Annotated in this window: 41 protein-coding genes (1 of these 41 cut by a window edge); 30 read left to right on the top strand and 11 right to left on the bottom strand. The window is 59.1% G+C overall.

Annotation, left to right across the window (positions count from 1 at the left end; translation table 11 throughout):
• Positions 1-210 precede the first annotated feature (210 nt).
• On the bottom strand, positions 211-600 hold the full coding sequence (locus tag AACY44_RS20130; RefSeq protein WP_339416723.1) for a transcriptional regulator: 390 nt from the start codon (positions 598-600) through the stop codon (positions 211-213).
• A 156-nt stretch (positions 601-756) separates the two neighbouring features.
• Here AACY44_RS20130 and AACY44_RS20125 point away from each other — a divergent pair, with 156 nt between their 5' ends.
• A complete protein-coding gene (locus AACY44_RS20125) occupies positions 757-1,032 on the top strand; it encodes a hypothetical protein (RefSeq protein ID WP_339416725.1) in 276 nt (91 codons plus the stop codon).
• A gap of 50 nt (positions 1,033-1,082) precedes the next feature.
• On the opposite strand, the gene AACY44_RS20120 is transcribed toward AACY44_RS20125, so the two are convergent.
• A complete protein-coding gene (locus tag AACY44_RS20120) occupies positions 1,083-2,429 on the bottom strand; it encodes a DEAD/DEAH box helicase (protein ID WP_065873815.1) in 1,347 nt (448 codons plus the stop codon).
• A gap of 193 nt (positions 2,430-2,622) precedes the next feature.
• Here AACY44_RS20120 and AACY44_RS20115 point away from each other — a divergent pair, with 193 nt between their 5' ends.
• Positions 2,623-3,921, top strand: coding sequence for a mechanosensitive ion channel family protein (locus tag AACY44_RS20115; RefSeq protein ID WP_339416728.1), 1,299 nt, complete (start codon positions 2,623-2,625; stop codon positions 3,919-3,921).
• 113 nt (positions 3,922-4,034) lie between these two features.
• Here AACY44_RS20115 and AACY44_RS20110 read toward each other — a convergent pair whose 3' ends face one another.
• The 3 genes from AACY44_RS20110 to AACY44_RS20100 all read right to left on the bottom strand — a co-directional run bounded on the left by AACY44_RS20110 (position 4,035) and on the right by AACY44_RS20100 (position 6,169).
• A complete protein-coding gene (locus AACY44_RS20110) occupies positions 4,035-4,901 on the bottom strand; it encodes a carboxylate/amino acid/amine transporter (RefSeq protein WP_339427391.1) in 867 nt (288 codons plus the stop codon).
• 202 nt (positions 4,902-5,103) lie between these two features.
• Positions 5,104-5,703 (bottom strand): FMN-dependent NADH-azoreductase, encoded by a 600-nt coding sequence (locus AACY44_RS20105; protein ID WP_339427390.1) that lies wholly within the window; start codon positions 5,701-5,703, stop codon positions 5,104-5,106.
• 151 nt (positions 5,704-5,854) lie between these two features.
• Positions 5,855-6,169 (bottom strand): 3-phosphoglycerate kinase, encoded by a 315-nt coding sequence (locus tag AACY44_RS20100; RefSeq protein ID WP_339416734.1) that lies wholly within the window; start codon positions 6,167-6,169, stop codon positions 5,855-5,857.
• 49 nt (positions 6,170-6,218) lie between these two features.
• Between AACY44_RS20100 and AACY44_RS20095 the strand changes: the two genes are divergently transcribed.
• The 26 genes from AACY44_RS20095 to AACY44_RS19970 all read left to right on the top strand — a co-directional run bounded on the left by AACY44_RS20095 (position 6,219) and on the right by AACY44_RS19970 (position 39,101).
• Complete coding sequence (locus AACY44_RS20095; RefSeq protein ID WP_339416736.1) at positions 6,219-7,142, top strand: LysR family transcriptional regulator; 924 nt, start codon at positions 6,219-6,221, stop codon at positions 7,140-7,142.
• Positions 7,143-7,156: 14 nt separating this feature from the next.
• Positions 7,157-7,960 (top strand): alpha/beta fold hydrolase, encoded by an 804-nt coding sequence (locus AACY44_RS20090; protein ID WP_339427389.1) that lies wholly within the window; start codon positions 7,157-7,159, stop codon positions 7,958-7,960.
• Between the two features lie 3 nt (positions 7,961-7,963).
• Positions 7,964-8,527, top strand: coding sequence for a peptidylprolyl isomerase (locus tag AACY44_RS20085; RefSeq protein ID WP_065873821.1), 564 nt, complete (start codon positions 7,964-7,966; stop codon positions 8,525-8,527).
• Positions 8,528-8,610: 83 nt separating this feature from the next.
• Positions 8,611-10,443: an ABC transporter ATP-binding protein gene (locus tag AACY44_RS20080; RefSeq protein WP_339416742.1), complete on the top strand. Its 1,833-nt coding sequence runs from the start codon at positions 8,611-8,613 to the stop codon at positions 10,441-10,443.
• 1,253 nt (positions 10,444-11,696) lie between these two features.
• Positions 11,697-12,200: a type VI secretion system contractile sheath small subunit gene (gene tssB, locus AACY44_RS20075; protein ID WP_339416743.1), complete on the top strand. Its 504-nt coding sequence runs from the start codon at positions 11,697-11,699 to the stop codon at positions 12,198-12,200.
• 34 nt (positions 12,201-12,234) lie between these two features.
• Positions 12,235-13,776 (top strand): type VI secretion system contractile sheath large subunit, encoded by a 1,542-nt coding sequence (tssC, locus tag AACY44_RS20070; protein WP_339427388.1) that lies wholly within the window; start codon positions 12,235-12,237, stop codon positions 13,774-13,776.
• 24 nt (positions 13,777-13,800) lie between these two features.
• Entirely contained in the window at positions 13,801-15,156 is a 1,356-nt protein-coding gene (gene tssK / locus AACY44_RS20065; RefSeq protein WP_339416745.1) for a type VI secretion system baseplate subunit TssK, read from the top strand.
• Entirely contained in the window at positions 15,153-15,833 is a 681-nt protein-coding gene (gene tssL / locus AACY44_RS20060; protein WP_339427386.1) for a type VI secretion system protein TssL, short form, read from the top strand. The genes tssK and tssL overlap by 4 nt, the downstream gene beginning before the upstream one ends.
• Positions 15,834-15,841: 8 nt before the next feature.
• Complete coding sequence (locus AACY44_RS20055; protein WP_339416747.1) at positions 15,842-17,569, top strand: OmpA family protein; 1,728 nt, start codon at positions 15,842-15,844, stop codon at positions 17,567-17,569.
• Between the two features lie 15 nt (positions 17,570-17,584).
• Positions 17,585-18,076, top strand: coding sequence for an Hcp family type VI secretion system effector (locus tag AACY44_RS20050; protein ID WP_124377347.1), 492 nt, complete (start codon positions 17,585-17,587; stop codon positions 18,074-18,076).
• Between the two features lie 143 nt (positions 18,077-18,219).
• Positions 18,220-20,877, top strand: a complete 2,658-nt coding sequence (gene tssH / locus AACY44_RS20045; protein WP_339416748.1) for a type VI secretion system ATPase TssH — start codon at positions 18,220-18,222, stop codon at positions 20,875-20,877.
• A gap of 2 nt (positions 20,878-20,879) precedes the next feature.
• Positions 20,880-23,279, top strand: a complete 2,400-nt coding sequence (locus tag AACY44_RS20040; RefSeq protein WP_339530927.1) for a type VI secretion system Vgr family protein — start codon at positions 20,880-20,882, stop codon at positions 23,277-23,279.
• Between the two features lie 10 nt (positions 23,280-23,289).
• Positions 23,290-24,060 carry a DUF4123 domain-containing protein gene (locus AACY44_RS20035; protein ID WP_339455432.1) on the top strand — a complete coding sequence of 257 codons (771 nt, stop codon included), beginning with the start codon at positions 23,290-23,292 and terminating at the stop codon, positions 24,058-24,060.
• Positions 24,061-24,136: 76 nt separating this feature from the next.
• Complete coding sequence (locus tag AACY44_RS20030; protein WP_339455431.1) at positions 24,137-24,667, top strand: DUF3304 domain-containing protein; 531 nt, start codon at positions 24,137-24,139, stop codon at positions 24,665-24,667.
• The gene (locus tag AACY44_RS20025; protein ID WP_339455430.1) at positions 24,655-24,960 is read left to right on the top strand and encodes a hypothetical protein; all 306 of its coding nucleotides are present in this window, start codon (positions 24,655-24,657) and stop codon (positions 24,958-24,960) included. The genes AACY44_RS20030 and AACY44_RS20025 overlap by 13 nt, the downstream gene beginning before the upstream one ends.
• A complete protein-coding gene (locus AACY44_RS20020) occupies positions 24,957-25,484 on the top strand; it encodes a DUF3304 domain-containing protein (RefSeq protein WP_339455429.1) in 528 nt (175 codons plus the stop codon). Before AACY44_RS20025 ends, AACY44_RS20020 begins: the two co-directional genes overlap by 4 nt.
• Positions 25,472-27,814: a T6SS phospholipase effector Tle1-like catalytic domain-containing protein gene (locus AACY44_RS20015; RefSeq protein ID WP_339530924.1), complete on the top strand. Its 2,343-nt coding sequence runs from the start codon at positions 25,472-25,474 to the stop codon at positions 27,812-27,814. The genes AACY44_RS20020 and AACY44_RS20015 overlap by 13 nt, the downstream gene beginning before the upstream one ends.
• Positions 27,811-28,074, top strand: coding sequence for a PAAR domain-containing protein (locus tag AACY44_RS20010; RefSeq protein WP_038995957.1), 264 nt, complete (start codon positions 27,811-27,813; stop codon positions 28,072-28,074). Before AACY44_RS20015 ends, AACY44_RS20010 begins: the two co-directional genes overlap by 4 nt.
• A gap of 140 nt (positions 28,075-28,214) precedes the next feature.
• Positions 28,215-29,192: a hypothetical protein gene (locus tag AACY44_RS20005; protein ID WP_339530932.1), complete on the top strand. Its 978-nt coding sequence runs from the start codon at positions 28,215-28,217 to the stop codon at positions 29,190-29,192.
• The gene (locus AACY44_RS20000; protein ID WP_339455427.1) at positions 29,179-32,565 is read left to right on the top strand and encodes an ImcF-related family protein; all 3,387 of its coding nucleotides are present in this window, start codon (positions 29,179-29,181) and stop codon (positions 32,563-32,565) included. Before AACY44_RS20005 ends, AACY44_RS20000 begins: the two co-directional genes overlap by 14 nt.
• Positions 32,562-34,148 (top strand): type VI secretion system protein TssA, encoded by a 1,587-nt coding sequence (gene tssA / locus AACY44_RS19995; RefSeq protein ID WP_339438408.1) that lies wholly within the window; start codon positions 32,562-32,564, stop codon positions 34,146-34,148. The genes AACY44_RS20000 and tssA overlap by 4 nt, the downstream gene beginning before the upstream one ends.
• 24 nt (positions 34,149-34,172) lie before the next feature.
• Positions 34,173-35,939, top strand: coding sequence for a type VI secretion system baseplate subunit TssF (tssF, locus tag AACY44_RS19990; RefSeq protein WP_339418701.1), 1,767 nt, complete (start codon positions 34,173-34,175; stop codon positions 35,937-35,939).
• The gene (tssG, locus tag AACY44_RS19985) at positions 35,903-37,000 is read left to right on the top strand and encodes a type VI secretion system baseplate subunit TssG (RefSeq protein WP_339493468.1); all 1,098 of its coding nucleotides are present in this window, start codon (positions 35,903-35,905) and stop codon (positions 36,998-37,000) included. The genes tssF and tssG overlap by 37 nt, the downstream gene beginning before the upstream one ends.
• Positions 36,981-37,517 (top strand): type VI secretion system lipoprotein TssJ, encoded by a 537-nt coding sequence (gene tssJ / locus AACY44_RS19980; RefSeq protein ID WP_339418704.1) that lies wholly within the window; start codon positions 36,981-36,983, stop codon positions 37,515-37,517. Before tssG ends, tssJ begins: the two co-directional genes overlap by 20 nt.
• A gap of 2 nt (positions 37,518-37,519) precedes the next feature.
• The gene (gene tssE, locus AACY44_RS19975) at positions 37,520-37,960 is read left to right on the top strand and encodes a type VI secretion system baseplate subunit TssE (RefSeq protein ID WP_339418705.1); all 441 of its coding nucleotides are present in this window, start codon (positions 37,520-37,522) and stop codon (positions 37,958-37,960) included.
• A 22-nt stretch (positions 37,961-37,982) separates the two neighbouring features.
• Positions 37,983-39,101 (top strand): OmpA family protein, encoded by a 1,119-nt coding sequence (locus AACY44_RS19970; RefSeq protein ID WP_339427947.1) that lies wholly within the window; start codon positions 37,983-37,985, stop codon positions 39,099-39,101.
• 435 nt (positions 39,102-39,536) lie between these two features.
• Here the strand turns inward: AACY44_RS19970 and AACY44_RS19965 are convergent, their stop codons facing one another.
• A complete protein-coding gene (locus tag AACY44_RS19965; protein WP_339427946.1) occupies positions 39,537-40,661 on the bottom strand; it encodes a GNAT family N-acetyltransferase in 1,125 nt (374 codons plus the stop codon).
• A gap of 283 nt (positions 40,662-40,944) precedes the next feature.
• Here AACY44_RS19965 and AACY44_RS19960 point away from each other — a divergent pair, with 283 nt between their 5' ends.
• A complete protein-coding gene (locus tag AACY44_RS19960; protein WP_339418711.1) occupies positions 40,945-42,291 on the top strand; it encodes a putative porin in 1,347 nt (448 codons plus the stop codon).
• A gap of 82 nt (positions 42,292-42,373) precedes the next feature.
• Here the strand turns inward: AACY44_RS19960 and AACY44_RS19955 are convergent, their stop codons facing one another.
• The 4 genes from AACY44_RS19955 to hrpA all read right to left on the bottom strand — a co-directional run bounded on the left by AACY44_RS19955 (position 42,374) and on the right by hrpA (position 48,637).
• Positions 42,374-42,607 (bottom strand): anti-sigma factor family protein, encoded by a 234-nt coding sequence (locus AACY44_RS19955; RefSeq protein WP_065881214.1) that lies wholly within the window; start codon positions 42,605-42,607, stop codon positions 42,374-42,376.
• Positions 42,601-43,215 (bottom strand): RNA polymerase sigma factor, encoded by a 615-nt coding sequence (locus tag AACY44_RS19950; RefSeq protein ID WP_339418713.1) that lies wholly within the window; start codon positions 43,213-43,215, stop codon positions 42,601-42,603. The genes AACY44_RS19955 and AACY44_RS19950 overlap by 7 nt, the downstream gene beginning before the upstream one ends.
• 145 nt (positions 43,216-43,360) lie before the next feature.
• Positions 43,361-44,482 (bottom strand): beta-ketoacyl-ACP synthase III, encoded by a 1,122-nt coding sequence (locus AACY44_RS19945; RefSeq protein ID WP_339418715.1) that lies wholly within the window; start codon positions 44,480-44,482, stop codon positions 43,361-43,363.
• Positions 44,483-44,725: 243 nt separating this feature from the next.
• Complete coding sequence (gene hrpA / locus AACY44_RS19940; protein ID WP_339418717.1) at positions 44,726-48,637, bottom strand: ATP-dependent RNA helicase HrpA; 3,912 nt, start codon at positions 48,635-48,637, stop codon at positions 44,726-44,728.
• Between the two features lie 600 nt (positions 48,638-49,237).
• Between hrpA and AACY44_RS19935 the strand changes: the two genes are divergently transcribed.
• Entirely contained in the window at positions 49,238-49,840 is a 603-nt protein-coding gene (locus AACY44_RS19935) for a hypothetical protein (RefSeq protein ID WP_339438412.1), read from the top strand.
• Positions 49,841-49,881: 41 nt separating this feature from the next.
• On the opposite strand, the gene aceK is transcribed toward AACY44_RS19935, so the two are convergent.
• Positions 49,882-50,145, bottom strand: the 3' end of a protein-coding gene (aceK, locus tag AACY44_RS19930; protein WP_339418721.1) for a bifunctional isocitrate dehydrogenase kinase/phosphatase. The gene runs 1,452 nt beyond the window's last position; 264 of the gene's 1,716 nt are visible here — the last part of the coding sequence; its start codon lies off the right edge, out of view; its stop codon occupies positions 49,882-49,884.

Genomic DNA, 50,145 nt, shown 5'->3' with positions numbered 1-50,145 from the left:
AGAAAGAAGCCGTGATCGGCAGATGCGCGCCTTGGAACGCAAGGCACGCAAACTTGGATTGCAGCTGGTTAAAGCGGCTTAAATTTTAAGAGCAAAAACAATGAGTTATTTTTTGTTTGATAAGAGCAGGCTTGCCCGCGATAGCGGTGGGTCAGTAACGATTATATCGACTGACACGCTGTCACCGCGGGCAAGCTCCCACAGGGGAGCTCAGGCAATCTGAGCTTTTGAAGCCACTTCGGCAAACGTCGCCGGATCCAGCGCATCCGCCTGCTCATCCAACACCTGACGCGGGTGATCGTTGCCCGGGATCGAACTGTCGATCAGTGCCAGCAGCTGCGCACCGAGTGCAGTCAGGATGAAATTCTCGCCATTACCGCCCTCTTCCTCAGGGCGCGATTCAATAAAGCCACGCTTGAACAGCAGCGCCTCATAATCGGCAGCAGTCCTTTTCAGCGCATCCAGGTTGCCGGTCGAGTCGCCCGCCGTTGCCTTCTCGGCTGCTTCCTGCTCGGCATACTTGCGCGGCGCGAAGCTGCCCTCGCCGTTCTGCACTTCATGCAACAGCCGTTCGATCAGATCCCAGTTGTAAGTCGTCATCCTGATTCCTCCTGCAGGCTTAAGGAAAAGTAGCCCGTCTTGAGGTGTGACCCGTCACGTCAGCCGCCGTTCAGCCAAATAGACGGCGGGCCATTTCTCTGAACTTTCCAGACGTTCGCGCCCTCAACAGCACATAACCGCCAAGGAGGTCTCTCCATGAAAACCCTGAAAAACCTGGCTATCGCCGCCACGCTGCTGACTGCTCTGCCAACCTGGGCTTGCACACCAGACGAGGCCACGGCCAAGCGAGAACAACTGGCCCAGGAAGTGGCCAAACTGACCGAACAGAACCCGACCAAGGCCAAGGAGATAAACGACGAGCTGCAGAAGATGGATCTGGATACCGAAAGCGCCGAGTTTCCTGACAAGTGCCAGTTGATCGACGCCCGGTTCAAGGAGCTCAAGGAAGCAGCCGCCAAAGCCAAAAGCTGAAGGCATAAAAAAACCGGACAAATGTCCGGTTTTTTTCCATCACTCAAGCCTTACTCAGCAGCCGGTGCTTCCGGCTTGCGGCGCTTAAGTGGCGCCATGCCATCCTTGCTCACGAGCGACAGGTTGTCGGTCTTCGGCCGGTTGGCGATCTTGCGCTTGGTCGGCGACTTGGCACCGGTTTTCTTCTTGTCGCCCTTGGCGTCAGTCTTTTTCTTCTTCACGCCAACCGCCTTGCCCGACGCCTTGACCTTCTTCGGCCCGGTGTAGGTGCCTTTGACTTCCTTGATGGTGCGACGCTCGAACGACTGCTTGAGGTAGCGCTCGATGCTCGACATCAGGTTCCAGTCGCCGTGGCAGATCAGCGAAATGGCCAAGCCATCGTTGCCGGCACGCCCGGTACGGCCGATACGGTGCACGTATTCGTCGCCGCTGCGCGGCATGTCGAAGTTGATCACCAAGTCCAGGCCGTCCACGTCCAGGCCGCGCGCGGCAACGTCAGTGGCAACCAGAATCTTCACGCCGCCAGCCTTGAGGCGGTCGATGGCGAGTTTGCGGTCCTTCTGGTCTTTGTCACCGTGCAGCACGAACGCCTTGTATTCCTGGGCCACCAGGCGACCATAGATGCGGTCGGCCGCAGCGCGGGTATTGGTGAACACGATGGCTTTCTGATAAGTCTCGTTGGCCAGCAGCCAGTTGAGAATCTGCTCTTTGTGCACATTGTGGTCGGCAGTGACGATCTGCTGACGCGTGGTCGCGTTCAGGTCGCTGACGTTGTTGACCTGCAGGTGCTCAGGGTTGTTGAGGATCTTGGCGACCATTTCACGCAGGGTCGAACCGCCGGTGGTGGCGGAGAACAGCATGGTCTGCTGGCGGTTGACGCACTCGGCTACCAGGCGCTGCACGTCGTCGGCAAAGCCCATGTCGAGCATGCGGTCGGCTTCGTCCAATACCAGCACTTCAACTTCCTTGAGGTCAAGGTTGCCGGCGTTGAGTTGCTCGATCATGCGGCCAGGGGTGCCGATCAGGATATCCGGCACCTTGCGCAGCATGGCGGCCTGGACCTTGAAGTCTTCGCCGCCGGTGATCAGCCCGGACTTGATGAACGTGAACTGCGAGAAGCGCTCCACTTCCTTCAAGGTCTGCTGGGCCAGCTCGCGGGTCGGCAGCAGGATCAGGGTCTTGATGCTGACGCGGACTTTGGCCGGGCCAATCAAACGATGCAGAATCGGCAGGACGAAAGCGGCGGTCTTGCCACTCCCGGTTTGAGCAGTCACCCGCAGGTCACGCCCTTCGAGCGCGAGCGGGATGGCCGCTGCTTGCACCGGCGTAGGCTCGACAAATTTAAGCTCGGCCACGGCTTTGAGCAGGCGTTCGTGCAGGGCGAATTGGGAAAACACGGGTGCTACCTCGAAGAAATACAAAAAAACAGCTGCATAGGTTACCGGTTTCGGGCGTCCAAACCGAGTTTCTTTACGCGAACGGTACTAATCATCTGCTTTTTTGTCAGGGCATTTGTCCATGACGTCAACTTTGTCGCACTTAAATGCTCTAATCGCTCCGTCTTGTCTTACAGAAGAATCGGTCTCATCCATGGATATCAAACAGCTTTGGATCAACGTCCAAGACCTTTGGGGCACCCTCGATCAACACCCATTGCTCCATGCCAGCCTCGGGCTGCTGGTGTTGCTGGTCGTGGCGCTGCTGCTTGGACGTGTAGCGCGTTATCTCATTCTCCACGCCGTCAAATTGCTCGGCCGGCAACCGGCCCTGCACTGGGTCAACGATCTGCGGCACAACAAAGTCTTTCATCGCCTGGCCCAAATGACGCCATCGCTGATGATCCAGTTCGGCCTGTACCTGGTGCCGGACCTGAGCAAGACCGCTATTCTGTTTATCGGCAACGTGGCCCTGTCGCTCACCATTCTGTTCCTGGTACTGGCCATGAGCGCACTGCTCAACGCCTTACTGGACATCTACGCACGCACCGAACACGCACGCACCCGTTCGATCAAGGGCTATGTGCAGTTAGCGAAGATGGTGTTGTTCGTGTTTGGCGCGATCATTATTGTCGCCACCCTGATCGACCGTTCGCCGCTGTTGCTGCTCTCAGGCCTGGGTGCGATGTCGGCGGTGATCCTGTTGGTTTACAAGGACACCTTGCTGTCGTTCGTCGCCAGCGTACAACTGACCAGCAACGACATGTTGCGGGTCGGTGACTGGATCGAAATGCCCCAGGTCGGCGCCGACGGCGATGTGGTGGACATCACCTTGCACACAGTCAAGGTGCAGAACTTCGACAAGACCATCGTCTCCATTCCCACCTGGCGCCTGATGTCCGAGTCGTTCAAGAACTGGCGCGGGATGCAGGCCTCCGGCGGGCGCCGCATCAAGCGCTGCCTGTATATCGACGCCAGCGGTGTGCGCTTCCTGCGTGACGATGAAGAACTGCGCATGACCCAGGTGCACCTGCTCACCGACTACATCGGGCGCAAGCAGGCTGAACTCAAGGCCTGGAACGAAGCTCAGGGGAACAGCGCGCAATTGTCGGCAAACCTGCGCCGAATGACCAACCTCGGCACCTTCCGCGCTTACGCCCTGGCGTACCTGAAAAGCCACCCGGACATCCAGCCGAACATGACCTGTATGGTGCGCCAGATGCAAACCACCGCCCAGGGCGTGCCGCTAGAAATCTACTGCTTTACCCGCACCACAGCGTGGGCGGATTACGAGCGGATCCAGGGGGATATCTTTGATTACCTGCTGGCGGTATTGCCGGAGTTTGGCTTGAGCTTGTATCAGCAGCCGAGTGGCAATGATCTGCGCGCAGGGATGTTGCCGGCGGTGCTCGGGGCCAGTCATTTGCCGGCCCCGGAAAAAATATCGATTTAACGACGCGGCCTATTGTGGGAGCGAGCTTGCTCGCGAAGGTGATGAGTCAGCAAAACAAAAGAGGTGCTGATTGACATACCGCATTCGCGAGCAGGCCCGCTCCCACAAGGGGTTCAGCGTAACAATGGCGCCTTTCGCACACCCAACCGACTGATCCACACCGCCCCCAGAATCACCAACCCACCCAAGGCCAAGCGGCCCAGCGGTTCGTGCTGGCTCCAGATCAGCAGGTTCAGCAGCAGCCCCACCGGCACATGCAGATTGTTCATCACCGCCAAGGTGCCGCCATGGACCAGGCAGGCGCCTTTGTTCCACCAATACATCCCCAGGGCGGTGCTGACCAGTCCAAGAAACACCAGCACGCCCCATTGCAGCGGTGCTTCCGGCAGAAAGTTCGACTTGCCGAACAGCAGGAACGCCGGCAACACCACCAGCAACGCGCCCACGTAAAAGTAACCAAAGCGTCGGTAGTGCGGCAAATCACTGGGATAACGAGCGACCAAGTGCTTGTACATCACCTGCCCGGCGGCGTAGGTGAAGTTGGCCAGTTGCAACAGCAGGAAGCCCCCAAGGAAGTGCGGGGTGATCTGGTCGAAACGGATCACCGCCGCGCCGGCTACCGCCACCAACGCGGCGATCAACGCCCAGGGGTTGAAACGGCGGTTGAGGGCATCTTCGATAAGGGTCACGTGCAGCGGCGTGAGAATGGTGAACAGCAGCACCTCCGGCACCGTGAGCACGCGAAAGCTCAGGTACAGGCACACGTAGGTCACGCCAAACTGCAGCGCGCCAATCACCAGCATGCCGCGCATGAAGGCTGGCTCCACCGAACGCCAGCGCGTCAGCGGGATAAATATCAGCCCGGCCAGCAACACGCGCACCAGCACGGCAAAGTAGCTGTCGACGTGACCGGCGAGGTATTCGCCGATCAAGCTGAAGGAAAATGCCTGAATCAGAGTGACAACCAGTAGATAGCCCATGCGCGCCTCATTTCGAATGGGCGGGACATTAAAGGTTTTCGACGATTGAAGAAACTCGGGGCAAAAAAAACCCGACCTCGCTAATGCGTCAGTCGGGCAGGAGCACTCAGGAGCAAAAAGTGCAAAGGGAGGTTCGATACGCGTACTTGAAGGGTTGCGTGGAGCTAGATAAACATCGAGGGATTATCTGGCGATTAAAAGATCAGGCGACCTGTGCCAGCAGCGCCTTGGCGTGGTTAATGCCTTTTTCCTGGAAGTCCCCACTCAGGTTCACCCCTTCGGCGTGAATGAAGGTGACGTCGTGAATCCCGATGAATGCCATAACCTGACGCAGGTAGGGTTCCTGGTGATCGGAGGTGGCACCCGTGTGGATGCCGCCGCGCGCGGTGAGCACGATGGCGCGCTTGCCGGCCAGCAAACCCTGAGGGCCGGTGGCGGTGTATTTGAAGGTCACACCCGCACGCAACACGTGATCCAGCCAGGCCTTGAGGGTGCTGGGGATGGCAAAGTTGTACATCGGTGCAGCCATCACCAATACGTCGGCCGCCAGCAGTTCGTTGGTCAATTCGTCGGAGCGCTCCAGGGACGCCTGCTCGTTGCCGTTGCGTTGATCCGCAGGTTTCATCCAGCCGCCGAGCAAGTTGGCGTCCAGGTGCGGGACCGGGTTGAGGGCCACGTCACGCACAGTGATCTGATCCGCCGAGTGGGCGGCCTGCCATTGGCTGATGAACTGCCGGGTGAGTTGGCGGGAAATCGAATCCTGCTGGCGGGCGCTGCTTTCGATGATCAGAACATTGGACATGGCTTTGTAGGCTCCATCTGTAATTGCTGTAATTCGATGGAGTGAAGATTAAACAGAGCCAATTCGATTAAAAAGCGCAAAAAACTGCTATAACCCATCTATAAATCTGCTTATAAACGGAGTATCGCTGTCGGCATGCTCCGCTCTCGGGTTACTTCGGCGCGCAAGCCAAGGCGATGCGCATCTTGATAATGGCGCGGTTGAACTTGGCCGTGGTGTTCGTGCTTTTTCCCGCCGGCACCGTGACCGTACGGCGACGCGGTGATTCCGGGCCGTTGGTGAAGGTTACCGAGCATACGGCGTCAATCGTGCCGTAGTTATTGAGCTGGATCGAACTGATATCGCCGTCCACATCGTAGGTGGTGTAATCGATACTGACGCCGTCGATCTTTTTTTTGACGTCGATGGGGTAGGCAAATGCGCTCATCGGCAGCAGCGCCAGCAACACACAACAGAATTTTCTCATTCGGCAGTCTCCAATAAGGGCTGTCAGCTTAGGACAAGAGGAACCCATCTTGAAAGCGCCCCGCGTTACCCTCGATCAGTGGCGCACGTTGCAAGCCGTGGTCGACCATGGCGGCTTCGCCCAGGCGGCCGAAGCGCTGCACCGTTCGCAGTCTTCGGTGAGCTACACCGTGGCCCGCATGCAAGACCAGCTCGGTGTACCGCTGCTGCGCATTGATGGGCGCAAGGCGGTGCTCACCGACGCCGGTGAAGTGCTGTTGCGCCGCTCCCGGCAACTGGTGAAAAACGCCAGCCAGCTGGAAGACCTCGCGCACCATATGGAGCAGGGCTGGGAAGCCGAGGTCCGTCTGGTGGTGGACGCGGCCTATCCGAACGCGCGCCTTGTACGCGCCCTCTCCGCCTTCATGCCGCAGAGCCGTGGTTGCCGCGTGCGCCTGCGTGAGGAGGTGCTGTCGGGCGTTGAAGAGCTGCTGATTGAAGGCGTGGCCGACCTGGCGATTTGCGGCTTTAGCATCCCCGGCTACCTGGGCACGGAAATGAGCGATGTGGAATTTGTCGCCGTGGCCCACCCCGAGCACACCCTGCACCGCATGAATCGCGAACTGAGTTTCCAGGACCTGGAAAGCCAGATGCAGGTGGTGATCCGCGACTCCGGTCGCCAGCAACCGCGCGATGTGGGCTGGCTCGGCGCCGAACAGCGCTGGACCGTCGGCAGCCTGGCCACCGCCGCCGCCTTTGTGGGCAGCGGCCTGGGCTTTGCCTGGTTGCCTCGGCATATGATCGAACGTGAACTCACCGAAGGCGTGCTCAAGCAGCTACCCTTGGAACAAGGTGGCAGCCGCCACCCCACGTTCTACCTGTATTCCAACAAAGACAAACCCTTGGGGCCGGCGACGCAGATCCTCGTGGAACTGCTGCGCGCCTTTGACACGGCACCCCTGGACGCGCCTTTCGCCGCCCCCCGGCAAGCCTGAAACGGAGTTCATGCATGGCCTGGTTCGACCACGAAGGATGCAGCCTGCACTACGAAGAATACGGCCACGGCACCCCGCTGATCCTGATCCACGGCCTGGGCTCAAGTTGCCAGGATTGGGAGCTGCAGATTCCGGTGCTGGCCAAACATTACCGCCTGCTCGTGGTGGATGTGCGCGGTCACGGGCGCTCGGATAAACCGCACGAACGCTACAGCATCCAGGGCTTCACCTTTGATCTGCTCGCGCTGATCGAACACCTGGACCTGCCGCCCGCCCATGTGGTGGGTTTATCCATGGGCGGCATGATTGCCTTCCAACTGGCGGTGGATGAACCGGCGCGGGTCAAGAGCCTGTGCATCGTCAACAGCGCGCCGGAGGTGAAGGTACGCAGCGCCGATGATTACTGGCAGTGGGCCAAGCGCTGGAGCCTGGCGCGCGTGTTCAGCCTCGCCACTATCGGCAAGGCGCTGGGCGACCGCTTGTTTCCCAACCCGCACCAGGCCGACCTGCGCCGCAAGATGGCCGAACGCTGGGCAAAAAACGACAAACGTGCTTATCTCGCCAGCTTCGATGCGATTGTAGGCTGGGGTGTGCAGGAACGCCTTTCGAGGATTGCCTGTCCAACCCTGGTCATCAGCGCCGACCACGACTACACCCCCGTGGCGCAAAAAGAAAACTATGTAAAACTGCTGCCCGATGCGCGACTGGTGGTGATCAGAGATTCCCGCCATGCCACGCCCTTAGATCAACCTGAAGTCTTTAACGCCACGCTGCTCGATTTTCTAAAGACAGTCGAAACCACTACCCAGGATCATTGACCCATGCTGAAAAAAATCGCCTTTCTTGCCGGTTCTGTTTTGTTCGCTGCCAACCTGATGGCGGCCGAACCCGCCAAGGCGCCTCACGTACTGATCACCACCACCAACGGCGACATTGAAATCGAACTGGACCCGGTCAAGGCCCCGATCAGCACCAAGAATTTCCTGGCCTATGTCGACAAGGGCTTCTACAACAACACGATTTTCCACCGTGTGATCCCGGGCTTCATGGTCCAGGGCGGTGGGTTCACCCAATCGATGTCGCAAAAGCCAACCGAAGCGCCGATCAAGAACGAAGCCAGCAATGGCCTGCATAACGTACGTGGCACCTTGTCCATGGCGCGCACCAGTGATCCGGATTCGGCCACCAGCCAGTTCTTCATCAATGTGGCCGACAACGCTTTCCTCGACCCAGGCCGTGATCGCGGTTATGCCGTATTCGCCAAAGTGGTCAAGGGCATGGACGTGGTCGACGTGATCGTCAATTCGCAGACCACCACCAAGCAAGGCATGCAGAACGTGCCTATCGATCCTGTCTACATCAAGTCGGCCAAGCGCATCGACTGAGGTCTGCAGGAAGCTCCGTGCGCAGCCCACAAGGCTGCGCGCGCATTTGAACAGGAGAGCCCGCCAGGCGGGCGTCAACCCTAATGCTCTATCGTCGTTTTGAACAACTGATCGATATTTTCCGCGACGCGCCAAGCGCCGCCCCGCCCGATAAAGTCCTGCCGTTCTACCTCTACTACCTGCGCCAGGTGTGGCCGTGTTTTGCCGCGCTGTTGGTGGTGGGCTTGATCGGCGCATTGATCGAAGTCGCGCTGTTCAGCTACCTGAGCCGTATCATCGACCTGGCCCAAGGCACGCCGCCCGCCAACTTCTTCCAGGTCCACAGCACCGAGCTGATCTGGATGGCCGTAGTTGCCCTGTTGCTGCGTCCGATCTTCGGCGCCCTGCACGACCTGCTGGTGCACCAGACCATTAGCCCCGGCATGACCAGCCTGATCCGCTGGCAGAACCATAACTACGTACTCAAGCAGAGCCTGAACTTCTTCCAGAATGACTTCGCCGGGCGTATCGCCCAGCGCATCATGCAAACCGGCAACTCGCTGCGTGACTCTGCCGTGGCTGCGGTGGACGCGATCTGGCACGTGGCGATCTACGCCATCAGTTCCCTGGTGCTGTTTGCCGAGGCCGACTGGCGCCTGATGATCCCACTGGTGAGCTGGATCATCTGCTACAGCCTGGCATTGCGCTATTTCGTGCCCCGCGTGAAGGAGCGCTCGGTGATTTCGTCCGAGGCGCGCTCCAAACTGATGGGCCGCATCGTCGATGGCTACACCAACATCACCACCTTGAAGCTGTTTGCCCATACTCAATCCGAGCAGGAATACGCCAAGGAAGCGATCATCGAGCAGACTGAAAAAACCCAGCTGGCCAGCCGCGTGGTGACCAGCATGGACGTGGTGATCACCACCATGAACGGCCTGCTGATTGTCACCACCAGCGGCCTGGCGCTGTGGCTGTGGACGCAGTCGCTGATTTCCGTGGGCGCCATCGCGCTGGCCACCGGCCTGGTCATTCGCATCGTCAACATGTCCGGCTGGATCATGTGGGTGGTCAACGGCATTTTCGAAAACATCGGCATGGTGCAGGACGGCCTGAAAACCATCGCACAGCCACTGGCCGTGATCGACCGCGACAACGCCCCGCGCCTCAGTGTGCCCCGGGGCGAAGTGCGCTTCGAGCAGGTAGATTTCCACTACGGCAAGAAGAGCGGGATCATTGGCGGCCTTAACCTTGAGATCAAGGCCGGTGAAAAGATCGGCCTGATCGGCCCGTCCGGTGCGGGCAAGTCGACGCTGGTCAACCTGTTGCTGCGACTCTACGACCTGCAAGGCGGGCGCATCCTGATCGACGGCCAGAATATCGCCGAGGTCGCCCAGGAAAGCCTGCGCGCACAGATCGGCATGATCACCCAGGACACCTCGTTGCTGCACCGCTCGATCCGCGACAATCTGCTGTACGGCAAGCCCGACGCCACCGACGAAGAACTCTGGGCCGCCGTGCACAAGGCCCGCGCCGACGAGTTCATCCCGCTGCTCTCGGACGCTGAAGGCCGTACAGGGCTGGATGCTCACGTGGGTGAGCGCGGCGTGAAACTCTCCGGTGGGCAACGCCAACGTATCGCCATCGCCCGCGTACTGCTCAAGGACGCGCCGATTTTGATCATGGACGAAGCCACGTCAGCCCTGGACTCGGAAGTGGAAGCGGCGATCCAGGAAAGCCTGGAGACCTTGATGAAAGGCAAGACGGTGATTGCGATTGCGCACCGCTTGTCGACCATTGCACGGATGGACCGCCTGGTGGTGCTGGAGAAGGGCCTGATTGCCGAGAGTGGCAGCCATGCCGAGTTGCTGGCGCATGGGGGGTTGTATGCGCGGTTGTGGCAGCACCAGACGGGTGGCTTCGTCGGTATCGACTGAAACAACACCGCGATCCCCTGTGGGAGCCGCAATCGTGCTGTACGCAGTGCACTGCCCACACGGGCGCGGAAGTAAATCTGCAGGGAGCATCACTGATTTACTGATTCGGTAGAGCGATCTATCAAGGACGTGTTGCACGTGTTCAAGCGTTCAGTCACAGCGGGGTTAGGTACGGTTTGGTTGGTGTTGGCCGCGTGTTGGCGGAAGGTTTCGGGCCAGGGAATTACCGGTGTACATCGTGGCGCAGGTTGTCAGCGGGGTTTGTCAGAAGGGCTGACTTCTATTAAAACGTAAATAGTCGTGATGAAAATATAATAAAAAAAAGCGCGTTTTTTTGCGTAAACAGAATTGTAGCCTAGGGTTTATCATTGTTTACCTTGCATAAACATGAGCGAATTCAGCGCGCGTTCATGTTGCGCAAACAGGCACTCTCAACTTCGGTTCGGGCGAACAAGTTCAGCAGTCCCGAACTGCAAGTGGCACACGACTGCATTGCGCGTTTGAAAGGTGAGAACGAGCGTCTACAGAGGGAGAATGATCGGCTACTCGAACAATTTGTACGGTGGGCCTACAACGCTTACAGCCGGGATTGGATGAGCAGTTTCCATCCCACCCTCTACCCACCATCAATCGACAGCAGATTCCAAAGCTGTAACAGCCTGCAATCGAAAACGACCATATTCACATGCTCATAATGCAAATTATTTCAACGATGTTTAAACTCAGTAGTTACAGGTTGCTCACGACAATGTGCAACATAATATTTCGCTACCGCTGCCGCAATCGTATAAACCACGATCAACTCAAGTAGCTTTCTACCTGTTCTTCCGCGAAAAGCTGCTCGTTAACTGAGGGTGCGCAAACCCCCTCATTTCCTGATAAGCAAACTAACGATACGAGCTTTCGTCAGGTAAACTCTTACTTGCTGAGACTTTGCGTTCGGCACCCTGCGGGGCCCGTTCCGCGTGGACTGCAAAGGGCTGTGAGGGTGGTATGGCACTGCCATGCAAATCAACATCAGACAGATCTCATAGTATTTCGGTAATTTCCTACATACAAAATTGAATTCATAAAGACTCATGAGTATTTCATAACGCTTGATTATTTATTGATTGTTTTTAATCTTGTGAGCTGACTAGAATCCTCCTCGGTAATTTCCTACCACGCAATACACCAAATAGTAATTTTGCTCTGAGCTGCCTGGTTTTCGTGATGGCGTTCTTCCGTCTCGTAGAGTTATGTCTGGAGGATGTATGGCTTCAAACAGCTTTCAAAATGAAGTGCCCAAGGCACGGGTCAATATCAAGCTCGATTTGCACACCGGCGGGGCACAGAAAAAAATTGAATTACCACTGAAGCTGATGGTGATGGGCGATTACAGCAACGGTAAAGAACAGCGCTCGTTATCAGAAAGAAGCAAGGTAGGCATTAATAAAAACAACTTCGACAGTGTCTTAGCTGAGTTTTCTCCAAGCTTGAAATTGGCGGTGGAAAATACCCTGGTCGATGATGACGCCGACACCGCTGTCGCGTTGAATTTCCAGAGCATGAAAGATTTCGAGCCAGAGCAGGTAGCGCGGCAAATTCCGCAACTGCGAGCCCTGCTGGCGATGCGCAATCTGCTACGCGACCTCAAATCCAACCTGTTGGACAACGCGACCTTCCGCCACGAGCTGGAACGCATCCTCAGAGATGACGCGCTGAGTGACGAGCTACGAGTCGAACTGGCCGCTCTGGCACCACAAGAAGATCGTTAATTGCCCTCGGTTCGTTAATAAGGAAGTTTTTACCATGTCCGCAGAACAATCATCCGCACCCTCGCAGTTGACTAAAACCCACGACGCAGACAGCGGCCAAGGTATCTATGGCGCTTTGTTCGCCAAGATCAACCTCAGCCCGGTTGCGCAGTTGAGTGGCATCGAAGCGTTTCAAAACTCCGAGGCCCTGTCCGAAGCGTCTGCGGATGAACGGGTCACTGCGGCCGTCAGTGTCTTCCTGGACCTGCTCAAACAGTCGTCACATAAAGTCGAGCGCCTAGACAAAGCCCTGCTGGATGAACACATTGCGTCGTTGGACGCACAGATCAGCCGTCAACTCGACGCGGTCATGCATCATCCCGACTTTCAGCGTGTCGAGTCGACTTGGCGCGGCGTGAAATCGTTGATTGACCAGACCGATTTCCGCCAGAACGTGCGTATCGAACTGTTGGATATCAGCAAGGATCATCTGGTCCAAGACTTCGAAGATGCGCCTGAAATTGCCCAAAGCGGTCTGTATCTGCACACCTACACCCAGGAATACGACACCCCGGGTGGCGAGCCGATTGCAGCGGCGATTTCCAACTACGAGTTCAATCGCGGCCCGCAGGATATTGCTCTTTTGCGTAATATCTCCAAAGTGGCAGCAGCGGCGCACATGCCGTTCATTGGTTCCGTAGGTCCTGCGTTCTTTGGCAAGCAGTCGATGGAAGAAGTGGCGGCGATCAAAGATATCGGCAACTACTTTGACCGGGCCGAATACATTAAGTGGAAGGCGTTCCGCGACAGCGACGACTCCCGTTACATCGGTTTGCTCATGCCCCGCGTGCTGGGTCGTCTGCCGTATGGCCCGGACACTGTCCCGGTGCGCAGCTTTAACTATAGCGAAAGCGTCAAGGGCCCGGATCACGAGAAATACCTGTGGACCAACGCTTCGTTCGCTTTCGCCGCCAACATGGTCAAGAGCTTTATCACCAACGGTTGGTGCGTACAGATTCGCGGACCGCAATCGGGTGGCGCAGTCACCGATCTGCCGATTCACCTGTACGACCTGGGCACTGGCAACCAGGTGAAGATTCCTTCCGAGGTAATGATTCCGGAAACCCGCGAATTCGAATTCGCCAACCTCGGGTTCATCCCACTGTCGTACTACAAGAACCGCGACTACGCGTGTTTCTTCTCGGCCAACTCGGCGCAAAAGCCGGCGCTGTATGACACTGCTGACGCCACGGCCAACAGCCGAATCAATGCGCGTCTGCCGTACATCTTCCTGCTGTCGCGCATCGCCCATTACCTGAAGCTGATCCAGCGCGAAAACATCGGGACGACCAAGGACCGCCGTTTGCTGGAACTGGAGCTGAACAAGTGGATCGGTGGCCTGGTCACCGAAATGACCGACCCTGGCGACGACTTGCAAGCCTCCCACCCGCTGCGCGATGCCAAGGTGACGGTAGAAGACATCGAGGACAACCCTGGCTTCTTCCGCGTCAAGCTGTACGCGGTGCCGCACTTTCAGGTCGAAGGCATGGACGTGAACTTGTCGCTGGTTTCGCAGATGCCCAAGGCAAAAGCCTAAGCCACTTCGTAGGGAAATGATGTCATGAAGATCGACCGCCCCCTGTGGGCTGCGGGGGCCTTACTGTCCCCGCAACAATTCCAGCAGCAGGCACGCTGGGAGGCCTGGGCTAACGAGAGTGTGGCCCATCTGTCTCTGGTACACCCCTGGGGTGTTCAGGGGGTGGCGTTCGACCTGCAAGCCTTACGCCTGGGTAAGCTCAAGGCCACTCATGTGCGGGTGCGTATGCCTGATGGCACGTTGGTCGATACCGACCATGTGGATCGGTTGCCAGCCGCCCTGGAGTTGGCTCGCCTGCTGCCCGATGACGCCCAAGAGGCTACGTTGCTCTTGGCGTTGCCACTGGAACAAGCCAATGGCAATAACTGTGTGTTCGACGGAGCGAGGGCCGAGCGGCCAACGCGTTATCGCCAGGATTGGCGGCAAGTGCAGGATATCTACGCCGACGAGGTGCAGTCGATTGGCGTGCTGGAGCACGCCCTGACCCTGCGCTTGGCTGACGACGAAAATGCCGATTACCTGACCTGTCCGATCGTACGTCTGGTGCGTGACGGACAGGGCGAGTGGAACCTTGATCCTGATTATGTGCCGCCGTTACTCAGCTTCGCGGCCCATCCAGGGCTGCTGACCCAGCTCGATAACCTGCTGACCCAATTGTCCGCCAAGCGGCAACGGCTGATGGGCATGCGCCGCGAGAGCAATCAGCGCATGGCGGATTTTGCCGTGGCCGATGTGTCGTTGTTCTGGTTGCTCAATGCATTGAACACCTACCAACCGGTACTGGCCGACCTCAAGGTACATCCGGCACGGCACCCCGAACAGGTGTACCTGGAGCTGATCAAGCTGGCCGGCAGCCTGCTGACTTTTTCGCTGGAGCAGGACCTGGACTGTATTCCTGCTTACCGACACGAACAGCTGGAAAGTGTATTCCCGCCCCTGATGCGCACCATCTCCACCTTGCTGGAAGCCAGTCTGCCGTCGCGGGTTATTGCCCTGGAGTTGGAGGAAGTGGGGGCTAATCGCTGGCAAGTCACACTCAACGATGCACGCCTGCGTGAGAGGGACGGTGCTGACTTCTACCTGTCGGTGCGCTGCCGAATGCCGGCGGCACAGTTGCAGAGCCAGTTCCCGCGCCTGTGCAAGGTGGGGACGCCGGACGATGTCGATTACCTGGTCAACGCAGCCCTCGACGGTGTGCCGTTGCAGCCGCTCAGCCATGTGCCAGCAGCCATTCCATTGCGCCTGGAAAACCAGTACTTCGCCCTTGATCTGGGCCATGCCAAAGGGCAAGCGATGCTGGCTGAAGGGACCTGCGCGTTCTATGTGCCGAGCACGCTGGTTGACATCAAACTCGAACTGTTTGCGGTACTGCGCGCATGAATCTGACTCCCTCGAAAAAACATGCCGTCACCGCGCAGGAGCTTGATGCGCTGTTGCAAGACAGCTACCTACTGGTCGTCGAACTGCGCCAGGGCGCCTCGATACAAGATGGTCCGGAACTGTGGAAACGCTGCGAGAAGCAGGTCGAGCAGGTCCAGCAGGGGCTCAAGGATGCGAACATAAACACACGCAGCATTGAGCTGATCAGTCACGCCCTGTGTGCCTTGCTGGACGAGACCGCGCTCAGCTGTGCCAAGGGTGATGCCCATGCCCAATGGGCCAGTGAGCCCTTGCAGGCCAAGTTCTTCAATCGCCACCAGGCCGGTGAGTTTTTGTATGAAGACATGCGCGAATCACTTCGCCAGCCCTCGCCTGACGTACTGGTACTGACAGCCTTTCAGCGGGTCCTGATGCTCGGCTTTCAGGGCCGGTACCGTAACGTGGGCGATCCCGAGCGTGAGCAACTGCTGGACGCGTTGAATGCACGGGTCGCCCCCCTGGCGCTCAACCAGGCGGTCATGACCCAGGGCATCGGCCATCGAATGAATCCTCTGCGTGGGTTGCGATCTCCACTGGTTCATATCCTGGCGGCGGGCCTGTTACTGATCGGTGCTTGGTGGGGGTTGGATCACTGGCTGGGCAGTCTGATCGCCACGCTTGTACCTGGCCAGGCGTGAGTGGTGGTATGACGCTCAAGCTGACACAAAACCTTTGGCTGTGGGGCGGCACGCTTGCCTTGATGCTGCTGATGGTCATACCGTTCGCCGGCTGGATAAGTGCCGTGGCGGCATTGGTCGTTGTGATCGTGGTCGCCTGGGCCTGGGTCCGGGTGGGACGCCGTTTTGCACGGCAGGGCCAGCAGTTGGTGTTGGTCGGCGATACCTTCCTGCCACCGACTGCCTACCGTCAGCCGGTGATATTGGTCTGTGGCGATGGCCTGAGTGGTCTATTCGGTGCGGTGCCAGCTGACCAATTGGCCCTGCGCACCACCTCGCAGGGGTGTTATGTGCGTATCCCCAGCCTTGAGCAACTATTACCGATCATCACGGGCATCCAGGCCTTTCGCCCGGACTGGGGTGGGCAACTTAGCGTCATGTTTGTTGCCAACCCCGGCGAGCACACCGACGCCGCAGAGCTTGCGGGTCAGGTGCGCGTCTTTTGCCATCAGCTCGCCCTGGTGCGCAAGCGCGGCCTGGCACTGCCGCTAATGCTGGTGAGTTATGTGCAAGCCGCAAAAGGCGAAAGGACCTGGTTCAGTTGGGAGGCCGGTCAACCCAGCCCTCTGGTGCGCGAGGCTGGTGCCTGTATCAGCCTGACCGACTGGCAGCGGCAGGCCGCCGACAGTGCAACCTACGCCGCACGTTTGTGCAGGAGCGTTCAGGTCAGCAGCGTGGCGACGTGGCTGAAGGAAACACTACTTCCGCACTTCGAGCCCCGTGACACTCATCACCCACTGGCCTGCGCCATCACCCTGGTACCGGTTCTACCCCTACAGGTCGCCGGCAATCTATGGCAACAATGGTTACGTGACAAGGTGGGGTTGAGTGATGCCGGGCAACCGCTGGTGGAGGTAAGTCCGGCTTTACCGTTTCCTGATCCCTTGCTGAATCTGCTGCCGCTCCACGCCCGACGCTCCCCAGCCCTGTGGGCAAGTGTAGTGGCGTGCTGGTTGTTTGCGGTAGCTGGCGTCGTGGCCCTGGCCAGCTCGGCATGGCAGAACAACCTGCTGCTGCGGCAGGTCAGTGACGACTTGCGACGCTATGCCTCCATTCCCCCAGCCGAGCGTCGTGACCAACCCCAATTCGTCTTGCGTGAAAACGCTGTTGCAGTGTTGCGCCAAGATGCCAGTCGCCTGGACGACTACTACCGACAGGGCGAACCGCTGGCACTGGGCCTGGGACTGTATCGCGGCGAAATTTTGCGCCAGCCGCTGTTGGCGACCATCGCCAGTCATCGACAACCGCCCAAAGCCCCCCCGCTTGCGAAGGTTCCCAACCCGGTGCGCCTGGACAGCCTGTCACTGTTCGGCACGGGCAGCGCTGAACTTAAGGCTGGCTCGACCAAGGTGCTGATCAACGCCCTGGTCAACATCAAGGCCCAGCCAGGCTGGCTGATTGTTATTGCCGGGCATACCGATGTCACCGGCAGCCCCGAGCAAAACCTTGAACTGTCCCGCGCCCGCGCCGCCTCGGTGCGTGACTGGATGCAGCGCATGGGCGACATCCCCGACAGTTGTTTTGCGGTCCAGGGCTTTGGTGCCAACCAGCCAGTGGCCAGCAATGACACCGAGGTTGGGCGTGCTGCCAACCGTCGCGTCGATATCCGTCTGGTGCCGGAGGTGGGGGCCTGTGCGTTGCCCACAGCGGTGCTGGACAGACACCCCCGGCCGCATCCAGCGGCATTCAAATTTTGAGAAAAGGAGCTTTACATGGCTATTCCCGTTTACCTCTGGCTGCAAGATGACGGCGGTGCTGAAATCAAAGGGTCCGTGGACGTACAAAAGCGCGAAGGCAGTATCGAGGTCATCGCCCAGGACCACAGCCTGTACATCCCCACCGACAACAACACCGGCAAGCTGACTGGCACCCGGGTGCACACCCCGTTCCTGTTCTCCAAGGAAATCGATGCGTCCAGTCCTTACCTGTACAAGGCGGTGACCACTGGCCAGACCCTCAAGAGCGCCGAGTTCAAGTGGTACCGCATCGATGACGCCGGCCAGGAAGTCGAGTACTTCATCACCAAGCTGGAAAACGTCAAGGTCGTAAAAGTCGCGCCGAAAATGCACGACGTCAAAGACCCGAGCAAGGAAAAGCACAACCACCTGGAGCAGATCGAGCTGCGTTACGAGAAGGTCACCTGGACCTACAAAGACGGCAACATCATTCACTCCGATTCCTGGAACGAACGCCAGAGCGCCTGATGCGAGAAGGCCAGCAGGCGGGTTTCCGTCTGCTGGTTCGCGGTGTGCAGGGTTGAGCGTCCGCTCGCGGGCGCTGAGCCAAACACATCGAACTGTCTGTGCTGTAGACGGCACACCGAAAATCCACAACAGGGATGTATCCCATGGCTCAGAGTTCTGCCCGTTTGCTTCGCCGCCTCAACCCCTATTGCGCTCAGGCACTGAGCGCGGCGGCATCCTTGTGCCAGAGCCGCGCCCATGGGCTGATCAGTATCGAGCACTGGTTGCTCAAGTTGCTGGAGCAGGGCGAAGGCGACCTGACCCTCATCGCCCGTCGCTACGAATGGGATATGGATGCACTCTGGCGCGGCCTGCTCGATCACCTCGACAGTCTGCCGCGCAGTGTGCAGGCCAAGCCGCAGCTGTGTGGCAAGCTGCAACAACTGATCAAGAACGCCTGGTTGCAGGCATCCCTGGATGGCAACAACGACACGTTGCGCTCGGCCCACCTGCTCGGCGCACTGCTGGAGACGCCCAGCCTGCTCACCTGTGATGCCGCCTGGCCGCTGCTCAGTATCAGCGACACCCAGTTACAGCGGTTATTCGAAATGCTCGACCAGCATTCCGAAGAGCGGCCACAGGTGCAACAAGAGGCCGTGCTGAACCGAACCGAGACCTCTGTAACACAGGCTTCATCCAGTGCGGACAAGTCAGAAGCCCTGAAAGTCATCTTGGACAAATTCACCCACGACGTTACCGCTAAGGCCTGGGCGGGACAGATCGATCCGGTGTTCGGCCGTGACGATGAGATTAGGCAGGTCATCGACATTCTCAGTCGCCGGCGCAAGAACAACCCGATCTTGGTGGGTGAACCCGGGGTGGGTAAAACCGCGCTGGTTGAAGGCCTTGCATTGCGCATCGTTGAAGGCAATGTCCCTGACAGCCTCAAGCCTGTCAGTGTTCGCACGCTGGATCTGGGCCTGCTGCAGGCCGGCGCCGGGGTGAAAGGCGAGTTCGAACAACGCCTGAAAAACGTCATCGACGCCGTGCAGCAATCGCCTCACCCGGTACTGCTGTTTATCGACGAAGCGCACACCCTGATCGGCGCCGGCAACCAGGCCGGCGGTGCTGACGCCGCCAACCTACTCAAGCCTGCCCTGGCGCGCGGCGAGTTGCGCACCATCGCAGCCACGACCTGGAGCGAATACAAACAGTATTTTGAACGTGACGCCGCCCTGGAACGACGTTTCCAGATGGTCAAGGTCGACGAACCGGATGACGCCAACGCCAGCCTGATGCTGCGCGGCCTCAAGGCGCGTTATGCCAGCCACCATGGCGTGCATATTCTGGACGCTGCGGTACAGGCGGCGGTCAACCTGTCGCGGCGCTACCTGACCGGCCGCCAACTGCCGGACAAGGCCGTCGACCTGCTGGATACCGCCAGCGCAAGGGTACGCATGAGCCTCGATTGCGAGCCCCAGGCGCTGGTCCGCATCAAGGCCCGGCAGACCGCCCTGGAGCTGGAGCGTCAAGCCCTAGAAGAAGATCAACAACTGAGTGGCAGCTCCGCAGGCGAGCGTTTGGCGATCATCGCTGCGCAACACGCCGACCTGCACCGCCAGCAACTAGAGCTTGAGGAGCAATACCGCCGCGAACTCGACCTCACCCAACAACTGCTTGATGCCCGTCAGGCCGAACCGCCACGGATGGACGCTTGCCTGCACCTGCAACAACAACTGAGCGACGCCCAGGGCAACCAGCCATTGCTCTCCCTGGACGTTGACGCCCGCAGCGTGGCCGAAGTGATTGCCGACTGGACCGGCGTGCCGCTGGGCAGCTTGCTAAAGGACGAACAAGCCAACCTGCTGGAGCTGGAGCAACAACTGGGTGAACAAGTGATCGGCCAGGACCACGCCCTCGGCGCCTTGGCCCAACGCCTGCGTGCGGCCAAGACCGGACTCACGGACGAGAAGGCACCGCTGGGTGTGTTCCTGCTGGTGGGCACCAGTGGCGTCGGCAAGACCGAAACCGCCCTGGCCCTGGCCGACAAGCTGTTCGGTGGCGAAAAATCACTGATCACCATCAACCTCTCGGAATACCAGGAAGCCCACACGGTCAGCCAGCTCAAAGGCTCGCCGCCCGGTTACGTCGGTTATGGCCAGGGCGGTGTGCTCACTGAAGCGGTGCGTCAACGTCCTTACAGCGTGGTGCTACTCGATGAGGTAGAAAAAGCGCACCGCGACGTCCTCAATCTTTTTTATCAAGTCTTCGACCGTGGCTGCATGCGTGATGGCGAAGGACGGGAAATCGACTTTCGTAATACGGTCATTCTGATGACCTCCAACCTGGGTAGCGATGAACTGCAAGCCTGCCTGCAAGAGTTCCCCGGCGCGCCGGACAGCATTCTGCACGAGCTGCTGCGCCCGATCCTGCGCGAGCACTTCCAGCCGGCCCTGTTGGCGCGCTTCCAGACTTTGATCTACCGCCCGCTGCAAGCCGACGCCCTCAAAAACATCGTCGCGATCAAGCTTGCTCAGGTCGCCAAACGTCTGCAGCGCCACTACGGGTTGGATTGCCAGATCGACGCAGCCCTCAACGAGGCCCTGGTGACCGCCTGCCTGCTGCCTGACACGGGAGCGCGCAACATCGACAGTCTGCTCAATCAGCAGATCCTGCCGGTGCTCAGTCAGCAATTGCTGCAACGCCAGGCCGCCCAGCAGAAAATCCTCGGCGTGACCCTGGGCTACAGCGATGAAGAAGGCATTGTGCTGAATTTCACAGACACCCAAGACGCGACATTACCCGTCGCCATGGAGGTCTGAACATGCTCAACGAACTGCGCACTTTCTTCGATCACAGCCGTCACACACTCACCGTTCGCGACGTTGACGCACGGCTCGACGTTCTCGCTTTCGAGGGTTCAGAGGCCCTGAGCCAACCGTTCAACTACCGTGTTGAATTCACCTGCTTCGACAGCGATATCGGCGCCGAAAAAATCCTCGGCCAGAACGCCTGTTTCAGCCTGCACGGTGCACCGCACAACCTGCCGTTTTTGGGCCTGAGTGCGCCCAAGGTCAAGCCACTGCGCACGCTGCACGGTGTGGTCACCGGATTTAAACGCCTGTCCGGCTCCATTGATGAAGCCCGCTACGAAATCACCCTCGAACCACACCTGGCGCTGCTTGGCCAAGGCCGGCAATTTCGGATCTACCAACACCAGTCGGTGCCGCAGATCGTCGAAAGTATTCTGCGTACCCGCCACGATTTTGAAGGCCAGGACTTTCTCTTCAACCTAGTGCGTGAATACCCCAAGCGCGAACAAGTCATGCAGTACGGCGAAAGCGATCTGGCCTTCATCAACCGTCTGCTGGCCGACGTCGGCATCTGGTACCGCTTCACCCGTGACGAGCGCCTGAACATCGACGTGGTGGAGTTTCACGATGACCAACGTCACTATCAGTTCGACGTCGCGCTGGCGTACCGCCCTCAGTCGGGCCTAAGCAGCAGCGGGCAGGATGGCGTGTGGGCCTTGCAATCCAGCCATCAAGTCGTAGAAAAACACGTCAACATCCGCGCCTACCATCACCGTGTTGCCACGGCCCACCTGAATGGCGATGTTGATCAAACCCGTGGTGCCAGCACCACCTACGGTGAGGCCTACCACTACGCCGAACCGTACACCGTACTGGGTGATCCCTATGCCCATGACGAAGACCTGCAAAGCGAAAGCGGTTTTTTCTATGCGCGCCTGCGTCACGAGCGTTACCTTAATGGCCAGACTCAACTCAGCGGTGTTAGCAGCAGCGCCACCCTGGCGCCGGGTCAGGTGCTCAAGATCTCAGGCGGCGCGCCGCAAGCGTTTGGCCCTGGTGCGGTCATTACCCAGTTGACCACGCGTGCCGCTCGGGATCGCAGTTTTGAAGTCAGCTTTGAGGCAATCCCTTACTCGGAAACGGTGTGCTTTCGCCCAGCGCTGCACAGCAAACCGCAAATCGCCGGCACCGTTCCGGCCCGCGTCACCAGCCCGCAGGAACATGACCCCTACGGTCACATCGATATCGAGGGTCGCTACAAAGTTAACTTTCTGTTCGACCGCGACAGCTGGAAACCCGGTGAAGAAAGCCTGTGGCTGCGTCTGGCGCGTCCCTATGCCGGCGACACCCATGGCCTGCACCTGCCGCTGATCCCCGGTACCGAAGTCGCCATTGCCTTTGAACAGGGCGACCCGGACCGTCCGTACATCGCCCATGCCTTACACGACAGCCAGCACCCTGACCACGTGACGCTGGGTAAACGCGACTACACGCGCAACGTGCTGCGCACGCCAGCCAACAACAAGCTGCGCATGGAAGACCTGCGCGGGCAGGAGCACATCAAGCTCAGTACCGAGCACAGCGGCAAGAGCCAACTCAACCTCGGGCACCTGGTCGATGCGCAAAAGCAAAAGCGCGGTGAAGGCTTTGAACTGCGCACCGACGGCTGGGGCGCAATTCGGGGTGGGAAAGGGTTGTTTATCACTGCTGATGAACAGGCCAAGGCCACCGGTGACGTACTGACCATGGAGCCGGCTTCCAGTCAGATCCAGGGCGCGAAACAGCAAATCGCCGACTGGCAGGACATCGCTCAGGCCCACCACAGCCGCCAGCCCACTATCACCGGCTTGCAGCAGTTTCACGACAGCGCCAAAGACCTGAACGCCTCGGCCATCCTGCTCAGTGCCCCAAAAGGTATTGGTGCGGTGACCCCCGCCAGCCTCCTGCTCAAAAGCGGCGATGCGATGTACGTGCAAAGCAACGACGAAATCAACCTGGCCGCCGCGCAGCGCCTGTCCCTCCACGCGAATCAGGCCATCTCGCTACTGGCCCAGCAGGAAGGCATGCGCCTGGTGTCCGGCAAGGGACCACTGGAAATCGAATCCCACGGCGACGTGATGAATCTGATTGCCCAGCAAGACATCACCATGCAGACCGTGCAGGGCCACCTGCAACTGACGGCCAAGAACGGCATCACCCTGGCTTGTGGCGGTGGTTACATCCGTATCACCCCGGCGGGCGCCATCGACATCCACAGCCCAGGAAAGCTCAACCTTAAGGGCCAGCATGTCTGGGAAACAACCGCCAGCCAGAGTTTTCCCATGCCCGAATTGCCGCAGTCGGTGTGCGAAGAATGTCTGAAAATTGCTCAAACGCAAGCGGCGGGCGCAGTCATGCGCACCGCTGGCTGAGGGTAGAAAAATGCAAGAGCACTACACACGATGGATCGAGCAGATAGAAAGCCTTTGCGGCTCCGCGAACGTGGGGCATGTCGATGTCGTGGTTGATCAAGCAGGCTGGGATATATCCATATTACCAGCCCTTCGTCTCATGGAGCCGGGCATGTCCTGGTTTTCTTTGTTCAGCGAAACACCAGAGGAGGCACTGTTGACGCAGGCGCCCCTTCTGATGCGAATCAACCTCGACGACTGGCGGCACAAAGCCTGGCTGGAAGAGCTGGTTGAACAGGTTGGGCATCTGCCACGCCTCATGCTGTTGATTTCACCTATGCCGTTTGATGTTTTGGCTAAGTCCCTTCAGGGGCTCTCGCAGCTTGAGTGGGGAGGCCAGTCTGGATTGCTGCGCTTTTATGACCCTCGTGTAATGTCTGAAGTGTTGGCCAGCGTATTGAGCCCTGAACAGAAAGAGCAATTCCTGCGCGTGACCCTGTTCTGGAGCTGGCTGGATCGGGACCAGCAGCCTGCTTGGCAGCCTGGCACCTATCGGTCGAATCAGACCCTGGATGAAACCTTTCCTCCCATTAGCTTGGCTGACTCTCAATTTGACCGGTTGGGCAGCATCAGTGACGCACAAAATTTGCTCGCGGTTGCAAGGATGAAGTTTCCGGAACTTTCCCATGAGCAATGTTTTGCAAGTTGCTATCGGGTAGTGCTTCAAGCGAATCGGGAAAACTATTTTGGTGACTTGAAACTATACGCAAAGCTGAATTTTGACCGTGCGGATATTGCTTAGATGAGCGTCGTTAGCTATCTGTTGATCAATGCAGACATTTTTCGTACCGGACTTGAGCGCAAATAGGGAGTAGAGGATGAGCTATTTAAAAGGCAGTACTGTGTGCAAATGGGTGGGCGGTTGTTTGCTTGTGTTACTCGCTGGATGCTCGGTGGGGGAGTCCAAGTTTTTAGCGGGAAATTTGAATGGTGTGAATCACACATCAGCGGCCATTAATCACTTTTCCGTGAATGGTTATGGCGGCGCCAATATATCTCCACATGGCTATGGTGGTGGGATGTGCTGTGCGATGTTGCCAAGGCAATGGCAGCCAGGCTTGAAGCTTAAAGTGGAGTGGGAAGCTGATCCGAATCCTAATGCGCATTTACCTGCCTTGGGAACCGACGCGTACCGAGCGGCGTATGCCAAACATAAAGCCAACTACCAACAACACAGCGCCATAGTGGACCTCCCAGCTTATGAGACAGAAAAGCTGTGTTCATTAAAGGTTCACTTTCTACCATGCAATCAAATAAAGGTCACAACTGCCTGCATGGCTTATGGCCAACCTGGATATCCAATTAAAGAGCCATTGGAAATGAAGGAGCCAGCCATATGTCCGAAGTGAAGAACATTGAGTCGGTTTATGTGCCGGCCATATTTCCAAATAAAGGGCGCCTGCCCAGTGATCCGCAGAGCGTAATCGATAATTACGACCTACAAATGGCCGAGACAGAGAAGTATCGCCAGGAGTTAAATGCCCAACGCGGTTTTCGTGGTGATTCCAGGGACGTACAGAATCTGTTTATTGAAAGTGAAAACGAACAATTCCGGACACAACCGATCCAGGTTTTGAACGAAAGGCGCTTGGGGTCGGCGCTTTCCGTACCGAACTTGATAGCAAATAAGGAGTGGGGATGAGCTATTTAAAAGACAGTGTTGTGTGCCAATGGGTGGGCGGTTGTTTACTTGCGTTACTGGCTGGGTGCTCGGTGGGAGAGTCAAAGTTTTTGGCGGGCAATTTGAATGGAGTGAATCACACGTCAGCGGCCATTAATCACTTTTCCGTGAATGGTTATGGCGGCGCCAATATATCTCCACATGGCTATGGTGGTGGGATGTGCTGTGCGATGTTGCCAAGGCAATGGCAGCCAGGCTTGAAGCTTAAAGTGGAGTGGGAAACTGATCCGAATCCTTATGCGAAATCCCCTCCTTTAGGTACGGATGCATTTCGAGCCTTTATGGTAAAGCACAAAGCCAATTACCAACAACACAGCGCCATAGTGGATCTGCCTCCTTACGAAGACAGGCTGTGTGCGTTGGAAGTGCATTTTCTGCCCTGTAATAAAGTCAAGGTATCAACTTCCTGTTGGCGCTATCCATCACCAAATAGCCCAATCAAGGATCCGTTGGAAATGAAGGAGCCAGCCATATGTCCGAAGTGAAGAACATTGAGTCGGCTTATGCGCCAGCTATATTTTCAAATAAAGGGCGTTTGCCCAGTGATCCGCAAAGCGTAATCAATAATTACGACCTACAAATGGCCGAGACAGAGAAGTATCGCCAGAAGTTAAATGCCCAACGCGGTTTGCGGGGTGCTTCCACCTGCGCACGCAGCCTGCATATCAGCTTGTTCTTTGACGGTACTAACAACAACGAACCCTACGATACCCGTAAGGCCACACCGCCCCACCCGACCAATATCGCCCGGCTCTACCACGCCAGCCTGGAGCAGCCGGAAAGCGGCTACTTTCGTTATTACATCCCTGGTGTGGGAACTCCCTTCCCTGAAATTGGTGAGATGGACTTCAGCATGCGCGGGCTGGCCTTCGCCAATCGGGGTGAGGACCGGATTAATTGGGGGCTATTGCAAATTGCCGATGCACTGTCCTTCGCCCTGAACAACAAGCAGGGGTTGGATCTGCCGGTCGCCCAGGCCAAGCTCAAGACAATGGCCACTACCTGGCCGCTGACTGCATTGGGAAAAAGCAGCCGACGCCAGGCTATGGCCTCGCTGTTGGAGCCCTTGAGGGTCAAGGTCGAGACGACACAGCCCAAGGTGCTGGCGATCAAGCTGTTCGTCTATGGTTTTTCTCGTGGGGCAGCGGAGGCACGCACTTTCGTTACCTGGTTGAGCGAGCTGTTCGATACTCCGGAAGGTGCCGAAGACCCGGAGCAGGCACTATTGGGACTGCCGTTGACCATCGAGTTTCTTGGCCTGCTGGACACCGTGGCCTCGGTCGGTAGCGCCCATGCCGCGCCCTTTGCTGACGGGCATATGGACTGGGCTGATGGCACGCAGCAATTGCCTGATGTCAAAACATTCCCCGAGTGGATCAAGGTCTGCCGGCATTTTGTCGCTGCCCACGAACAACGCTTGTGCTTCCCACTGGACTCGATTCGCTACGCCGATGGCCTTTATCCCCCTTACGCCCGAGAAGTGGTCTACCCCGGCGTGCACTCGGATGTGGGCGGCGGTTACCCGCCGGAGGATCAAGGCAAGGCCCGGGGCGGTTCGGGCGAGTTGATGTCGCAGATTGTGCTGCATGACCTGTATGCGGAGGCTTTTGCGGCTGGTGCACCGTTAACGGTGCCTGAGGCGGTGTTGCCGGATAAACTGCGGCAAATTTCTCCAGCGAGACATATGGTTCTCGATACATTAGAAGAGTTTGATACCACTCCAATACTCATCGACCGCTTCAATGCCTGGCGCAGCACCCTGGGCCTAGTCGAAGAGAACACCGCACAAACTCCGCCGAACGACGAATCCCTACGTCTGGGGCATTCCCTCGAAGACGCCATGGCCGCGCAATTGGCCTGGCTCACCGGATGGCGCATCGAGCGTCTGGCCCGTGGCAGTTACGCCAATGAACCCTTCTACGGCAAGGCCATACAGACCAATGCATCGCTGCAAGAGACGCAAAAAGCCAAACGTGAGGCTGAGATCGCCGACGCCAAACGCAAGCGAAAAGAGGCCAGAGGTCAGGAGAACGAAGCACAGCTTCTGTTGGGGACGGCCAGTCCGCCCACTTACGAGCCGGTGAAGGATCAGCAGCAGATCCACGAAGCCGCTGTAGAGTTCGAACACGACTATCAAGGTTGGCGGCGCGATCAGAGCAGCGTGACGGGCTGGGTAGTCGATGTAGCGCTCAGGGACACGGTGTACCTGCTCAATGATGACGACGAGCAGCAAGAGTACGAGCGGATCAAGGCTGAGGGGGAGGTGCGCGCCAAGGAGCTCTTTGTTGAAGTTGGGACCAACAGCAATAAGTTTCGCGTCACCGATTCGCCGCAGAAAGCTGCGGTGGTCGCGCTGTTTGACGACCAGGTGCATGACTCGCGTGCCTGGTTTTTGCACGACGCTATGAGTTCACGGGAGTTGTGGGGGGATTACTTCCGTTATCGCATGGTGTATTTCGGCGGTGAGACTAATAAGCGCATGACCCCGGTGGTGGTGGCTGGGCGTGTGGTGGGCATCGCACTGGTACTGGGCGGGGTTTACAGCATCCGTCGTCATGGCTGGAAAGGTCTGGCTGGCACGCTGGGCGCTGCGTCGGTGGGTTACCAGGTGATCAACGTTGTCAGTGGCAAAGTGGAGCCTTTCCTGCCAGGGGCAGAGAAAGTCCTGCAACCGACCTTTGCGATCGGTGAGGTGGTGGCGCAGCAAACGCAAGCCATTATTGAGGGGGAAGAAGCCCTGCGCATGCAGAGCATGCTGGACTATCTGAAGCGCACTGGTGGCTTGGTCGAGCAGGCTAAGGAGCTGGTGTCATGATGCCCCTAGTACGCATGGGCGACCCATTGCATCCCTTCGGCGGTGAGGTGTTGTCGGGACACTACGAGGCCTTCGGTAAGCCGGTGGCCTGTGTGGACGATCAAGTCCGTTGCAATCTGCATGGCATGACGCACATTGTCGAAGGTACGTCGATTTCTACCATGGACGGCAAACCTGTGGCGCTGGACGGCCATCGTTGCGCGTGCGGTTGCCAGTTGGTCAGCACCCTGGCGGCAACTTCAATGATTGTCGCACCATGAACCGGCCCCCTGAGTACCCCGACTTCGTTGAGCCGGGCGCGCCGCGTTGGCGAGGTTGGTGGTTGGGGTTGGGGCTGCTGTTCGGGGTGCAATCGACAGCCTTGCTGATGCTCTGGCCCCAGGAACAACCGCGCCTGGAGTTGTGGCTGTGGAGTGCGGTGCTGCCACTGTGCTGGGCGTTGCTCCTGGCGGTGCGTGTGTTGGTGTGGCAGATCGAACCGTTCAACCGCAAGGTGTATCTGCGCACCCTGGAGGCCGCCATGCAGCGTTGGTGGCAACGGCGTTCTCTCGGTTTACCGGTGCTGGACGTGTTGTTGCTGGGGCCTGCGGGTGACATGCAAGAAGATTACCTGAACTTGATGAAAGGCATCTCATCACCCTTGGCGATACCCGGCGCCACACAGCCCATGTTGCGTTGCCCGTTGTCGTTGGGTGTGATCACCGAGCGCACCCCAGCCTTGGCCCGACACCTGGCCCGCTTGACCCTGGCGCTCCCTGGGCTAGTCGAGTGCGGGCCTCATCTGCGGGCGATTGCCTGGGTGGGGGATGAGAGCAGCCAGGCTGCTTTCGTTGAGGTGCTGGCCCGAGCGGGAGTGGTGTTGCCCGAGGCCCGTTTGTCATTACAGAACCTGACTGATCTGGACGATTTGATCGATACCTTCCACCGCGATTGCCGTGGCGAGGACGACTGGCTGTTGTGTGCCGGCGTGGTGTCGGTGGACGGCGCTGAAGAGAACGAGGTGCCCGGTGAAGCTGCTTTTCTCTGGCGGGTAAGTCGACAGGGTCGGCAGTTGTTACATCGGGGTGAATATCAAGCAGGTGAGCCGCCTGCCGAACTCTGTACGCAGTTGCAGCGTTACGCCGGATTGAAAACGCCTCCGGCCACCTGCCTGGCGTTGGATAAAGCCAGCCAGGAAGCATTTGTTGCGGGCGGTTGGTCGGCGGTCGAGCATCAACTGACGGGACAATGGGGTGTGCTGGCGCATCTTGCTCCGTTTATCGGTATGTCCCTGGCATTGCTGCAAGCGGGGGAGGCTGGTCAGCCATGTGGTTGGCTGAGTCAGGATGGGAACAAACGATTGGCGATTGGAGTGGCGGTGCCTCATGGCAACAATTAAGGACGTGGGTAAGGGCTCGTTGGTTCGCGTGGGGTTGGGTTACCTGCTGATCATGACGCTGCTAGTGCTGCTCGGTGGCCTGTTGTACAGCTTGTGCGGCGGCTATTTGGGTTGGCCGAAACTTCCGCTCAAACAGTTGGTGCTGTGGAGCTTGGGCGTGTGGTTCGCGCTTTGCTGGTTCTGCCCGGTCATTCTGCTAGCCTGGGATCGCTTGGCGGCTCGCCAGGCGCTGAGAGTCGTGGGGCCGGATGCCGAAGCGCCGATCTCACCATTGAGTCCAGTACCCTCATCCCCAGACGCGTTAGCGGTAGGAGAGCTGCGTGATCACCTGCGCGAGTGCTACGGTTTCTTCTGGCGCCGCAAGGTTCGCCTGCTACTGGTCGTCGGCGAACCCGCCGAAATCGAAGCCATCGCCCCGACTCTAGCGGAACAGCGCTGGCTGGAAGGCCAAGGCACCGTCCTATTATGGGGCGGCAGTGCCCAGTCGACGCTGGAGCAGTCATTCCCTCAGCAGTGGGCTGGTCTAAGCCGTTGGCGTGCATTGGACGGGGTGGTCTGGGCACTGAACAACACCCAGGCCGCCGATGATGCCGCGATGGGCGCGGGCGTGCGCCAGTTGCAGCGTCTGGCCGGTGGTCTGAACTGGCAGTTGCCGTTGTACCTGTGGCAGGTCTGCGACAGTGCCTGGTCGCAGGACACCCGCAAGGCACGACCGGTAGGCTGCTTGTTGCCGGCACGCTTTGATGCGCAAGTGTTGCAAGGTCGTTTGAATAGTTTGCTGGAGCCTTTGCGTCGCGAAGGCCTGGCGCAGATCAACAATATGATGGGCCATGACTTCCTGCTGCGCCTGTCCCGCGACTTGCAGGCCGAGGGCATTGCCCGTTGGCGTCACACGCTGGCACCGCTGGCGGGTGAGTTTGCCCGTGGCGTGCCGTTGCGCGGGTTGTGGTTCAGCCTGCCGGTACCGCGCACGAAGCAAGTGGAACATATCTGGTCGGCAGCCCCGGTATGGCGTGGCGTACTTGATGATAAAACCACCAGCGGCAGTCGACTGGGCTGGAGCGTTCCACGCGTCAGTTATGCACTGGTACTGGTGCTGGCTGCGTTGTGGGGGGCAGGCTTGTTGCTGTCGTTTGTCAGTAACCGTGTGCAGATTGCCCACGTGCAAACTTCGTTGGCGGCGTTGCAACAGCCGGGAAACAGCGACGAGCAACTGAGCGCGTTCAACGATCTGGTGCGCGAGCTGGCACGTCTGGATTACCGCGCCAAACACGGCATGCCCTGGTACCAGCGCTTTGGCCTGAATCAAAATCAAGCCCTGCTCGATGCCCTGTGGCCACGTTATGTCGACGCCAACAACCGCTTGATACGTGGCCCGGCAGCGGCCAATTTGCAGCGCCAGCTCAACGCCTTGATCAGTCTGCCCCCGGGCAGCGAGCAACGGGCTGAGCGGGCCCAGGGCGCCTACGAGCAATTGAAGGCGTACCTGATGATGGCGCGCCCGCAAAAAGCTGACGCGACCTTCCTGACCAAAGCCTTGACCAACGCCGAGCCATCACGCGCCGGGATATCTCCGGGCCTCTGGCAAGGCCTGTCGCCCACCCTGTGGCGGTTCTATGGCGAGCACCTGGCAGCGCATCCGGACTGGGCCATCAAGGCTGACCCGACGCTGGTGGCACTGTCCCGACAAGTGCTGCTCGGCCAATTGGGCCAGCGCAATGCCGAAACCACCCTGTACCAGCAGGTCCTCGACCTGGCAGCTAACCAATATCCTGAGTTGGGTGTGCAAGGCATGGTCGGTGAAACCGACGCCCTGGCGTTGTTCTACACCGAATCCAGCGTGCCGGGGGTGTTCACCCGCCAGGCCTGGGAAGGCCAGGTACGCCAGGCCATTGACGATATCGCCGAGGCGCGCCGCGAGGAAATCGATTGGGTACTCAGCGACAACCAGACCGACATCGCCACCGAACTGACCCCAAGTGTGCTCAAGGAACGCCTCACTGAGCGCTACTTTCAGGACTACGCCAACGCCTGGCTGGATTTTCTCAACAGTTTGCGCTGGCATCAGGCCAACAGCCTGCCTGATGTGATCGACCAGTTGACCCTGATGACCGATGTGCGTCAGTCGCCGCTCATTGCCCTGATGAACACCTTGGCCTATCAAGGGCAGGCCGGCACTCGCAGCCAGGCGCTGGCCGACTCGCTGATCAAGTCCGCACAAAAGCTGATCGACCAGGACAAGGTGCCAGTGATCGACCAGCAAACCCAGATGCCACGCAGCCCGCTGGATGCCACTTTTGGGCCGTTGCTGACGCTGCTGGGCAAAGCCCCCGAGGGCAAGGCCGATAACGACCGGTTGAGCCTGCAAGCGTTCCTCACCCGGGTCACGCGGGTGCGTTTGAAACTGCAGCAAGTAAGCAATGCACCCGACCCGCAGGAAATGACTCAGGCTCTGGCGCAGACGGTTTTTCAGGGCAAGAGCGTGGACCTGACTGACACCCAGTCTTACGGTAGCCTGATTGCTGCCAGCCTGGGCGCGGAGTGGAGTGGGGTCGGCCATACGCTCTTTGTGCAGCCGTTGGATCAAGCCTGGCAGCGGGTTTTGCAACCCTCTGCGGCTGGGCTCAACAATCAGTGGCAGCGGGCAATTGTTACGGACTGGCAAGGCGCCTTCGCCGGCCGCTACCCGTTTGCTGACACCGCCAGTGACTCCTCGCTGCCGATGCTGGGGCAGATGATCCGCGCCGACTCCGGGCGCATCGAGCAGTTTTTGCAGCGCCAACTGAGCGGTGTGCTACGCAAGGAAGGCAGCCGTTGGGTAGCCGACCCTCGTCATAGTCAGGGCTTGCGCTTCAACCCGCAGTTCCTGGCGGCGATCAACCAGCTCAGTCACTTGGCTGACGTGATCTACACCGACGGCGGCATGGGCCTGAGCTTTGAGCTGCAAGGCAAACCGGTGCGCGATGTGGTGCAAACCACCTTTATTCTCAACGGTGTGCAACATCAGTACTTCAACCAGAAAGAGCTCTGGCAACGTTTCAGTTGGCCGGGACGTGGTGACCATCCGGGCGCCAGCCTGAGTTGGACCAGCATCCATACCGGCGAGCGTTTGTTCGGTGACTACCAGGGCACTTGGGGCCTGATTCGCTTGCTGGAAAAAGCGCGAATAACCCCCTTGGACGACGGCGATAGCCGCTACCGCTTGGTCCTCAAGGCCCCCGATGGCCTGAATCTCACCTGGAACCTGCGCACCGAGCTGGGCGCGGGTCCGTTGGCCTTGCTCAACTTTCGCAACTTCACGCTGCCGTCGCAGATTTTTCTCAACGAAGGTGCCGCAGAAGTGCCCTATGCGCAAAACGGGAGTTTTGAATGAGCCTGCGCACCCTGATCACACACTGCTTGGGTGAGCGCGATGCCTTGGCCCTCGGCCGCGACCAGGCCGAACGCTGGCAGCCGTGGCTTCTGCCCATCAGTGCGGACTCACCCGTAGGCGAAGATCCAGGCTATGACGATGACTTCCAGCGCATGCGCGAAGAGGTCAACAAACTGTCCGGGGCGGATGCCGAGCGGGTGGTTCAACTGGCCGAGAAGCTGCTTACTCACACCAGCAAGGACCTGCGGGTGGGGACTTATTACCTGTGGGCGCGTTTGCAAAAGGACGGTGAGGCCGGGTTAGCTGACGGGCTGACCTTGTTGGCCGCGCTAGTGGAGCGTTATGCCGCCCAAGTTCTGCCGACGCGGCCCAACAGCCGCAAGATGGCGTTGGAATGGTTGGCCAGCAGTAAGGTGCTGGACAGCCTGTCGCTATACCCCGAGGTGGTGCGCAGCGAGGCCGAGCGCACGGTCGCGGCCCTGGCCTGGCTGGAGCGCGGGCTTGAGGCGTGGCCGCAGGACCAGCGTCCGGCCCTTGGGGCGCTGTACGGCGCATTATCCGCCCGGTTGACCCAGTCCGGTGGGGTGGATGCACTGGTGCCGCAGCACAGTGTCAGTCATGAGTCGAACGTGCAGACGGCGGCGCCGACCGCCACGGCCATCAAGTCCGGGCGCGACCTGCTGGACAACGGTCGGGCGTTGGCGGGGTATTTGCGCGAACAGCCCCAGGGCTGGCTGGCGGCCCATCGACTGATGAAGAGTTTGCGTTGGGACACGGTACACCAGGCACCGCCTGAGGAAGCCAGCGGTAATACGCGTCTGGCGTCACCTCGTGGCGATTATCGGGCACAACTCAAACGCCTGTACCTGCAACAGAGTTGGGCTGAATTGCTCGATCAGGTCGAGCGGGTGTACGCCGAGGGGGTGAATCATTTCTGGCTGGATCTGCAGTGGTACCTGTACCAGGCGCTGAGTAAACAACCGGCGCCACAAGACAGCTGGGCCGATATCGTCAAGCGTGATCTGGGGATGTTTCTCGAACGTCTGCCGGGCTTGGAACTGTTGCACTGGAACGACGGTACGCCCTTCGCCGATGAGACTACCCGCGACTGGATCACCCAACACGTCAGTGGTAATCGTGCCCAGCAATGGCTACCGGCACCGAAGGCGGTACTGACCACGGGAGACGCTGACATCCTGGCGCTGGAGGGCGAAGCCCTGGTCCAGGCCGACAGCGACGGCGTGGAAGTGGCGCTCGCCTGGTTGGCATCCCGGCCTGGAATACAAACCGGGCGTCAGCGCTGGCTGCTGCGCCTGCTGATGGCGCGGGTAGCCGAGCAATATGGCAAAAGCGATCTGGCCCTGCACCTGCTGGGGGAGTTGGACGCTACCGCGCAGCACCACGCCCTGGCGGTGTGGGAACCAGAGCTGAACTTTGAGGTTAAGGCTCGCCTGCTCAAGCTGTTGCGCATGAAAGCACAGCGCAACGATGCGGACAAACCCACCCTGGCCCGGCGTACCGAGGCGCTATTGGCAGGACTAGTAGCGATTGACCCGGTACGCGCTGCAGTGCTTTGCGGTTAACCCTTATTCATCTGGAATCTTTCTGTGAGCTTGGACAATTTAACACTGCGCTACTTCGATGCCGAGATGCGTTACTTGCGCGAAGCCGGCAAGGAGTTCGCCGAAGCGTTCCCGGATCGGGCGGCTCAGCTCAACCTGGATAAACCGGGCGCGCAAGACCCGTATGTGGAGCGTCTGTTCGAGGGCTTTGCCTTCTTGATGGGGCGCCTGCGCGAGAAGCTCGACGATGACTTGCCGGAGCTGACCGAGGGTCTGGTCAGCCTGCTGTGGCCGCATTACCTGCGCACCATCCCTTCATTGTCGGTCGTCGAGTTGGTGCCTGAGCTGGCGCAGATGAAACGCAGCGAGGCCATCGCCACGGGTTTTGAGATCCTCTCCCAACCCATCGGCCCGCAACGCACACGCTGCCGTTACACCACCACCCAGGACCTAATGTTGCAACCGTTGGCCCTGGAGTCGGTACGACTGGCTTACGAGCCAGACGGTCGTTCTCTGCTGCGCCTGCGTTTTGCCTGCGGGGCGTTGAGCGACTGGAGCCAGATCGACCTCAGTCGCCTGCCGCTGTACCTGAATGCCGACGCACCGCTGGCCAGTGCTTTGCACCAGGCACTGACCCTGAACACGCAGGCGTTGTACGTACGCTTGTCGGGGCAGGAGCGCCAGGCGCTGGACGGTCATTTTGCGCCCAAGGGGTTCGCCGATGAAGATCGCCTGTGGCCCAAGGGCGATAGCGCGTTCAGCGGTTATCAGTTGCTGCTGGAGTACTTCACCTTTCGTGAAAAATTCATGTTTGTGACCCTTTGTGGTCTGGAACAACTGAACCTCACCGTCGGTACACCCTGGTTCGAATTGGATGTGGTGCTGCGCGAGGCATGGCCGCACGAATTTAGTGTGAGCAGCGAACACATTCGCCTACATGCCGTGCCGGTCATCAACTTGTTCCCGCTGGAGGCCGACCCGCTGACCCTGGCGCCGTTGCAAACCGACTACCTGTTGCGGCCTATGCGCTTGCAGGACGGCCACACAGAAATTTATTCGGTCGACCAGGTGACCTCCTCAAAAAACGCGGTGCGCCAGGACTATGTCCCGTTCACCAGCTTTCGCCACAAGGGCGGCATGCTGCGCGACGAGGCTCCTGAGCGTTATTTCCATACACGGTTGAAGCGTTCGGCCAACGGCTTGCACGACACCTGGCTGATCCTGGGCGGTGACGGCTTCGACAAGGATCGGTTGCAGGGCAGCGAAAGCCTTTCCCTGCGCTTGACCGGCACCAATGGGCTATTACCGCGCAAGGCCCTGCAAAGCACCTTGCTCGACACCCTGGTGCAATCGACTCAGACCGGCCTGCGGGTGCACAACCTGTGTGCGCCGAGTTTGCCGCAGTACCCACCGAACCGCGACCGCTTTCATTGGCGCGTGCTCAGCCATCTGGGTTCGAACTTCCTGCCGATGCTCGACAGCGCCGAGGTGCTGCGCGGCACCCTGGCGTTGTACGACTGGACCGGCAGCGAGCTGAATCGCCGGCGCCTGGAGGCGATTGTCGACGTTCGCCATCATCTGGTACAGCGTTTTGAGAAAGGTTTTCTGCTACGCGGGGTGGATATCGAAATCACCCTGGATGCCAATGGCTTTTCAGGGGAAGGCGACATCAGCCTGTTTGGCGAGATGCTCCATCGCTTCTTTGGCCTGTATGCCGACATTCATTTGTTCAACCAGCTCACGCTGATCCTGCAACCTACTGGAAAGTGCCTGCGATGGAACGAGAACCACAGTCAGCGTATTCCCGGCTGAAAGCCGCTGGTTTACTGCAAGCGCTGGACGGGCGGGTCGCTGAGGCCAGCCTCTACCGTTTCTGTCAGTTGCTGGAACAGGCGTTGCCCAATCACCCGCCCTTGGGTAGCACCGCGCACCCGGCGGATGACCCTGTGCGCTTTCGGCCGGACCCTGGTATGGGTTTTCCTGCGGGAGAACTGAAGGCCATCGAAACCGACGAGGACCATCCCGAACGTCCGGCGACGGTACGCACCCGTCTGCTGGGCCTGTACGGCGTCGACTCACCGATGCCGACGAGCTTCCTGGACGACATCGCCCAGCGCCGCGAAGGCCATGAGGCGCTGGAGGCGTTCCTGGATATTTTTAACCACCGGATATTTACCCAGTTCTATCGCATCTGGCGTAAGTACTCCTACCCTGCGACGTTTGAGGCGGGCGGCAGCGATGCGACGTCGCAATGCCTGCTGGGGCTGATCGGCCTGGGGATTCCTGGCACCGCCCAGCAGATCGCCACGCCGATCTCGCGCTTCCTGGCGCTGCTCAGCGTGATGCGCCTGCCGACGCGCAACGCCGAAGGCATCAGCGCGCTGGTCAAGTTACTGGCACCCAACACCCAGCCCCGGGTGACGCCGCACTGGCCACAAAAAGTAGCCCTGGCGCAGCCGGCCAGCCTGTCGAAGCGTCACCCGGTGAGTTTGTCCCAGGGCACGCCGTTGGGCAGCGTCGGCTTTGATGCCAACAGTCAGTTGCACCTGGCGCTGTTCACCGAGGACCTGATTGAGGCGCGTGGCTGGTTGCCGGGCAGCCAGCTGCATAACGACTTGCTGGTGTTGCTGCGGGTCTACCTGGGCTGGCGTTGCACCGCAAAATTGCAGCTGTCGCTGCCGATACACAGCCTGCCCAAACCGGTGCTGGGCGGCGCGCCCGTGCTGCTGGGCATGACCGGCGTCCTGGGCCTGGGCAGCGAGGCCTGGCAGATCGGCGAACACGACACCATCACCATCAACCTGGGCCGATACCAAGGCCTGCACAGCACCCCCCAGTACAGAGAGGCACAGCATGTCGCGTACCGTTTTTAATCTATTGAAGGTGGCGCTGCTCGGTGCGTTATTGAGTGGGTGCGGGCTGACCCAGACCGTAACCGACGGCACCGCGTCCATGGCCAAGGCCATTTTCTACAAACAGGTAAAAGTCCTGCACCTGGATTTTACCGGCCGGGCAGCGATGAACACCGACGTGACGGACATGAGTGGTTTATCGGTGCCTACCGTGGTGCGGGTGTATCAGTTGCGCGACAACAAAGTCGTGGGCAAGACGACCTACGACAGCGTGCTGAGCGATGCTGACAACCTGCTGCGCGCTGACCTGTTGGACCAACGAGCGGTGGTGGTTAAACCCGCAGAGGGCGCACAGCTGGATGTGCCCATGCACAAAGACGCCCAGTTCGTGACCGTGGTGGCGTTGTTTCGCACCCCCGATACGCAGATGAACACCTGGCGCCTGACGCTGACCCGCGATGACCTGGACCCGGACCGGGCGCGGGTGATCGAACTGGGCAACAACCGCCTGACCCTGCAACCCCTGGAAAAGGACTAACCGTGAGCGAGCTGAACCCGTCGCTCTACGAGATGCTGTTGCAGAACTTCGACGGCGAGTTGGACCTGTACCGAGTGCGGGAAGAAGACCAGCACACCCTGTCGGTGCTGGACAATCTGCAACGCATCCTCAACAGCCGGGCGGGCTCGATCAGTCACCTACCGGATTACGGTTTGCCGGACATGGGCCTGATCCTGCAAGGACTGCCCGCCGCCGCACATGGGTTGATGGGCACGCTAACGAGCACCTTGCTCAAGTACGAGCCGCGCCTGGCAGCAGTGAATATCGAACTGCTGCCGCAGACCCAACCGGGCCATCTGGAGTACGCCCTGGACGCGCAACTGCAAGGCGGCGAGCGCGTGACCTTCGGTACGACCTTGGCGCCTGAGGGCAAGGTATTGGTGCGTCACCTGAAACGGCAGCACTACCTGCCCAAGCCGTAAACCTATAAGGAAAGGATGCTAGATGACGGCGTTATTTGAAATGCGTATTCGAGTCGGCGGTGACCCGCGTGACTTCGACGGGTTTACTGCGCTGGGTGACGAGATGGCCAAGCTGAGCCACCCGGCGTGTCCGGACGTCGACTGGGCCAAGGTCGAGCAGTTGTGCCTGACCTTGTTCCACAACAACGGCGCAGAGCTGCAAACTGCCGCCTCCTTTGCGCTGGCCCGCAGCCAACGCCACGGGCTGGAGGGCATGGCACAAGGGGTGGCATTGATTGAGGCGCTGTGTAACGAATGGTCACGCGTGTGGCCGCCCATGGCCTCCGTGCGCCTGGACATCTTGGCCTGGTTGTTTGCTCAATTGCAGCCGTTGCTGCGCAGCCTTCAAATAACGACGCAAGCGCTGCCCGTTCTGGAGCGCGTGGACAGTGAGCTGGAGCGGCTGGCCACGCAATTGAATCGCCACGGGCAAGTGCCGTTGGTCACGTTGCAGGCGCTGCGTCATCAGATCAGTGGGCTGATGCAGCGCCTGCAACGCAACGTATCTTCGGGCGAAATATTGCCGATATCGACGAGGGTTCCGCAGCCGGCCTTCGTGATGCCGGTGGTGGTCCTGCCAGTCCATCCTATGCCTGAGGTGCCGCCTGTGGTTTCGAAAACCCGCAAGCGGCGTATTGCCCTGTGGCTGTTTGCACTGGCCGCCACAGTCGCCCTGGCGTGCGGGTTTTGGTGGTGGAGTCAAATGGCAGGAAACGACCAACCGCAACAGGCCATGCCCACCCCGGTGCGCCTGGACAGCCTGTCGCTGTTCGATGCCGGCAGCACTGAACTCAAGCCCGGCTCGACCAAGGTGCTGATCAATGCCCTGGTCAACATCAAGGCCCAACCCGGTTGGCTGATCGTCATCGTCGGGCACACCGACACCACGGGTGACGCCGAGCAGAACCTGCAGCTTTCCTACGCCCGCGCCTCGGCAGTGCGCAACTGGATGCAGCGCATGAGCGACATCCCCAATAATTGCTTTACCGTCCAAGGCGCGGCAGGCAGTCAGCCGATTGCCAGCAATGACACCACGTCCGGGAGAGCGGCCAATCGTCGGGTGGATATCCAGTTGGTACCGCAAGTGGGCGTCTGCGCGTAGTCGGCTGTAGAGGTGGATACCTCCTTGGTTGATTGAGCATGCGTCCACGGGCTCGGGGCACTCTTGGGTATATTGCGGAATAGGGAAAGATCCTCATGTGCGGACGACACGGCGCAACGGCTGAATTCAGTTCACGATGCAGGTGTGAGTTTTGGGGACAAAAATGCGATTTTTTCGAAATTAATGCGACGGACTAACACGTATTCCGGTATGTAAACAAGGTGTGAAAATCATAGTATTTATTAACTTTTTACGATTTATTTTTGTTTTTGTTTAATTAAATCAAATAGTTGGAATTGGTGTTTACATTTTTAGTCGGCATAACGTCAGTAAGCGGGTGATGACGGCTATGTTCGCGCCGATCCTTGGCGCGGTGATCGGCGGTTTTTCCTATCGATGGCTGGGCAAGGAGGAGCCGGGCTGAAGTGAAGTGCATCAGCCCTGTCGATAAGGCAGGGCTGCCCGCGCCTCTTCGGCATACGCCACGACCCCCACCCGCTCGCGCTCGAGGAAACCCTCCACGGCGTTTTTCAATCCGGGATGACGCAGGTAATGCCACGAGCGTGTAATCACCGGCTCAAACCCGCGAATCAACTTGTGCTCGCCTTGGGCCCCCGCATCAAAGCGTTGCAGGCCGTGGGCGATGGCGTAGTCCATACCCTGATAGAAGCAGGTTTCGAAGTGCAGGCGGTCGAATTCCGCCAGGCAGCCCCAGTAGCGGCCGTAGAAGCTGCCACCACCGATCAGGCTGAAGGCCATGGCCACCGGGCGGGCACCTTGTTTGGCCAGGACCACGCGAATCGCTTCGGGCATGCGCTCGGCCAGCAGGCTGAAAAAGGCGCGGGTCAGGTAAGGGGCTTGGCGGCGGATCGCATAGGTATTGGCGTAGCAGGCGTAGACAAAATCCCACTGCGCCTCGCTCAGTTCATGCCCTTGCAACCACTCGAACTCGATGCCCTGCCCCGCCACTTGCTCACGCTCCTTGCGCATCTGTTTGCGCTTGCGTGAACTCAAGGCATCGAGGAAATCCTGGAAGTCGCGGTAGCCACGGTTCTGCCAGTGAAACTGACACCCCAGGCGCTGCAACCAACCCGGTTGTTGCGCCAGTGCAGCATCGGCCAGCGCGTCAGTGAAGTTGATGTGGGCACTGGAGAGCCCTTCGATTTCCAGGTAACCCGGCAGGCTTTTCAGCAGTTCAAAACCCTCCTCGGCATTCGCCGCCAACAGGCGTGGCCCGCTCACCGGGCTGAACGGCACAGCTGTCAGCAGCTTGGGATAGTAATCGATGCCGGCCCGCTCGCAGGCATCCGCCCACCCATGGTCGAACACGTACTCGCCATAGGAATGCCACTTACGATAACTGGGTAATGCTGCCACCAGCCGATCGCTGTCCCAATGCAGCAAATGCTCCGGCTGCCAGCCGGATTGCGGGCCCAGGCTGGCGCTGTCTTCCAGGGCACTCAGGAAGGCATGCCGCACGAAAGGCTGGGCGTCCGGCACCAGTGCATCCCAAATCTGCGGGGCGATTTCGGACAGGCTGTCCAGGCGTTGCAACGGCATGTGCATCCTCACTGATCGGGGGCGTGAAAGCCTCGCGAGTATCGCCTATCGCCGGTCCGAGCACACCCCCGAATCGCGCGACAAGGCTCTAAACCAATAGTTCCGACCCTAATTAATTTGTCATCTAGATGACATCGCTTAGCCACTTCGCCGTCATAAACGATCGTGATACTGACGCCTGTTTTTAGAGCGCCTGGTTCTAGCAGGTGGTTATTTTTCCGTCCCTCATCGGTCGGTTGTGTCCTGGATGGTTTGCCATCCCTCCTCACCTTCGGAGATTGATATGCGTCTTGCTTCCACTAAAACTGCGGCGGTCCTGTGCGGCGGCCTGTTGCTGGCCCTGAGCGTTCCGGCCAGCGCTGCAGTCGACGCTAAATTGCTCGACATGCTCAAGGCCAACGGCCAGATCACCGCTGCGCAGTACACTGAACTGCAAAGCGAATTGGCTAAAGACCAGAAAGAACAGCAGATCGCACGGCAAGCTCAACAAGAGACCAACGAACAGATCGCGGCCACCGCGAAGAAAACCAATGAGCTGAGCAGTTTTGACCAGAAACTGGCCTGGGCTGCCAAGACCCAGCTCAAGGGTGACGTGCGCTTCCGCCACGAAACCATCAAGATCGACGGCACCCCGAACAACGGCGGCAAGGACAAGGATCGTGAGCGCATCCGTGCTCGTCTGGGCGCCTACACCGAGATCAACTCGCAGGTCGACACCGGCATCCGTATCGCCACGGGTAGCAGTGACGACGCCCGTTCCACGAACCAGGACCTGGACGGCTACTTCAACAAGAAGTCGATCTGGCTGGACCTCGGCTACATCGACTACCACCCGGACCAGATCAAGAACCTGCACGTCATCGGCGGCAAAATGCTGCAGCCGTGGGTCAGCATGGGTGATGTGATCTGGGATAGCGATATCAACCCGGAAGGCCTGGCCCTGACTTACAAATACCCACTGGGCAGCAGCACCGAACTGTTCGGGAGCCTGGGTAACTACAACCTCAAGGACAACGTCAACGGCGACGGCGTGCAGTTTCGCAATGACCTGCGCATGACCGCCGGCCAGTTGGGGTCGCGCTTCACCCTGACCGACAACCTGAAACTGACACTGGGCGGCAGTGTTTATGCGTTCCAGAACGATGAGGACAGCCGCTGCCCGACCGCCGGCTCTAGCGCTTGCCTGACCCCAGCCGAAACGGTCGCCAATACCACAGCCGGCAATGCCAGCGAGTACCGCTTGTATGAAGGCTTCAGCCAAATCGATATCGGCGGCCTGGCTGTACCGTTGTCGTTCTATGGCCAGTACGTGCAAAACACCAAAGCCACGGATAAAGACAAGGACACTGCCTGGTTACTCGGTGCCAAGTCCAAAGTGTTCGGCTTCAACCTGGACTACAACTACCGCGACGTACAGCGTTATGCAGTGGTCGGCGCCCTCACCGACTCGGACTTCGCCGGCGGTTTCACCGGTGCACGCGGTCACAAGTTCAAAGTCGGCTACGACATCGACAAGAACTTCGCTATCGGCGCCACTTACTTCCTGACCAAAGCGGACTACGCCAGCGCCGCAGGCTACCGCGATGCCAACGCCAACACCCTGCAGTTGGACGCAGAAGCCAAGTTCTAAAGAAGCAGCTTTGAGCGGCAAGCGACAAGCTTCAAGGAGAAGCGCGTCACTTGCCGCTTTTCACTTGCAGCTTGCAGCTACATCACTCCCCCTTGAGCCGCTCGGCAGCCAGCCGCTGCGCCAAGGCATCCACACCTTCAACCGGCTCATCCGGCATTATCTTCAGCGTCGCCTGCATCAGACGCATCTGGCGGATAAACCGTCGGCAGTTCGGGCAGAACATCAAGTGATGACGCACCAGCAGACGCTCGCGAAAGGTCAATTGCCCATCGAGATAGTCACTGGAACGTGCCACTTGTTCTTTACAGGTCAGCATTCGCCCGTCTCCTCAAAATGCTCCACCGTGGCGAAGACTTTAAGCCGCGCTCGGTGCAACAGCACACGGACATTGGAGAGCGACAGCGTCAGGAGATTACAGATCTCTTCCAGCTCCAGGCCCTGGCGTTCACGCAGCACCAGCACGCTGCTTTGCAGATCAGACAGACTCAGCAACGTGTGTTCCAGGCATTCACGCAATTCATCTTCGGTCAGCAAGGCTTCCGGGGTGTCCTGATGCCAGGCGTAGGGGGCGACGGCCCAGTGGCCATCGTCCGGGGTGAAACGGTCATCACCAATGGTGCCGTGGGGTGAAGGCAGATCATCGAGCAATACCTCGCGACGATTCTGCTTGTAGCGTCCCTTGGCCGCGTTGGCGGTGATGGTCAGCAGCCAGGTCTTGAGGCTGGAACGCCCTTCGAATTTAGCCAGGTTGCGTACCACCGACAGCCAGGCATCCTGCACGATTTCGTCGGCGTGGCGCTGGCCGACGATGGCATAAGCCACCGCACGCATGGCGCTCTGGTAGGTGGCGACCAACTCCTTATAGGCCCGCTGCTCACCCTTGAGCAGACGTTCAAGCAGGTGCGCGTCGTCCGCTGCTGCCATTGATTAACCTCGATTTCACTGTCGAAATCCGATTCCTGTGGGAGCTGGCTTGCCTGCGATGCAGGCACTTTGGTGTATCAGTCACACCGCGGTGATGCCATCGCAGGCAAGCAGCACCCACATTTGACCGTGATCGACCGGTAGATCAGCGTTTACGCAGGATCACGCTGCCAATCGAATAGCCCGCGCCAAACGAACTGAGCACGGCCACGGAACCCTTGGGCAAATCATCCTGATAGGTGTGAAACGCAATCACCGAACCTGCGGAGCTGGTATTGGCGTAGGTGTCGAGAATCACCGGCGCTTCTTCAACCGTGGCCTCGCGGCCGAGCAGTTTCTTCACGATCAAGTGGTTCATGCTCAAGTTGGCTTGATGCAGCCAGAAGCGCTTCACATCGGCCACGTTCAGCTGGTTTTCAACCAAGTGCACGCCGATCAACTCGGCCACCATCGGGCACACATCACGGAAAACCTTTCGGCCTTCCTGCACGAACAGCTTGTCGGGCGCGCCGATACCCTCTTGCGCTGCGCGATTGAGAAAGCCGAAGTTGTTGCGAATGTTATTGGAGAACTTGGTCAACAGCTTGGTGCTGACCACGTCAAACTGATGCTCGGAGGTGGCCAGGTCGGCGCGCTCGAGGATCACAGCCGTGGCGGCGTCACCAAAGATGAAGTGGCTGTCACGGTCGCGGAAGTTCAGGTGACCGGTGCAGACTTCCGGGTTGACCATCAGGATCGCCCGCGCCTGGCCCAGTTGGATGCTGTTGGCGGCGTTCTGGATGCCGAAAGTGGCCGAGGAACACGCCACGTTCATGTCAAACCCAAAACCCTCGATGCCCAGGGCTTCCTGGACCTCAATGGCGATGGCCGGGTAGGCGCGCTGCAGGTTCGAACAGGCGACAATGACACCGTCGATGTCAGCGGCGGTCTTGCCGGCGCGTTGCAAGGCCTGTTCGGCAGCACCGACGGCCATCTGGCAGAGCACCGACCACTCGTCGTTGCTACGCTCGGGTAGGTGCGGGGCCATGCACTGCGGGTCGAGGATGCCGTCTTTGTCCATCACGAAGCGGCTCTTGATGCCCGAGGCTTTTTCGATGAAGGCTGCGCTGGATTCAGTCAACGCCTGCACTTCACCGCGCTCGATGGCGGCGGCGTTATCGCTGTTGAACTGTTGCACGTAAGCATTGAAAGACTGCACAAGCTCTTCGTTGGAGATGCTGTTGGCTGGGGTGTACAGGCCAGTGCCGCTGATGACGACGTTATGCACGGTCGTTCCTCTAAATCTGTCAGGCAGAAGATATTGGTACCGTCGTACCAAACTGTAAATAGTCCGATTCCGCACCGCGGACACCAAACTGGCATCGCTTTATTCCATCGCGTCGTGACGCTTCACGACGATCCCGGCATTTATAACGGCGAAGTTTGCCACAAACCCTAGGATTTGGCGCCATCTCGCAGATATGCCCATTTTAATGTGGGACCTGCTATGCCTGGAAAACCGGGAAAGGGGTCAGGCTTCCACCAGACTCCATTGCTTGCTCAAACGCTTATCGGAAATCGGCACTTTGGTACCCAACTGCTGAGCAAACAACGACACCCGATACTCCTCCAACCACCAGCGATAGAGCGCCAACTGGGGATCGCGCTTGCCTTCCTGGGCGTGCTTTTTCAGGCGGTTTTCGTATTGCGTCCACAAGCCTCCCATCTCGCCGCTCCACACCCGATCCTTTTGTACTTGGCTGGGCAGTTTTTCCAGGCGCAACTCGATAGCCTTGAGGTAACGCGGCAGTTCCTTGAACCACTGCGCCGGGGTTTCCCGCACGAAACCGGTGTACACCAGGCTGCTCAACTGCTGCTTGATGTCATTCAGGGCCACGGCCTGGGCCAGGTCGATCTTGCCTTTGAAGCGCTTCTGCAAGCCATGCCAGAGTTTCAGCACCTCCAGGGTCAAGCGCGCCGTGCGTTCGGCGTGTTCAGTCCAGCTGCCACGCTTGCGCTCAGCCAGGGCAGCCAAACCGGCACCGTCACGCGGCAGGCTGGCTTCGCCTTCGAGTACGCAGGTGTCGAGGCTGGCCAGCAGGATGTCTTCCACCAGCGCGTCGATACGCCCTAATTCGCGGTACATCAGCGCCAGCTCGGTCAAACCAGGCAACTTGCCGCGCAGGAACTTGGCCGGTTCCGCCAGTTGCTGCATCAGCAGACGCTGCAATGCGCGGCGATGCTGGAATTCAGCCTCGGCAGCCGTCGAGAAGCGCCCCTCCTTGACCGTGCCGTTTTCTTCCACCAGCGCCGGATACACCGTCATCGAAAGCCCGGCGATCTTCTGTTGAGTTTTTTCCGCCACCGCCGCAAACACCTTGGCCTCCACCGGCTGCTGGCTTTTCGCGGTTTGCGGCACGGCCAACGCAGCCTGGCTGGCCTCGGCAAAGCGCGCCGTTAGTTCAGCCAGGTCGCGGCCTTCGCCGAGGAACTTGCCCTGGCCGTCGACCACTTCAAGGTTCATCTTCAGGTGGCTTTCCACCTGTTGTGACGCTTCGGCCCAGGCTTCATCGCTGACCCTCGCGCCGGTCATGCGCAGCAGTTCGCGGCCCAACGCCTGAGGCAACGAGCCCTGGCCGAATTCGACGCGTTGCAAAGCGGCCTTGACGAAGTCTGGCACCGGCACAAAGTTTTTGCGCAGCGCCTTGGGCAGGTTGCGCACCAGGGCGATGCACTTGGCCTCGATCACCCCGGGCACCAGCCATTCCAGACGCTCCGGCGGCAAGGCCGGCAACAGCGGTGCCGGCACGCGCAGGGTCACTCCGTCGCGCGGGTGATTGGGTTCGAAGTGGTAACTCAACGCCAGTTCCAGGTCGCCCAAGTGCAGGGTGTCCGGATAATGCGCGGCGGTGACCTCACTGGCCTCGCGGGCCAGCACGTCTTCCTCGCGCATGATCAGCAGTTGCGGGTCTTTCTGGCTGTTGACCTTGTACCAGCTGTCGAAGGTCGCGGTCTGGTGGATCTCTGCTGGCAGGCGCGCATCGTAGAAAGCGTAAAGCGTTTCTTCATCCGCCAGGATGTCACGGCGGCGCGCCTTGGCTTCCAACTCGTCGAGCTGTTCCAGCAACTGCTGATTGGCCGTCAGGCACTTGGCCCGCGACTGAATCTCGCCACGCACCAGACCTTCGCGGATAAACAGCTCGCGCGACACCACTGGGTCGATCGGCCCGTAATGCACCGGCCGCCGCCCGACCACAATCAGCCCGAACAGCGTGATCTGCTCAAAGGCCACGACTTGCCCGCGCTTCTTCTCCCAATGGGGCTCAAAATGGTTTTTCTTGATCAAGTGCCCGGCCAGCGGCTCGATCCAGTCGGCGTCGATCTTGGCGACCATGCGCGCATACAGCTTGGTGGTTTCCACCAGTTCGGCGGTCATCAGCCATTGCGGGCGCTTCTTGCCGATGCCCGATGAGGGGTGAATCCAGAAGCGGCGCTGGCGTGCGCCGAGGTAATCGCCGTCTTCGGTTTTCTGGCCGATCTGGCTGAGCAAGCCGGACAACACCGCCTTGTGCAGCTTTGGAAAGTCCGCCGGCTCTTTGTTGATGGTCAACTGCATATCGCGGCAGATCAGGCTCAACTGGCGATGGGAATCGCGCCACTCGCGCAGGCGCAGGTAGTTGAGGAAGTTCTTGCGGCACCAGTTGCGCAGCGGGCTGGCCGTCAGTTCCTGGCGCTGTTCTTCAAAGCCGCGCCACAAATTGACCAAGCCGGCGAAGTCCGAATCCGGATCTTTCCACTGCGCGTGGGCCTGGTCGGCGGCTTGCTGACGCTCGGGCGGACGCTCGCGCGGGTCCTGGATCGACATGGCACTGGCGACGATCAACACTTCCTGCAAGCTGCCGAGTTTGGCCGCTTCCAGCAGCATGCGGCCCATGCGCGGGTCCACCGGCAGGCGCGCCAGTTGGCGACCCAAGGGCGTGAGCTGGCTGTTGCGGTCGACCGCCGAGAGCTCTTGCAGCAGGTTGAAACCGTCGCTGATGGCCTTGCCGTCCGGCGGCTCGATAAACGGGAAGTCGGTGATTTCGCCGAGGCGCAGGTGCAGCATCTGCAGGATCACGGCGGCGAGGTTGGTGCGCAGGATTTCCGGGTCGGTAAATTCCGGGCGGCCGATAAAGTCTTCTTCGCTGAACAAGCGGATGCAGATCCCCGGCTCAACCCGGCCGCAACGGCCTTTACGCTGATTGGCGCTGGCCTGGGAAATCGCCTCGATCGGCAGGCGTTGCACCTTGGCGCGGTAGCTGTAGCGACTAATGCGCGCAGTGCCGCTGTCGATCACATAACGGATGCCGGGCACGGTCAGCGAGGTTTCCGCAACGTTGGTCGCCAACACCACGCGCCGGCCCGGATGGGACTGGAAAATGCGCTGCTGTTCGGCCGGCGACAGGCGTGCGTACAGCGGCAAAATTTCGGTGTGCTTGAGCTGGGCTTTGCGCAACATGTCGGCGGCGTCGCGAATCTCGCGCTCACCCGGCAGAAACACCAGCACGTCGCCGGGGCTGCGCCGTTCGCTGCGCTCATAAGCGGCGATTTCATCGAGGGTGGCAAGGATCGCCTGGTCAACCGTCAAGTCGTCTTCGACGCGGTTGCCCTCCTCGTCCTGCTCCAGGGTCAGCGGGCGATACCACGTGTCCACCGGGAAGGTACGGCCCGACACCTCGACAATCGGCGCATCGTCAAAGTGCTTGGAAAAGCGCTCCAGGTCGATGGTCGCCGAGGTGATGATCACCTTCAGGTCCGGGCGACGCGGCAGCAGGGTTTTCAGGTAGCCCAGCAGGAAGTCGATGTTGAGGCTGCGCTCGTGGGCTTCGTCGACGATGATCGTGTCGTAGCGTTCCAGGTAGCGGTCGTTCTGGGTTTCCGCCAGCAGGATGCCGTCGGTCATCAGCTTGATCAGGGTGTTGGAATCGCTCTGGTCTTCGAACCGAACTTGATAGCCGACCAACGCGCCCAGCGGCGTAGCCAACTCTTCGGCCACCCGGCTGGCAACGCTGCGCGCAGCGATCCGGCGTGGCTGAGTGTGGCCGATCAGGCCGAACTGGCCGCGACCGATTTCCAAGCAGATTTTCGGCAACTGGGTGGTTTTACCCGAACCGGTCTCACCGGCAATGATCAGCACCTGATGCTTGTTCAACGCCGCCTTGATTTCATCGCGCTTGGCGGCAATCGGCAGGCTGTCGTCGTAGCGAATCACTGGCAGGCTGGCACGCCGCGCCGTGACCTGGGCGCAGGATGCCTGCATCCGCGCAACCCACTGCGCCAGCTTTTCCTCATCGGGTTTCTTGCGCAGCTCAAGTAACTGCCGCCGCAAGCGGTTGCGGTCGGCAAGCATGGCGTGATCGAGGGTTTTGAGCAGTTGGTCGATAGTGGGCGCTTGGTCAGTCATCAGGGCGGCAAGGGTCTTTTGGGTAAGGCAGGCGAGACCTGCACAGCATTAATCGATTGAGTGGGAGGGATTGTCGCAGATTTCGACACATCGGGAGACGTTCCATCACGTGGCGATGGTCTTTAGCGCCCAACCCAATAGCGACTTTTACTACACAGCTGTGGAGGCCCTTCTCACTGTTAAAAAGCGAAAGTCCGATTTGATGGATGAGATATACAGGCTTCAATAAGTCTCCAGGTACGCCTCGCAAATCAGACCGCTCAACCCTGAAAAAGGCGCTTTATATGCCAATCGATTCCGTCACGTCACGCTTACCAAGCTATGAAGAATCCATGCGAGCACAACCGCGTTCGGCAGATACGCAGCCACCGCCCCGCTATGAGTTCCCTCCGGCCTACACGGAAAAGCCGCCCTCAACACCCCCCAACAGCCAAGTCTCGTCGGAGCCGACTACCAACCTGAGGGCAAATAGAATTTCGAACTATCACGTTACAAGCCAAGCAGCACGAGGAATGAGTTTCATGAGTGGTCTATGACGCATTTGGCGAATGGCAAGACAACGCATGACTGTTTTCGTCTTTGACTCTCGAGGATTTTCATATGCCTATCGACTCCAGCCGTTACTCCAACACTTACACCCGTCATTTGCATAATTACGCCGACAAATATCAAGACATTGCTCCTCAATCTTTTTCAACAACTTCCTCTTGGTCGTCAAACCCCACTGGCGCTCACGACGCCTCTACAAAAAACGGATATGAGGGCTATCCGAAACTGACCAATACAAGAGCGAAAGACCTGAACGCGGAGATGCACCTGGCGGGCGCGGCGACGAACCCCAGAAACCCGATAGCCACCGTCACAACCATAAAGAAACCAGACGATCTGAACATCGCGAAGAGACCGAACACAATCACCAAGTTCGTCGTGACTGGAGACGGCCAGATGGTCGTTGCCAACATCAATAAAAATGTAGCGCCAAAGATGGTCTCCCACCCCGCTGTCGCGGAAATGGGGGCCGGTGCCGGACAGTCGAGTAATGTCGTCAGTGCCGGCTACTTGAAACAAACCCTAACGGGCAAAACGTACTTATCCAATACCTCAGGCCATTACCAACCCGCGAAAAATGACATGAAGCCCGCGCAGTACCACTTGGAAAAAATAGGCGTCCAGTCGACCAACAGCAAATTTGGCGTTTTCTGAAGAGCGCTCCCCAAAAATCCGGCTCAGGGACAGATCACACCTTATAAATGATCGCGCTCCCTGCGCCGGTAAGGAAACACATCAATGACCTTACCGGCGCGAATCGCTTCCTGAAGCCCTTTCCAGTAGTCCGCGTTGTACAACTCGCCATGCAGCTCATCAAACAGTTTGCGCTGGCCGGCGTCGGCGAACAGGAACGGCGGGAACTCTTCGGGGAACACATCCAGCGGGCCGATTGAGTACCAGGGCTCGGAGGCCATTTCATCCTCGGGCGTACGTGGTGTGGGAATGTGGCGGAAGTTGGC

Source organism: Pseudomonas sp. RA_15y_Pfl1_P11 (genome assembly GCF_963970975.1).
Taxonomy (GTDB): Bacteria; Pseudomonadota; Gammaproteobacteria; order Pseudomonadales; family Pseudomonadaceae; genus Aquipseudomonas; species Aquipseudomonas tritici.
This window is presented reverse-complemented; position numbering and strand designations above follow the sequence as displayed.

Excerpts from the sequence above, each read along its gene's own strand:
- AACY44_RS20130 (WP_339416723.1), bottom strand. The coding sequence starts at position 600 with ATGACGACTTACAACTGGGATCTGATCGAACGGCTGTTGCATGAAGTG.
- AACY44_RS20125 (WP_339416725.1), top strand. The coding sequence starts at position 757 with ATGAAAACCCTGAAAAACCTGGCTATCGCCGCCACGCTGCTGACTGCT.
- AACY44_RS20115 (WP_339416728.1), top strand. The coding sequence starts at position 2,623 with ATGGATATCAAACAGCTTTGGATCAACGTCCAAGACCTTTGGGGCACC.
- AACY44_RS20110 (WP_339427391.1), bottom strand. The coding sequence starts at position 4,901 with ATGGGCTATCTACTGGTTGTCACTCTGATTCAGGCATTTTCCTTCAGC.
- AACY44_RS20105 (WP_339427390.1), bottom strand. The coding sequence starts at position 5,703 with ATGTCCAATGTTCTGATCATCGAAAGCAGCGCCCGCCAGCAGGATTCG.
- AACY44_RS20100 (WP_339416734.1), bottom strand. The coding sequence starts at position 6,169 with ATGAGAAAATTCTGTTGTGTGTTGCTGGCGCTGCTGCCGATGAGCGCA.
- AACY44_RS20090 (WP_339427389.1), top strand. The coding sequence starts at position 7,157 with ATGGCCTGGTTCGACCACGAAGGATGCAGCCTGCACTACGAAGAATAC.
- AACY44_RS20085 (WP_065873821.1), top strand. The coding sequence starts at position 7,964 with ATGCTGAAAAAAATCGCCTTTCTTGCCGGTTCTGTTTTGTTCGCTGCC.
- AACY44_RS20080 (WP_339416742.1), top strand. The coding sequence starts at position 8,611 with ATGCTCTATCGTCGTTTTGAACAACTGATCGATATTTTCCGCGACGCG.
- tssB (WP_339416743.1), top strand. The coding sequence starts at position 11,697 with ATGGCTTCAAACAGCTTTCAAAATGAAGTGCCCAAGGCACGGGTCAAT.
- tssC (WP_339427388.1), top strand. The coding sequence starts at position 12,235 with ATGTCCGCAGAACAATCATCCGCACCCTCGCAGTTGACTAAAACCCAC.
- tssK (WP_339416745.1), top strand. The coding sequence starts at position 13,801 with ATGAAGATCGACCGCCCCCTGTGGGCTGCGGGGGCCTTACTGTCCCCG.
- tssL (WP_339427386.1), top strand. The coding sequence starts at position 15,153 with ATGAATCTGACTCCCTCGAAAAAACATGCCGTCACCGCGCAGGAGCTT.
- AACY44_RS20055 (WP_339416747.1), top strand. The coding sequence starts at position 15,842 with ATGACGCTCAAGCTGACACAAAACCTTTGGCTGTGGGGCGGCACGCTT.
- AACY44_RS20050 (WP_124377347.1), top strand. The coding sequence starts at position 17,585 with ATGGCTATTCCCGTTTACCTCTGGCTGCAAGATGACGGCGGTGCTGAA.
- tssH (WP_339416748.1), top strand. The coding sequence starts at position 18,220 with ATGGCTCAGAGTTCTGCCCGTTTGCTTCGCCGCCTCAACCCCTATTGC.
- AACY44_RS20040 (WP_339530927.1), top strand. The coding sequence starts at position 20,880 with ATGCTCAACGAACTGCGCACTTTCTTCGATCACAGCCGTCACACACTC.
- AACY44_RS20035 (WP_339455432.1), top strand. The coding sequence starts at position 23,290 with ATGCAAGAGCACTACACACGATGGATCGAGCAGATAGAAAGCCTTTGC.
- AACY44_RS20030 (WP_339455431.1), top strand. The coding sequence starts at position 24,137 with ATGAGCTATTTAAAAGGCAGTACTGTGTGCAAATGGGTGGGCGGTTGT.
- AACY44_RS20025 (WP_339455430.1), top strand. The coding sequence starts at position 24,655 with ATGTCCGAAGTGAAGAACATTGAGTCGGTTTATGTGCCGGCCATATTT.
- AACY44_RS20020 (WP_339455429.1), top strand. The coding sequence starts at position 24,957 with ATGAGCTATTTAAAAGACAGTGTTGTGTGCCAATGGGTGGGCGGTTGT.
- AACY44_RS20015 (WP_339530924.1), top strand. The coding sequence starts at position 25,472 with ATGTCCGAAGTGAAGAACATTGAGTCGGCTTATGCGCCAGCTATATTT.
- AACY44_RS20010 (WP_038995957.1), top strand. The coding sequence starts at position 27,811 with ATGATGCCCCTAGTACGCATGGGCGACCCATTGCATCCCTTCGGCGGT.
- AACY44_RS20000 (WP_339455427.1), top strand. The coding sequence starts at position 29,179 with ATGGCAACAATTAAGGACGTGGGTAAGGGCTCGTTGGTTCGCGTGGGG.
- tssA (WP_339438408.1), top strand. The coding sequence starts at position 32,562 with ATGAGCCTGCGCACCCTGATCACACACTGCTTGGGTGAGCGCGATGCC.
- tssG (WP_339493468.1), top strand. The coding sequence starts at position 35,903 with ATGGAACGAGAACCACAGTCAGCGTATTCCCGGCTGAAAGCCGCTGGT.
- tssJ (WP_339418704.1), top strand. The coding sequence starts at position 36,981 with ATGTCGCGTACCGTTTTTAATCTATTGAAGGTGGCGCTGCTCGGTGCG.
- AACY44_RS19970 (WP_339427947.1), top strand. The coding sequence starts at position 37,983 with ATGACGGCGTTATTTGAAATGCGTATTCGAGTCGGCGGTGACCCGCGT.
- AACY44_RS19965 (WP_339427946.1), bottom strand. The coding sequence starts at position 40,661 with ATGCCGTTGCAACGCCTGGACAGCCTGTCCGAAATCGCCCCGCAGATT.
- AACY44_RS19960 (WP_339418711.1), top strand. The coding sequence starts at position 40,945 with ATGCGTCTTGCTTCCACTAAAACTGCGGCGGTCCTGTGCGGCGGCCTG.
- AACY44_RS19955 (WP_065881214.1), bottom strand. The coding sequence starts at position 42,607 with ATGCTGACCTGTAAAGAACAAGTGGCACGTTCCAGTGACTATCTCGAT.
- AACY44_RS19950 (WP_339418713.1), bottom strand. The coding sequence starts at position 43,215 with ATGGCAGCAGCGGACGACGCGCACCTGCTTGAACGTCTGCTCAAGGGT.
- hrpA (WP_339418717.1), bottom strand. The coding sequence starts at position 48,637 with ATGACTGACCAAGCGCCCACTATCGACCAACTGCTCAAAACCCTCGAT.
- AACY44_RS19935 (WP_339438412.1), top strand. The coding sequence starts at position 49,238 with ATGCCTATCGACTCCAGCCGTTACTCCAACACTTACACCCGTCATTTG.